Source organism: Arthrobacter sp. MYb214 (assembly GCF_002979865.1).
Lineage (GTDB): Bacteria > Actinomycetota > Actinomycetes > Actinomycetales > Micrococcaceae > Glutamicibacter.
Map to the genome: position 1 here is coordinate 1 of NZ_PCPZ01000005.1, position 57,671 is coordinate 57,671.

Annotated in this window: 50 protein-coding genes, 1 pseudogene and 1 riboswitch (1 of these 52 running past the window's edge); of the genes and pseudogenes, 22 read left to right on the top strand and 29 right to left on the bottom strand. The window is 61.0% G+C overall.

Going from position 1 to position 57,671, the window contains the following annotated elements:
* Positions 1–1,374: acyl-CoA dehydrogenase family protein (locus CQ012_RS12810; protein ID WP_353616151.1), on the top strand; the 1,374-nt coding region annotated here is incomplete at its 5' end.
* Positions 1,375–1,431: 57 nt separating this feature from the next.
* The gene (locus tag CQ012_RS12815) at positions 1,432–2,835 is read left to right on the top strand and encodes an LLM class flavin-dependent oxidoreductase (RefSeq protein ID WP_105662385.1); all 1,404 of its coding nucleotides are present in this window, start codon (positions 1,432–1,434) and stop codon (positions 2,833–2,835) included.
* A gap of 80 nt (positions 2,836–2,915) precedes the next feature.
* Here CQ012_RS12815 and ggt read toward each other — a convergent pair whose 3' ends face one another.
* On the bottom strand, positions 2,916–4,739 hold the full coding sequence (gene ggt, locus CQ012_RS12820) for a gamma-glutamyltransferase (protein ID WP_105662386.1): 1,824 nt from the start codon (positions 4,737–4,739) through the stop codon (positions 2,916–2,918).
* 215 nt (positions 4,740–4,954) lie between these two features.
* On the bottom strand, positions 4,955–5,818 hold the full coding sequence (locus CQ012_RS12825; RefSeq protein ID WP_105657959.1) for an NAD(P)H-binding protein: 864 nt from the start codon (positions 5,816–5,818) through the stop codon (positions 4,955–4,957).
* Between the two features lie 282 nt (positions 5,819–6,100).
* A riboswitch (SAM riboswitch) is annotated at positions 6,101–6,190 on the top strand.
* Between the two features lie 83 nt (positions 6,191–6,273).
* Between CQ012_RS12825 and CQ012_RS12830 the strand changes: the two genes are divergently transcribed.
* The 8 genes from CQ012_RS12830 to CQ012_RS12865 all read left to right on the top strand — a co-directional run bounded on the left by CQ012_RS12830 (position 6,274) and on the right by CQ012_RS12865 (position 12,741).
* Positions 6,274–7,080, top strand: a complete 807-nt coding sequence (locus tag CQ012_RS12830) for a methionine ABC transporter ATP-binding protein (RefSeq protein ID WP_286134248.1) — start codon at positions 6,274–6,276, stop codon at positions 7,078–7,080.
* A 16-nt stretch (positions 7,081–7,096) separates the two neighbouring features.
* Positions 7,097–7,813 carry a methionine ABC transporter permease gene (locus CQ012_RS12835; RefSeq protein ID WP_105657960.1) on the top strand — a complete coding sequence of 239 codons (717 nt, stop codon included), beginning with the start codon at positions 7,097–7,099 and terminating at the stop codon, positions 7,811–7,813.
* Positions 7,814–7,856: 43 nt separating this feature from the next.
* Positions 7,857–8,729, top strand: a complete 873-nt coding sequence (locus CQ012_RS12840) for a MetQ/NlpA family ABC transporter substrate-binding protein (RefSeq protein WP_105657961.1) — start codon at positions 7,857–7,859, stop codon at positions 8,727–8,729.
* 94 nt (positions 8,730–8,823) lie between these two features.
* Positions 8,824–10,041 (top strand): acyl-CoA dehydrogenase family protein, encoded by a 1,218-nt coding sequence (locus tag CQ012_RS12845; RefSeq protein ID WP_105657962.1) that lies wholly within the window; start codon positions 8,824–8,826, stop codon positions 10,039–10,041.
* A 2-nt stretch (positions 10,042–10,043) separates the two neighbouring features.
* Positions 10,044–11,462, top strand: coding sequence for an NtaA/DmoA family FMN-dependent monooxygenase (locus tag CQ012_RS12850; protein WP_105662387.1), 1,419 nt, complete (start codon positions 10,044–10,046; stop codon positions 11,460–11,462).
* Between the two features lie 104 nt (positions 11,463–11,566).
* Positions 11,567–11,983, top strand: coding sequence for a CoA-binding protein (locus tag CQ012_RS12855; RefSeq protein ID WP_105662509.1), 417 nt, complete (start codon positions 11,567–11,569; stop codon positions 11,981–11,983).
* A 10-nt stretch (positions 11,984–11,993) separates the two neighbouring features.
* Positions 11,994–12,413, top strand: coding sequence for an MmcQ/YjbR family DNA-binding protein (locus CQ012_RS12860; protein WP_105657964.1), 420 nt, complete (start codon positions 11,994–11,996; stop codon positions 12,411–12,413).
* 4 nt (positions 12,414–12,417) lie between these two features.
* A complete protein-coding gene (locus CQ012_RS12865; protein WP_105657965.1) occupies positions 12,418–12,741 on the top strand; it encodes a putative quinol monooxygenase in 324 nt (107 codons plus the stop codon).
* A 70-nt stretch (positions 12,742–12,811) separates the two neighbouring features.
* Here the strand turns inward: CQ012_RS12865 and CQ012_RS12870 are convergent, their stop codons facing one another.
* The 6 genes from CQ012_RS12870 to CQ012_RS12895 all read right to left on the bottom strand — a co-directional run bounded on the left by CQ012_RS12870 (position 12,812) and on the right by CQ012_RS12895 (position 20,506).
* Entirely contained in the window at positions 12,812–14,845 is a 2,034-nt protein-coding gene (locus tag CQ012_RS12870) for a bifunctional metallophosphatase/5'-nucleotidase (protein WP_105662388.1), read from the bottom strand.
* A 175-nt stretch (positions 14,846–15,020) separates the two neighbouring features.
* On the bottom strand, positions 15,021–15,233 hold the full coding sequence (locus tag CQ012_RS12875) for a hypothetical protein (RefSeq protein ID WP_105662389.1): 213 nt from the start codon (positions 15,231–15,233) through the stop codon (positions 15,021–15,023).
* A gap of 170 nt (positions 15,234–15,403) precedes the next feature.
* Positions 15,404–16,111, bottom strand: a complete 708-nt coding sequence (locus CQ012_RS12880; protein WP_105657968.1) for an HNH endonuclease family protein — start codon at positions 16,109–16,111, stop codon at positions 15,404–15,406.
* 142 nt (positions 16,112–16,253) lie between these two features.
* The gene (gene fepB, locus CQ012_RS12885) at positions 16,254–17,279 is read right to left on the bottom strand and encodes a Fe2+-enterobactin ABC transporter substrate-binding protein (RefSeq protein ID WP_286134250.1); all 1,026 of its coding nucleotides are present in this window, start codon (positions 17,277–17,279) and stop codon (positions 16,254–16,256) included.
* Positions 17,280–17,433: 154 nt separating this feature from the next.
* Positions 17,434–19,200 (bottom strand): lipase family protein, encoded by a 1,767-nt coding sequence (locus CQ012_RS12890; RefSeq protein WP_181149077.1) that lies wholly within the window; start codon positions 19,198–19,200, stop codon positions 17,434–17,436.
* Between the two features lie 112 nt (positions 19,201–19,312).
* Complete coding sequence (locus CQ012_RS12895; RefSeq protein ID WP_105657971.1) at positions 19,313–20,506, bottom strand: siderophore-interacting protein; 1,194 nt, start codon at positions 20,504–20,506, stop codon at positions 19,313–19,315.
* Positions 20,507–20,713: 207 nt separating this feature from the next.
* Here CQ012_RS12895 and CQ012_RS12900 point away from each other — a divergent pair, with 207 nt between their 5' ends.
* Positions 20,714–21,070, top strand: coding sequence for a zinc ribbon domain-containing protein YjdM (locus tag CQ012_RS12900; protein ID WP_105658014.1), 357 nt, complete (start codon positions 20,714–20,716; stop codon positions 21,068–21,070).
* Between the two features lie 135 nt (positions 21,071–21,205).
* On the opposite strand, the gene CQ012_RS12905 is transcribed toward CQ012_RS12900, so the two are convergent.
* On the bottom strand, positions 21,206–21,802 hold the full coding sequence (locus CQ012_RS12905) for a CGNR zinc finger domain-containing protein (protein ID WP_105657972.1): 597 nt from the start codon (positions 21,800–21,802) through the stop codon (positions 21,206–21,208).
* A gap of 88 nt (positions 21,803–21,890) precedes the next feature.
* Here CQ012_RS12905 and CQ012_RS12910 point away from each other — a divergent pair, with 88 nt between their 5' ends.
* The 3 genes from CQ012_RS12910 to CQ012_RS12920 all read left to right on the top strand — a co-directional run bounded on the left by CQ012_RS12910 (position 21,891) and on the right by CQ012_RS12920 (position 25,187).
* Positions 21,891–22,961 carry an LLM class flavin-dependent oxidoreductase gene (locus tag CQ012_RS12910; RefSeq protein ID WP_286134251.1) on the top strand — a complete coding sequence of 357 codons (1,071 nt, stop codon included), beginning with the start codon at positions 21,891–21,893 and terminating at the stop codon, positions 22,959–22,961.
* A 60-nt stretch (positions 22,962–23,021) separates the two neighbouring features.
* A complete protein-coding gene (locus CQ012_RS12915) occupies positions 23,022–23,651 on the top strand; it encodes a cysteine hydrolase family protein (protein ID WP_105662391.1) in 630 nt (209 codons plus the stop codon).
* 153 nt (positions 23,652–23,804) lie between these two features.
* Positions 23,805–25,187 carry an FAD-dependent oxidoreductase gene (locus CQ012_RS12920; RefSeq protein ID WP_105662392.1) on the top strand — a complete coding sequence of 461 codons (1,383 nt, stop codon included), beginning with the start codon at positions 23,805–23,807 and terminating at the stop codon, positions 25,185–25,187.
* Here CQ012_RS12920 and CQ012_RS12925 read toward each other — a convergent pair.
* From CQ012_RS12925 to purS, 5 genes are all read right to left on the bottom strand, one after another.
* The gene (locus CQ012_RS12925; protein WP_105662393.1) at positions 25,179–25,850 is read right to left on the bottom strand and encodes an NADPH-dependent F420 reductase; all 672 of its coding nucleotides are present in this window, start codon (positions 25,848–25,850) and stop codon (positions 25,179–25,181) included. The two genes, CQ012_RS12920 and CQ012_RS12925, sit on opposite strands and share 9 nt — an antisense overlap.
* 16 nt (positions 25,851–25,866) lie before the next feature.
* Positions 25,867–26,910, bottom strand: a complete 1,044-nt coding sequence (locus CQ012_RS12930; protein ID WP_105662394.1) for an LLM class flavin-dependent oxidoreductase — start codon at positions 26,908–26,910, stop codon at positions 25,867–25,869.
* 244 nt (positions 26,911–27,154) lie between these two features.
* The gene (gene purL / locus CQ012_RS12935) at positions 27,155–29,470 is read right to left on the bottom strand and encodes a phosphoribosylformylglycinamidine synthase subunit PurL (protein WP_105662395.1); all 2,316 of its coding nucleotides are present in this window, start codon (positions 29,468–29,470) and stop codon (positions 27,155–27,157) included.
* Positions 29,467–30,219, bottom strand: a complete 753-nt coding sequence (purQ, locus tag CQ012_RS12940) for a phosphoribosylformylglycinamidine synthase subunit PurQ (RefSeq protein ID WP_102598680.1) — start codon at positions 30,217–30,219, stop codon at positions 29,467–29,469. Before purQ ends, purL begins: the two co-directional genes overlap by 4 nt.
* Positions 30,219–30,470: a phosphoribosylformylglycinamidine synthase subunit PurS gene (gene purS / locus CQ012_RS12945; RefSeq protein ID WP_102598679.1), complete on the bottom strand. Its 252-nt coding sequence runs from the start codon at positions 30,468–30,470 to the stop codon at positions 30,219–30,221. Before purS ends, purQ begins: the two co-directional genes overlap by 1 nt.
* A 220-nt stretch (positions 30,471–30,690) precedes the next feature.
* Between purS and CQ012_RS12950 the strand changes: the two genes are divergently transcribed.
* Positions 30,691–31,101, top strand: coding sequence for a YchJ family protein (locus tag CQ012_RS12950; RefSeq protein WP_286134680.1), 411 nt, complete (start codon positions 30,691–30,693; stop codon positions 31,099–31,101).
* Between the two features lie 3 nt (positions 31,102–31,104).
* Here the strand turns inward: CQ012_RS12950 and CQ012_RS12955 are convergent, their stop codons facing one another.
* The gene (locus CQ012_RS12955; RefSeq protein ID WP_105662396.1) at positions 31,105–32,097 is read right to left on the bottom strand and encodes an ankyrin repeat domain-containing protein; all 993 of its coding nucleotides are present in this window, start codon (positions 32,095–32,097) and stop codon (positions 31,105–31,107) included.
* 179 nt (positions 32,098–32,276) lie between these two features.
* Between CQ012_RS12955 and CQ012_RS12960 the strand changes: the two genes are divergently transcribed.
* A complete protein-coding gene (locus CQ012_RS12960) occupies positions 32,277–33,407 on the top strand; it encodes a methyltransferase domain-containing protein (protein ID WP_105657980.1) in 1,131 nt (376 codons plus the stop codon).
* Here CQ012_RS12960 and CQ012_RS12965 read toward each other — a convergent pair.
* From CQ012_RS12965 to CQ012_RS12975, 3 genes are read right to left on the bottom strand one after another with little or no spacing between them, the layout of a single operon-like run.
* Positions 33,404–34,981: a cation:proton antiporter gene (locus CQ012_RS12965; RefSeq protein ID WP_105657981.1), complete on the bottom strand. Its 1,578-nt coding sequence runs from the start codon at positions 34,979–34,981 to the stop codon at positions 33,404–33,406. The genes CQ012_RS12960 and CQ012_RS12965 overlap by 4 nt on opposite strands.
* Positions 34,982–35,029: 48 nt before the next feature.
* Positions 35,030–35,461, bottom strand: a complete 432-nt coding sequence (locus CQ012_RS12970; RefSeq protein WP_105662397.1) for a hypothetical protein — start codon at positions 35,459–35,461, stop codon at positions 35,030–35,032.
* A 32-nt stretch (positions 35,462–35,493) separates the two neighbouring features.
* A complete protein-coding gene (locus CQ012_RS12975) occupies positions 35,494–36,393 on the bottom strand; it encodes a 3-methyladenine DNA glycosylase (protein WP_105662398.1) in 900 nt (299 codons plus the stop codon).
* Positions 36,394–36,470: 77 nt separating this feature from the next.
* Between CQ012_RS12975 and CQ012_RS12980 the strand changes: the two genes are divergently transcribed.
* The 3 genes from CQ012_RS12980 to CQ012_RS12990 all read left to right on the top strand — a co-directional run bounded on the left by CQ012_RS12980 (position 36,471) and on the right by CQ012_RS12990 (position 39,880).
* Positions 36,471–37,025, top strand: coding sequence for a DinB family protein (locus CQ012_RS12980; RefSeq protein WP_105662399.1), 555 nt, complete (start codon positions 36,471–36,473; stop codon positions 37,023–37,025).
* A gap of 221 nt (positions 37,026–37,246) precedes the next feature.
* Complete coding sequence (locus CQ012_RS12985) at positions 37,247–38,596, top strand: TIGR01777 family oxidoreductase (RefSeq protein WP_105662400.1); 1,350 nt, start codon at positions 37,247–37,249, stop codon at positions 38,594–38,596.
* Positions 38,597–38,749: 153 nt separating this feature from the next.
* Positions 38,750–39,880, top strand: coding sequence for a ferrochelatase (locus tag CQ012_RS12990; protein ID WP_105662401.1), 1,131 nt, complete (start codon positions 38,750–38,752; stop codon positions 39,878–39,880).
* 231 nt (positions 39,881–40,111) lie between these two features.
* Here CQ012_RS12990 and CQ012_RS12995 read toward each other — a convergent pair whose 3' ends face one another.
* From CQ012_RS12995 to CQ012_RS13010, 4 genes are all read right to left on the bottom strand, one after another.
* Positions 40,112–40,492, bottom strand: coding sequence for a twin-arginine translocase TatA/TatE family subunit (locus CQ012_RS12995; protein ID WP_146112963.1), 381 nt, complete (start codon positions 40,490–40,492; stop codon positions 40,112–40,114).
* A 160-nt stretch (positions 40,493–40,652) separates the two neighbouring features.
* Complete coding sequence (locus CQ012_RS13000; RefSeq protein ID WP_146112964.1) at positions 40,653–42,053, bottom strand: LCP family protein; 1,401 nt, start codon at positions 42,051–42,053, stop codon at positions 40,653–40,655.
* Positions 42,054–42,220: 167 nt separating this feature from the next.
* Positions 42,221–43,114, bottom strand: a complete 894-nt coding sequence (locus tag CQ012_RS13005; RefSeq protein ID WP_105657988.1) for a LysR family transcriptional regulator — start codon at positions 43,112–43,114, stop codon at positions 42,221–42,223.
* A gap of 335 nt (positions 43,115–43,449) precedes the next feature.
* Positions 43,450–44,874, bottom strand: coding sequence for a CitMHS family transporter (locus CQ012_RS13010; protein ID WP_105662403.1), 1,425 nt, complete (start codon positions 44,872–44,874; stop codon positions 43,450–43,452).
* A gap of 186 nt (positions 44,875–45,060) precedes the next feature.
* Here CQ012_RS13010 and CQ012_RS13015 point away from each other — a divergent pair, with 186 nt between their 5' ends.
* Positions 45,061–46,755, top strand: coding sequence for a sensor histidine kinase (locus tag CQ012_RS13015; RefSeq protein ID WP_105662512.1), 1,695 nt, complete (start codon positions 45,061–45,063; stop codon positions 46,753–46,755).
* Positions 46,752–47,423, top strand: a complete 672-nt coding sequence (locus CQ012_RS13020; RefSeq protein WP_105662404.1) for a response regulator — start codon at positions 46,752–46,754, stop codon at positions 47,421–47,423. Before CQ012_RS13015 ends, CQ012_RS13020 begins: the two co-directional genes overlap by 4 nt.
* A 12-nt stretch (positions 47,424–47,435) precedes the next feature.
* Here CQ012_RS13020 and CQ012_RS13025 read toward each other — a convergent pair whose 3' ends face one another.
* On the bottom strand, positions 47,436–48,191 hold the full coding sequence (locus CQ012_RS13025) for an aminoglycoside 3'-phosphotransferase (protein ID WP_105662405.1): 756 nt from the start codon (positions 48,189–48,191) through the stop codon (positions 47,436–47,438).
* Positions 48,192–48,330: 139 nt separating this feature from the next.
* Between CQ012_RS13025 and CQ012_RS13030 the strand changes: the two genes are divergently transcribed.
* Entirely contained in the window at positions 48,331–49,938 is a 1,608-nt protein-coding gene (locus CQ012_RS13030) for an alkaline phosphatase D family protein (protein ID WP_105662406.1), read from the top strand.
* 71 nt (positions 49,939–50,009) lie between these two features.
* On the opposite strand, the gene CQ012_RS13035 is transcribed toward CQ012_RS13030, so the two are convergent.
* The 6 genes and pseudogenes from CQ012_RS13035 to CQ012_RS17785 all read right to left on the bottom strand — a co-directional run.
* Positions 50,010–51,296 (bottom strand): aspartate kinase, encoded by a 1,287-nt coding sequence (locus tag CQ012_RS13035; protein WP_105657993.1) that lies wholly within the window; start codon positions 51,294–51,296, stop codon positions 50,010–50,012.
* Between the two features lie 181 nt (positions 51,297–51,477).
* Complete coding sequence (locus CQ012_RS13040; protein WP_105662407.1) at positions 51,478–52,029, bottom strand: hypothetical protein; 552 nt, start codon at positions 52,027–52,029, stop codon at positions 51,478–51,480.
* 415 nt (positions 52,030–52,444) lie between these two features.
* Positions 52,445–52,921 carry a MarR family winged helix-turn-helix transcriptional regulator gene (locus CQ012_RS13045; RefSeq protein WP_105657995.1) on the bottom strand — a complete coding sequence of 159 codons (477 nt, stop codon included), beginning with the start codon at positions 52,919–52,921 and terminating at the stop codon, positions 52,445–52,447.
* Between the two features lie 8 nt (positions 52,922–52,929).
* Positions 52,930–54,552: an MFS transporter gene (locus CQ012_RS13050; protein ID WP_105657996.1), complete on the bottom strand. Its 1,623-nt coding sequence runs from the start codon at positions 54,550–54,552 to the stop codon at positions 52,930–52,932.
* A gap of 409 nt (positions 54,553–54,961) precedes the next feature.
* Positions 54,962–55,552, bottom strand: a pseudogene (recR, locus tag CQ012_RS13055) (recombination mediator RecR); the annotation flags it as partial.
* Between the two features lie 90 nt (positions 55,553–55,642).
* A protein-coding gene (locus CQ012_RS17785) for a DNA polymerase III subunit gamma and tau (protein ID WP_219844370.1) crosses the window boundary here: on the bottom strand, positions 55,643–57,671 show its 3' portion. It continues 1,529 nt past the right edge of the window; the window shows 2,029 of its 3,558 coding nt (coding positions 1,530–3,558); its start codon lies off the right edge, out of view; it ends in the stop codon at positions 55,643–55,645.

Below are 57,671 nucleotides of genomic sequence, written 5' to 3' on the forward strand. Positions count from 1 at the left end.
CGGTGCTACCGCCAGGACCGATGGAAAGAATTGAGAACCCTGATGCCTATTGGTGAATCGCACAATGCCCTCGGACTGGACTTCAACCAGCTCAGTGACCCTTCGCAGGCCACCGCAATGGACCTGGACAAGTTTGAAGAACAGTTGCCGACTAGGCAATTGCTGAAAATTACCCCCGGACCAAGTGCGGATGAGCAATACGACCGGCTGGCGGAAATCTTCCGTCCCGTTTTTGCGCAGATCGCCGCAACCGCCAAGGACCGCGACTTGAACCGCGTGCTTCCTTTCGAGCAGGTAGGCCTGCTGAATCGCGAGCGCTTCGGTGCGCTGCGCCTTTCCGTTGCCGACGGGGGCTACGGCGCACGGCTGGTGGATGTCTTCCGCCTGCTCATCGAGCTGTCCGAGGCGGACTCCCACGTTGGCCAGCTGTGGCGTGCGCATATCGCATTCGTCGAGAACGTCTTGGCGCTGGACGACGAAGAGCTGCGCAAGAAGTGGGTCGCTCGCATCGCTGCCGGGCAGATTATTGGCAACGCCTACACCGAACGCGGTGGCAACGCCCTGGGCACCTTGAACACCAAGGCCAGCACCGTGGACGGGCGCTGGGTGATCGACGGTGAAAAGTACTACTGCACCGGCACCATTTTTGCCGACTGGACCACCGTTGCCGTGGCCCACCCGGAGCTCGCCGGCCGCCAGATCGCCGTGGTCTCCACCCAGCGCAGCGGCGTCAAGATCCTCGACGACTGGGATGGGTTCGGCCAGGGCCTCACCGGAACCGGCACCACCGAATTCCACCAGGTCCCGGTGGATTGCTTCATGCCGCAGCAGACCAATGACTCCGAAGCGGCGATCTTCCAGCTGGTTCTCATGGCCGTGCAGGCGGGCATCGCCCGCGCCGCATTGAACGACCTGCGTCACGCGGTGCAGGCGCGCACCCGCATCTTCACCACTGGAACCGGGGTGCCGGTATACCAGGAACCCCAGGTCCTCCAGCTGGTGGGCGAAGTTTCCGCGGAGTCCTTCGCTGCCGACTCCGTGGTGATCGGCGCAGTCCTTGAAGTTGAAGCCGCCCTGGGCGATCCGGGACTGAACGACGAGGAACGCTACGCCGTATGCGAGCTGGCCGCCAACCGCGCGCAAACCGTGGTGCAGCCACTGGCCATCGGCGTGACCAGCAAGCTCTTCGACGCACTGGGAGCCTCTTCCACCAGAAGCGGCTGCAACCTGGACCGGCATTGGCGCAATGCGCGCACCATCGCCACCCATAACCCGGCGATCTACAAGGCGCGCATCGTCGGGGACTACGAGATCAACGGGGTCCAGCCGCAGCGGCTGTCCGTCACCGGCGAAGATTCGACCCAGCGGGCCTGAGGGCCTGCGACGCACACCAGCAACTTTCCACGATTACCAACCTATGGGGGCAAAGCCATGAGCGAGAACAAGCGCGAGATCCTATTCAACGCATTCGACATGAACTGCGTGGTGCACCAGTCGCCGGGCCTGTGGCGCCATCCGCAGGACAAGGCCTCGACCTACAACACCCTGGGCTACTGGACGCACCTGGCCAAGGTGCTGGAAAAGGGGAAGTTCGACGGACTGTTCCTCGCCGACGTGCTGGGCACCTACGACGTGTACAAGGGCACCAACGTCACCCCGCTGGGCTCCGGCGCCCAGGCACCGGTCAACGACCCGATGATGCTGGTTTCCGCCATGGCCGCCGTGACCGAGAACCTCGGCTTCGGCGTCACCGCGGGCACCGCCTATGAGCACCCGTACGCTTTCGCCCGCCGCCTGGCCACCCTGGACCACCTGACCAACGGCCGCGTGGGCTGGAACGTCGTCACCGGCTACCTGCCATCGGCGGCCCGCAATATGGGCCAGGAAGACCAGATGGAGCACGACGAGCGCTACAACCACGCCGATGAGTACCTCGAGGTGGTCTACAAGCTGCTCGAAGGCTCGTGGGAAGACGACGCGGTGCAGAATGACAAGGCCACCGGCGTCTACACCGACCCGGCCAAGGTGCACCCGATCGAGCACGAAGGCAAGTACTTCAAGGTTCCGGGCATCGCCATCACCGAGCCGTCCACCCAGCGCACCCCGGTGATCTACCAGGCCGGCGCCTCCAAGCGCGGCACCGAGTTCGCCGCGTCGAACGCCGAAGCGATCTTCGTCAATTGCCCCACCCGCGACCTGCTGAAGGAAGCGGTCAGCAAGATCCGTGACGCTGCCGAGGCCGCCGGGCGTGGCCGCTACGACATCAAGGTCTTCGCCATGCAGACCATCATTACCGCCGAAACCACCGAACTGGCCCAGGCGAAGTTCCAGGACTACAGCTCCTACGTGGATATCGAGGGGTCGCTGGCACTGCTGTCCGGCTGGACCGGCATCGACATGTCCGTCTACGGCCCCGACGATGTCATCGGCGACGACGTGAAGTCCAACGCCATCCAGTCCTCGGTGGAAACCTTCAAGAAGGCCAGCGGCGATACCGGCAAGCCGTGGACCATCCGCCAGCTGGCCGAATGGATCGGCGTGGGCGGATTCGGCCCGGTCTCCGTCGGTTCCGGCGCCGAGGTAGCCGAGAAGCTCATCGACTGGGTGGAGTACACCGACGTGGACGGCTTCAACCTCGCCTATGCTGTCACTCCGGGCACCTTCGAGGACATCGTCGAGTACGTGGTTCCCGAGCTGCAGGCGCGCGGGGTCTACAAGACCGAATACGCCGAGGGCTCGCTGCGCCACAAGCTGTTCGGCGAGGGAGACCGCGTGAAGGACACCCACCGCGCAGCCCAGTACAAGATCGCCAACCGGATGGCTGCGCAGGCCTAGACGCATAGCCTGATAGCGCAGCAAATGGCGGCCCCGGCAACTTCGGAAGAAGTCGCCGGGGCCGCCATCTGCCTGCGGGCCTATTCGGTTGGCTTCAGCACCATGGCTGAACCGCCGCCGCGCCTCGTGGGCTCGGCCGCTGCGGTGAGCGTGCCATCGGCAGCGATTTCCACCGCTTCAACCGCTCCGATTTCCGCCTGCGGAGTGAAGGAATCGCCAGCTGGCGTGAGCTTGTGGCCGAAGGCTTCGAGCGCGGAACCGTGGGCTTCGATAAACTCCGGTTCCGCGGTGACAGCGGCCGTATTGCGCTGGGAAGCACGCGGAGCGGCGATGGCTTCGCTGATGCTCATGCCCAGGTCGATGCGGTTCACCAGGGTCTGCAGAACCGTGGTGATGATGGTTGAACCGCCGGGGGAACCGATGGCCAGCACCGGATCGCCGTCCTGCAAGACAATGGTTGGAGCCATCGAGGAACGTGGGCGCTTGCCAGGTTCAATGCGGTTCGGATCCTGCGGGTCGTACACCGTGGAGAAATCGGTCAGCTCGTTGTTCAGCAAGAATCCGCGATCGGGAACCACCATGCCCGAGCCACCGGTCTGTTCGATGGTCAAAGTGTAGGAAACGGCATTGCCCCAACGATCCACGACCGACAAATGGGTGGTGGAGATGTTTTCCGTATCCTGCTCTTCTACCGGTTCGCTGGTGGCAGCGGGGCATTGGCCATCATAGTTTTCAAGGTCGCCCGGAGCGACCGGCTTCGTTGCAGCCTGCTCCGGATCAATGGCGCAAGCACGATCCGTACCGAATAATTTGTCCGTCAGCGTCTGGGTCGGGACGTTGGTGAAAGCGGGGTCGCCGACGTACTTGCCGCGATCAGCGTAGGCGAGCGCAGTTGCCTCGAAATAATGATGCAAGGCATCGGGTGCTTCCATAGCTGGCAAATCGAACTCGCCCAGAATGTTCAGCGATTCGCCGATGGTCGTTCCGCCACTGGACGAAGGAGCCATGCCGAAGACGTCATAGCCCCGGTAGTCCACCTTAGTTGGTGCCTGCTCCACCACTTCGTAGCCGGCCAGGTCGGCAGTGCCCAGCTGCCCTGCGGGAACCGGGAGGGCGGTGTCTTCGCTCTTTGGCGGAGCCTGCACCGTTAGGGCGATTTCGGCAGCCAATTCGCCCTCATAGAATCCCTGGAGGCCTTGCTTGGCCAGCATCCGGTAGGTGTGTGCGAGATCCGGATTCTTGAAAATGCTCCCGACTTCCGGGGCATCTCCGCCGGGCAAGAACAATTCGCTCGTGGAGGTGAACGCGGCGAATCGTTCCTTGTTATCCAGGGTCTGTTCACGGAACGTCTCATCAATGACAAAGCCGCGTGAAGCGATCTGGGTCGCCGGCCGCAGAACCTGTTTCAGGTTCTGCGAACCCCAATTATCCAGTGCGCGCTGCCACGTGGCCAAGGTCCCGGGCACGCCCACGGACACGCCACTGGTGACCAGTTCCGGGGTGAAGTTATACGGCTCGCCGGTTTCAGGATCGATGAATGCATCATGCGCAATGCCTGCCGGTGCGGTTTCGCGGCCGTCGATGGTGCTGACCTTGCCCGACTTCGCATCGTAGTAGAGGAAGTATCCGCCACCGCCAATGCCTGCGCTATATGGTTCGGTGACGCCGAGTGCTGCTGCGGTTGCCACGGCCGCATCGACGGCGTTGCCTCCCTTGCGCAGGACTTCGATGCCGGCAGCGGTGGCCTCCGGGTCTACCGAAGAGACAGCGCCACCAGTTCCGACAGCAGTCGGGTCCTTCTGGGTGTGTCGTGGTTCCGCGCTCGCCGGGAAGGCCGAGAAAGCTCCCAGGCACAAGGCGAGGGCTGCCGCGCAGGCAACTGACCTTAAACGTGCTCGTGACATACTTTGATCTCCTCTGGAGGTGGGGATGAAGTATGCCCAAAATTACGGGAGCGGGAACTCGCCGCACGGTTGTGACACGCGGCACTATGGGTTTGCGCGGCAATTTCGCCCTGGTCGCACAAATATTCTTGGTTATGACGCTTTGAAGCAGCGGGCAGGCACCACGGCCTCGATCGCCGCGAATGCCTGCCCGCTGGAAACCGATTGCGAATGGGCTACTTGTTCAGGTTGTCCTTGATGACTTTGCCCAAGGAGGCTGGGGTCCGGCCGATCAGCTTGGCCAGCTCCCCGGAGTTCACCTCCAGCGCTCCTTCGCGAATGCGCACGTCGGTATCGACGAGGATATGCGCGAATGGTCCGGGGACTCCAGCATCAGCGTAGATCTTTTCCAGCTGTTCGGGATCCATTTCCTGGTAGGCGATGTCCTGGCCGGCGGCAGCGCCAACAGCGCCAGCAAGCTGGGCGAGGGTGAATGGCTTGTCGCTGCCCAGCTCGTAGATCCTGCCGTTCTGGTCCTCATCGGATAGCAGCACGGCCGCAGCGGCATCCGCATAATCGGCACGGGCGGCAGCGCTGATTTTGCCCTCGCCCGCGGCACCGAGCACCATGCCGCTGTTGAGGTAGCCCATCAGCTGGTCGGTGTAGTTCTCGATGTACCACCCATTGCGCAACAGCACGTAGTCGATGCCGGATCCGGCAAGCAGGCGCTCGGTAGCGATGTGCTCGTCGGCGAGCTTCATGCCGCCGGTCAGGGCGTTGGCAATGGAGGTGTAGGCGATCAGCGGGACATCCACGTGCCTGGCGGCGCTGATGACGTTCTCATGCTGGGCAACGCGCTGGCCCACCTCGCTGGCCGAAATCAGCAGCAGCTTATCTACGCCTTCGAGTGCGGACACCAGAGTTGGCTGGGCGTTGTAATCGGCAACGCGGGTTTCCAAGCCCTTGCCCGCCAGCGGTTCCAGCTTCTGCTCGGAGCGGCCAATGGCAACCAGATCAGCTGCATTCGCCCCACGAGCCAGCAATGCGTCGATGACTAGATTTCCAAGCTGTCCGGTGGCACCGGTAATTGCGATCTTCATGAGGTCCTCTCGTTGGTCTGCAATCCACTACAACCATCGAAGGCATCGCCGAATTCCCCACCCATGATTGCTGGGGGCAAGCCAGCGAGCGGGGCAGAACTCCAAAGGTTCCGTCATAGAAGGGAAAAGTAGCGAAATATGTCAGATTGCTACGTGGATTATTGCGTGATTTCAGCGTGGATCCGTCCGGACTATGACTTGATGACGCCGATTGAAGTAACGTTTGCCGGCCTGCGGGCGTGGACTCCAGACTTGAATTGTTCGGCTCGTACAACCGAACGCACACCATCCAGAGCGACTGAGAGATCTGGCTCAACGACGTCGCAGCAACCACCCGAGAGGGAGCGGTGCTACAGCCAGAACCGATGGAGTACTTTCACTTCGCGACGGAAAATCTGTGGAACGCAGATGATTTTCGCGAAGTGCGCTCCGCATAACCAAGCACCAAGGGAGCGATGATGATTCGTCTTGAAAACGTAACGACCGCCTTCGGCAAGGGCCAAGATCAATTCACGGCCGTCAAGGATGTCTCGCTGGAAATCCAGGCCGGAACCATCCATGGAATTATCGGATTTTCCGGTGCGGGAAAGTCAACGCTATTGCGCAATATCAATTTGCTGCAGCGTCCCACGTCGGGCCAGGTCATCGTGGATGGCGTCGAACTGACCGGGCTCAGTGAAGGAGACCTGCGAAAGCAGCGTCATGAGATCGGGATGATCTTCCAGCACTTCAACCTGCTGAACAATCGCACCGCGCAACAGAACGTCGAGCTGAATCTGAAGTTCGCTGGTGTTCCGAAAAAGCAACGCCGTGAACGTGCGCTGGAAGCGCTGTCCATAGTGGACCTCGCTGACAAGGCTGCCGCCTATCCAGGACAGCTTTCGGGCGGCCAGAAACAGCGCATCGCCATTGCCCGCGCGCTGGTCACCGAGCCCAAGGTCCTGCTGTGCGATGAGCCAACCAGTGCCGTGGATCCTAGAACGACAACGTCGGTGCTGCAATACCTCAGTGACATCAACGCCAGCCTTGGCATCACCACAGTCATCGTCACCCACGAGATGAACGTTATTAAGGCCATTGCCGACAAGGTTTCGGTCATGGAAGACGGAGCGGTAGTTGAAGAGTTCGCCCTGAGTTCGTTGCGAGAACCAGGCTTTGAACCAGTGACGCCAATCGGCCGCTACCTGATCAGTGACGAACTCACGCTTAACCGCCAGCCAAAGCAGGACCAAGCCGTCGCTGCCACCGTAGCCCGCGTATAGAGAACCTGGATTACCAATGAATTTCACGTCAGTAGTGCTAGCCACGAGCAACGGCAACGCAGCAGCTTTCAGTTTTGACCGCATCATCGAACTTGCCCCGGAAATCTGGGTCGCCATGGCGCAGACCTTTGCGATGCTGCTGGTTTCCATCCCGATCGCGATTCTCCTGGGAACCCCGCTGGGCATTTGGCTTTACTCGATGTCTCCCAACGGTTTGCGCCCACGTCCGCGACTGCACCGAATCGTTGACGGGCTGGTCAATACAATCCGTTCCTTCCCATTCCTCATCCTGCTGATCGCCATCATCCCGTTCACCCGATTCGTTGTGGGAACTACCATTGGCACCGCGGCGGTTATCGTTCCGCTGACCATCAACGCGATCCCCTATTTCGCCCGGTTCGTGGAGCAGAACATCAGCCAACTTGGCAATGGCGTTGTCGAAGCAGCGCAGGCCATGGGCGCCACACGGGGACAGATCATCCGTGAAGTGCTGCTGATCGAAGCCAAGCCTGCACTGCTGTCTTCCATCACCATCATGACCGTCAGCTTCATCTCGTATTCGGCCATGGCCGGACTGGTCGGCGGAGGCGGTATCGGCGACTTCGCAATCCGCTACGGCTACTACCGCTATGAAACCGGAGTCATGCTGCTAGCCATCGTGTTGATGATCCTGCTGGTGCATGCAGTTCAGTTCGTCGGAACTCGGCTATCGCGCGCCGCTGACAAGCGCTAAACACAAAACCCGCTCAACTCGCATTTCAGCAAAGGACAACACCATGGCATTCTCTCGCCGCACCTTCTTAACTTTCACCGCCGGCTCCGCCGCACTCCTCGCGCTGGCTTCTTGCGGCCTGGCAGGTGGACAGGCCGCCGGCACCGGTGACAAGACCATCAAGGTTATTGTCACCGAATCGGCCCCATCGCAGGAACCAACCAAAATCGCACAGAAGCTGCTGGCCGAAAAGGGCTGGACTCTGGAGGCTACCTATGTCACCGACATCGTGCAGCCGAACCACGTGGTGTCCAATGGCGAATACGATGCCAACTTCTTCCAGCACGGCGCTTACCTGGAACAGTTCAAGAAGGATCAGAACGTCGACGTGGAGCCGGCCTTCTACATGTACAGCTCGCCTGCCGGCGTGTACTCGAAGAAATACGACGACATCAAGGACCTGCCCAACGGTGCGACCATCGCACTGCCTGTGGATACCGCCAACAACGGACGCGCGCTGGCCCTGTTGGATAAGGCCGGTGTCCTGAAGGTAGCTGAGGGCAAGAGCGTGATTCACTTGTCGCAGAACGACATCCTGGAGAACCCCAAGGGCTTCAAGTTCGTTGAGGTAGATCAGCAGTCGCTCTCAAAGACCCTGCCTGACGTGGATGCCGGGTTCCTTTTCGCCCGGCTCGGCGCCGAGATCGGACTGAACCCGAAGGACGCACTGCTCTTTGAAGAGGAAGAAGAAGCGCTCCCGTACATCAACATCATCGGCGCAAAGCCAGGGTTTACGGACACCGAAAAGGGCAAGGCGCTGGAAGAGGCCTACCACTCCGATGAGGTGCGCGAATGGTACGCGAGCTACCTCGACGGTGCGTTGGGCACTCCTTGGGACCGCGATCTCGAAGCGGACTTCGCCACCTGGAATAAGTAGGCCCTTGGCCCCACGACGCTGAACTTCGGCGTTGTGGGGCTCCACATTTTCCGACTCCTTTACTCAAAGTATCGACGTTCTGCAGGGAGAACCCATGACGATGATCGCCGCGCCCGCAATCGAAAGCCGCTACCAGGAACTTCTGGAGCGATTCCAAGCGGTCTTTGCCAGAATTGCTGAAGGAAGCTGTGAACGCGAGCAGCAGCGCATCCTGCCGTTCGAGCAGGTGCAGTGGCTCAAGGATGCCGGTTTCACCACGCTGCGTGTGCCAGAAAGCCATGGCGGTTCGCCTATCAGCCACGAGCATCTGTTCCGCTTGCTGATCGAGCTGGCCGCGGCGGACTCGAATGTAGCGCACCTGCTGCGCAGCCACTTCTCCTTCGTCGAAACCATCTCCCTGCAGCCGGCAGAGTTCCAGGACCGCTGGTTCCCGCGGGTGCTTGCCGGGGAAATCTTCGGCAACGCCGCGACCGAGCGTGGCGGCAATGCCCTTGGCACCACCAATACCAAGCTGGTCCAGACCGGGCAAGGCTGGGTGCTGCGCGGCGAGAAGTACTACACCACTGGCTCGATCTTCGCCGATTGGGTAGTGGTCATGGCGACCACCGACGGGATTGAGGGGCGCCAATACGCCATCGTCGATCGCCATGCCGAGGGCGTGGAGATCCTTGACGACTGGGATGGCTTCGGCCAGCCGCTGACCGGTACCGGCACCGCGATATTCACTGACGTTGCGGTGGAAGAAGCCAATATCATTCAGCGCAAGATAGCTTCCACCCTCGAACCTGCCTTCTTCCAGCTGTGCCTGCTCGCCGTACTGGCAGGTATCGGCAAGGGGGCCCGCAATGCCGCAGCAGGCATCGTTGCCAACCGCACGCGAACCTTCAACACCGGCTCCGGCGCGCTGTTCAAGGATGACGCGCAGATCCAGGAACTTGTCGGCCGTTTGGCGGCCAATGTCTTCGCTGCAGAGAGCATCGTGGTCACCGCAGCCCGGGAACTGGATTCGGCGCTCGACGAGGATCTGGGCTTGGACCCGCAAGCGGCCTACCTGCGCGCAGAGCTTGCCGTCCAGCAAGCCCACGTGGCCACGCCGAAGCTGGTCCTGGACGCCACCAGCGAGCTCTTCGACGTCACCGGGGCCTCGGCGATTTCGACCTCCAAGTCGCTGGACCGCTTCTGGCGCAATGCCCGCACGGTGGCCACCCACAATCCGGTGGCCTTCAAGGCACGCTCGGTGGGGGACTACTTCATCAACGGCACCATTCCTACTGGTTTGAACTCGATCGGCGAAGCAAAGGCAGGAAAATAATCATGGGTACTTTCAACGAACGCCCGCGCTTGCTGCTTTCGGCCTTCTTGATGAACACCTCCAGCCACATCCTTGGCGGAATGTGGCGCCACCCCGAAGCGCAGCAGCATCGGTTCCATGAACTGGGCCTATGGGTTGACCTGGCCAAGAAGCTGGAAGAGGCAAAGTTCGATTCGCTGTTCTTCGCTGACGTGGTTGGCCTTTACGGCGAGCATGAGGGTGGTTGGGCATCGCACGTACGAAAGGGACTGCAGGTCCCCAGCCATGATCCGCTGGTCCTGCTTTCGGCATTGGCCGCCAGCACCAAGGACATCGGCCTGGCGATGACCAGCTCGGTCATCCAATCCCATCCATTCCAGTTTGCCCGGCAGATCTCCACCCTGGATCATCTCTCGCAGGGGCGTGTGGCCTGGAATATCGTCACCAGCGTACTGGAAAATGCGCACCGCAATTTCGGCGGGAAAGAACTGGTCGGGCATGATGACCGCTACGGTTGGGCCGAAGAATACGTGGACGCCGCCTACAAGCTGTGGGAGGGCTCCTGGGAAGAGGATGCCTTGCTGGCCGACAAGATTTCCGGAATCTACGCAGATCCGGCCAAGGTCAACAAAATCAACCACCGCGGCGACTACTACTCCATTGACGGTCCGCACCTGGCACTGCCAAGTGCCCAGCGCACCCCGTTCCTGTTCCAGGCGGGTTCGTCGGCACGCGGTTCGCAGTTCGCGGCCACTCACGCCGAGGCGACCTTCCTCTTTGCCCCGCACGCACAGTACGTGGCGAAGAAGAATGCCCAGCTGATCGAGCACCTGGCTGCTGCCGGACGCGGCCGCGATGACATCAAGGTCTTTGCCGGCTTGTCCTTCCTCGTTGGTTCCACCGAAGCTGAAGCCAAGGCATTGGAAGCTGAATACGACGAGTACCTGGACTTGGACGCCATCATCGCGCACATCGGCGGCGGTATCGGAGTGGATCTGGGCGGACTGGACCTGGATACCCCGATCGGCCAGATCCAGACCGAGGGTGCGCAGGGAGTACTTGAAGCAGCCCGGGCTTCGGTGCCCGGCGGCAATCCGACCCTGCGCGACTTGGCCTACTACCGCGCCAAGGCACAGCAGATTTCGGGGACCCCGGAACAAATTGTCAATGAGCTCGAACGCTGGCAGGATGCTGGTATCGATGGCCTGAACGTGATGAATCATGTTCTTCCCGGCTCCTACGACAACTTCATTGACGGAGTGCTGCCCGAACTGCGCCGCCGTGGCCTGGCCCAAAGTGGATATGCAGAGGGCAGCCTGCGCCAGAAGGTCTTTGGCCGTGGCGATTACCTGCCCGCGCATCATCCGGCGGCGAAGCACCGCGGGGCGTTCTCGCAGAACAGCGCGGCAGCCACTGGGAAAGCGGTTCAGCTGCAGCAGTGAATTCCGAACGCTTGGAAGGCCAGCGGTGTGAGCGGTTCCTGCCAATTGGACGTACTTCAGTACCTGGACGCCAAAAGTGCCAGCAACGCGGTATGGTGTCGTGCATGGACACGCAGCACGTAAATAATTCGGCAACAATCCGCAGGCTGTTGAGCACGCCTGGACGCTGGGCGGTTGTCGGGCTGACCAACAACCCAGCTCGCGTAGCTCCGTCCATCGCCCGTTTCCTGCGTGATGAACTGTCGATGCAGATTATTCCCGTGTCGTTAGGCGCGGAAATTGTAATGGGCGAACCGGGCTTCGCGAAGCTTGCTGGCATTCCAGGCCCCATTGACGTGGTGGATTGCTTCGTGAACTCTTCCAAGGTGGGAGACATCGTTGACCAAGCCATTGCCGTAGGAGCGCAGGCGGTGTGGTTGCAGCTGGGCGTCATTGACGAAGCTGCCGCCCGACGGGCCAAGGATGCGGGACTGGACGTAGTAATGGATACCTGCCCCAAGATCGAGTACCCATTTCGCTAGTGAGGCATTGATGGCAACAACAGCTGGGCAAGAAGAATTGGAAAATGCGTGGGCGCAGCTGTGCCTGCGCATGCCGTGCGCTTACGCCGATTACCCCTTCGGCCCTGACAGCACCGTATTCAAGGTGGCGGGCAGTGATCCGGGCAAAGGCAAAATATTTGGGCTGCTCATGCACCTGCAAGGCGAATTAGTGCTGAACCTGAAATGCGAACCGGCTCTGGCAGACCAGCAGCGCAGCGAGCATCCGCAGATCACCGCGGGCTATCACATGAATAAGAAGCACTGGAATTCGGTTCGTGCAGGACTCGACCCGCAACTGATGGGCGAGCTCATCGAGGATTCATACGATTTAGTGGTCGACGGCATGCCCCAAAGGGATAAAGAATACATTCGTTTGCAAGGCGCAATTAACAAGGGAACCCTAGACTAGAGACATGTACTTCATCGTTGTTAAATACCAAGTAAAGCCAGAATCCACCCCGAACTTCATGGGCCATGTCGCTGAATTCACCGCGGCAACCCGCGCCGAAGAGGGCAACATCTTCTTCGATTGGTCCGTGAGCGTCGAAGACCCCAACGAATTCGTCCTGGTTGAGGCCTTCCGCGATGACGAAGCCGCGGCAAACCACGTGAACTCCGCCCACTTCGCAGCCGGTCTTGAGTCCATGCGACCACACCTGGTCTCCACCCCGAAGATCGTTTCCCGCAAGGTAGACGGCGAAGGCTGGGATTCCATGGGCGAACTGGTCATCGACTAAGTTATTGGGACAAAGGCAAAGGGAAGAACCTCTTGGTTCTTCCCTTTGCCTTTATCTTTGCCCTTGGGCTCTAGCGTCCGGCCTTGTTGCCGAAGCGGCGTATCAGTACCAAGGCGATGCCTGCCAGGACAACGACACCGGCGACGATGCCGATCCAGCTGGTGCCGAATCCGGTAGCAGCTAGGTCTTCGGAGTCCCGGTTCTGGGAATCATCCTTCTGCTCATCCTTAGGCTCGCCAGACGAGTCAGGGGACCGGGTCGCGTCCCCAGTTGGCTCTGGCGAACTGGTAGGTTCTTCGGTCGCGTCGTCGGTTGCATCCTCAGATGGTTCCGGCGAATCAGTTGGATCCCCGGTTGGCTCATCCGAAGGATCCGGCGACTGCGTTGGCGCAACAGGCTCTTGCAGGACCGCGCGGCCCAGCGGAGCCGGCTCAACAACGTCATGTGCCTTGAAGTAGTTCACGGTGGCGTCCAAATCGATCTGGCCGGAGTCAGCATGATCGGTGCCGGCGGCAAACGCGGCGAAGTTATCGCCACCGGTAGCCAGGAATGCATTGGCTGCGACACGGAAGGTTGCTTCCTCGTCCAGTGGCTCGCCCTTGAAGGTGATGTCCTTGATGTGCTCGCCCTGGGCAGCGTCCTCGACGTAGGTGTAGGCGAGACCCTCGGAAATACCCAGATGCAGCTTGTTGCGTTCCGATCCTGCAGGCTGCCACTGCTGCTCCAAGGCCTCGCGGATCTGCGCCCCGGTGAGGTTGAAAGTGATCAGGGTGTTGGCGAATGGCTGGACCTCGGCTGCGGCCTTGTAGGACACTGTGCCATCTTGGCCGTAGAGCAGGTCGGCACGCAGGCCGCCTGGGTTCATGAATGCGATCTCGGCTGGTTCGCTGGCGAAATCCTCATTAGAGGTAGCCCATAGGTGGATGTCGGCTACGGTGTTGCCCAGGGTGGATTCAACGCCTCGGTCCTGGCCGGGTTCTTCTCCACCACGAAGGATGTCTTCAGAGATGGCGCCGATCTTCACGCTGCCGACCACTTCAGCTTCCGCTTCAGCGGCGCTAACGATTTCTGCGACCTCGGCATTGGCATCAAAGTTGCCCACCCATTCGCCGTCAGCGCCCTCGGTTGCCAAGGCGATGCGCTCGGTAGCGGCCTCGGTGACTTCGCCAGTCTCAGGATCTACCTGCAAGGAAACCTTGCCCAAAGTGGTGCCGTACTGGTGGGACTGGATCACCGGGCGGCCCGCGATTTCGCAGTCGTAGGACTGGTGGGTGTGGCCCGAGAAGATCGCGTCGATCTCGTTGCTGGCCTCGCGAACGAGCTCGCCATAGGCGCTGTCTTCTTCGGCAATATCTGCGCACTGATCGCCAGCGGAACCGTTGTGGGTCAGCAGCACCACTACATCTGCCTCGCCGTTCGCTTCATCGCCATCGGAGAGCTGCTCAGCTACACGGTTCGCTGCTTCCAGTTCGCTGCCGAAATCCAGGTCGGCGATGCCAGCTGGGGAAACCAGTGAAGGCATGTCTTCGGTAACGGTGCCAATGAAGCCCACGGAAATACCGGAGATCTCGCGGATCGCGTATTCCTGGAGGGCAGGAGCCGTGGTGCCCTTTTCATAGACATTGGCGCCCAGTGCGAAGTCTGCGCCGTTGACACCGCTGGAATCGGCGTAGCTGTCGATGACGCGTCCGGTCAGGTCCGCGAATCCCTTGTCGAACTCGTGGTTGCCTACTGCCGAGACATCCAGGCCGCCAGCACCCAGGGCAGCGATGGTTGGTTCGTCATCCTGCGAGGCGGAAGCGAAGGTTGAGGCGCCGATGTTATCGCCGGCGGAGACGAATAGGGTGTTTTCGTTTTCTGCACGCATTCCATCTACAGCACCGGACAGCACAGCAGCGCCGGCAGAGCTTCTGTCAGCAGAAATGCGGCCATGGAAGTCATTGATGCCAACTAGATCAATGGTGACGGCTTCAGTACCCGCAGCTGGCGACAGGGAAGCACTCTGCGTGGATGTAGCCTGAGCTGTTGCGGCACCGGTGGCGGCCAGCGAAATCGTTGCCAGCGAAGCGAGACCGAGTTTTCTTATCTGCCTGAATGCAGGCATGGGTACTCCTAAAAGTGACGAGTGTGACAAGACATATGTCTATCGCATCTGAATGAACCTGTCGATGCTTTGGCGTTAAATTTAGGTGCAGAAGTACAAGTACTGTCGGTTATTCAACAGAAGCAACCTCCCAGCCATAGGCCAAGAGGTTGCTTCTGATTAGAGGAGTATGCAGTTATTGCTGACGCTTATGCCGCGGGTCACCTGCGGTGACGGTGGAAGTTCCAAGGATCGCACTCAGCAGCAGCATGGCTGCTCCAATGAACATGAGGGTGGAGACGACCCAGCAGGCAGTGGCTGCCTCGCGCTGCGTGGTGGTCAGTGCAAAACTGAAGATGCACACGCTGGAAACCAGTAGGAGGACTCCGGGGATTCGTCTCTTCATCATGCGCCCTTGCAGTAGAGGATCAGGCCAAGCCATCGCAGAACATAATCGCTAACGTGTTGAATAATATCCATTTTGCCACAAGTCCATCGATTTGACGATAAGCCTTAAGGTGGATGTTTCCGTGCGATGCCCTGCGTACGGCTATGAGGCCCGGCGAAGCTGCCTGACTGCTAGATGCAGGATTTGAGGATGTTCCCGATCGCGGTGTGCTCTGCCGTGGTCATCCAAACGTCGTATTTGGCTTTTACCTGGGTCTGCCGCGAGACGTAAGTGCAACGGAAGCTCTTGTTTGGTGGCAACCATGATGCCGCGTCCTTGTCGCCTTTGGAAGCATTAGTGGGGCCATCGGAAGCCAGCAGGTTCAGCGGGTCATTGGCAAATTCCAAGCGGGTCTCGGCATCCCAGCGCTGCGCGCCCTTTTGCCAGGAATCGGACAGGGCGACAACATGGTCGATTTGCACGGAGGTGCTGGTGCCTTGGCCGCGCTTGAATTCGATGGTCTTGCCCGTGTAGGGATCATCGAACGTTCCGCTCAATACAACGCAGGGTCGCGTGGCCGGTTTATATGTCACGTCCACCAAATCGCGCGAGAGGATGTCGTTGCGCGCATCGCATCCATTGCGGTCCGGATCTTTCCATCCCTTGCCGAATTCCGCTCTGTCGTAGCCGGTTTTTGGTGCGCGGCCTTTGACCGTAACTTCATTGAGCAGTTCAAGGGATTCTGCGTAGATATCACGTTGTTCTGCGGTGCTTGGCGTCGGTGCGGCTTGGGCATCAGGAAGGGGCGGGAACTCAATGGTCTCCAATGAAGAGCACGAGCTCAGAGCCAGGGTGGACAGGAGGGCGAACAAAGATAAGGTGCGACGCAGCGAACGCATGCGGTAGTACTACTCCTAAGGTGGCTGGTGCTTGAGCTAGAAGATGCTCTGACTTGAACTATAGGCAGTGGAGCGGACCATTTAGCCGTCCATGATCCGTGTTGTGGCGTGAGGTCGGATGTACCGGCTTCAAGGAATGCTGCTACTCGAGCTCAGAAGAGCCCAGACCTGGAAAATCGTGTTCGAAATAGTCCAAGATCTTCTGGGTTGCGTAGTAGTCCAGAAGGTGGGCAGTGGTGAGCGGGAAGACGCTGCCGCTCTGCACCGATGGCAGCTGGGCTAGTGATTCATCCGAGGTAAATGCCGTGGTCGCTTTCTTGTTTGCGGCCAAGAGGAAGGTGGCATCTCCAGTGAGCGTTGCTGGCAGATCCCTGTAGCTGACGAAACTGAAATCTTCCCTTGGCTGTGTGGAAGTGTCGAACTTCTTTGGCGTGGATACCACCGTGAAGCCGAGTCCTCTGAACAGCTGCGCATGCGGCCCGGTGGTTTTAGCGATCGGGGATATGCCATGGGCTGCGTAGGAAATGATTGAAGCCGTGGTTCCGGATGGGATTGCCAGCATGCTTCTCAGTGCTGAAACCCGTTCGTTAATGGCTGCAGAGTTCTGCTGTGCTCGTTCTTCGGTACCAGTGGCTTCCCCGAGCAACTTTGAAAGTTCGTTCCAGTCCTTATCTGCGTAGTCCACGACAATGGTTGGTGCAATCTTCCTCAGCGCACCTACGTTGTCGACTTCGGAGTCTGCTCCTGTTGCCGCCACGATGATGAGGTCGGGTTTCTGGTCCTCGATTTCTTCCAGATCGAACTTCCCGATCTCGTAGAGCGGATCAACTTTGCGGTCCGAGGCAACATCAGCCCAATGCTTGAAGAAACCGTCGCCATCGGTATCAGGCCCCGCCGGCGCCGTTGCGCTGGCAATGACCGGCGCGTCCAGGGCCAGCAGTGAACCCGTGAGTCCTACCGAGGTCGAGACGATACGTTCAGGTTTTGCCGGGATCCGTATGGGGTCATGCATTGAATCAGTCAAGGTGCGTGGCCAATGCCCGGCTTCAAATGCCGCGGTGCCCGCATCTCTCCCTTGCTCGTCAGGTAACGCCGCGCAAGAGCCAAGGGAAAAGGCCAAGATGCCAAGGCACAAGGCAACTGCGATTCGGGACAAGCTGGGACGCACTAGGATTCTCCTGGGCCGACGGCCAGAAAATGGCTAGGCGGCATTGAACGGCAATGAATTACTGGAAGTCTTTCCGAACCTATTTTATGTTCCACAGACACGGGCCCGTGCGCTGATACAAGAACAAAAGGAATCAGAGTGGCATCGCAAACGGTTATTTCCTGCACAGGGTGGAGCCTTCAGGGAAAGCTGGCTTCCCCTCAAGCAGCGAGTGGGTGAAGGCGACAAGATCTTCATTGAGTGCCGAGTCTGCCCCGACGAGCGGCATGTGGTCCAGTCCGGAGTACTCGAGGTAACCAATCTGGGCATCCGGGGTGCAAGAACTTCTGAAGAACTCGCGCTGCATCGAGGGCAAGACCAATGAATCAGCAGCGCCCTGGGCAATGAACGCCGGGTAGCCCGCCGGAACGATGGACGAATTGCGTTTCAGCACCGAGTGCAGCTGGCCGTCGAGAGCCTCGGAACTGAGAATCGGTTCGAAGAGCTGGCTGGCCTGGGCCAACCCGGTCAGCGCGCCCGTACCGGAAAAGCAATTCTGGGATAGCTGGTTTACCGCCATGCGAGAACGGGTCGTCAACCGCTCGTCGATGCCCAGATCCGGATACAGCTGGTTCCAGCTGGCGGCAATGTAGCTGGAAATGATTTTTCCCGCCGCGGTATCAGCAACCGACTCGGCCAATTCCGGAAGGTTGGTTGCCGGGGCCATGGCGGCGATGCCGAGAATCTCCAGGTTCGGAGCGTAGTCCCCGGCGGCTTCAGCCGTAGCCAGAGCCGCATGCCCGCCCTGGGAATGGCCCCACACTACGCTGGACTGTCCTAGCCGGACTCCTCGTGAATGCAGGTCTTGCAGCTGACCTGCAGCAAGAGTCGCGTCAAGCACCGCGTACGCCTCGGCAGCCGGAATCAAATAGGGATGAGGGCCGGCGGTGCCCAAGCCGACGTAATCGGTAGCGACTACTGCCCATCCGCCAGCCAACATGGTTTCACGGGCAGCAGCTGGACCATCATCATAAGGATTCGGTCCCATGGACAGCGCGCACTGGGACATGACGCCCTTGGTCCCATTGGCCCATGAGATGACAGGTAGGGTTCCCGTGGCGGACTCGGCCACGGTCACCACGCCCGAAGCTATTGCAGGAGAGCCATCGTGACCTTGCGTCGTATACAGAATTCGCCAGGCGAGAGTGTTCGGCGGAGTGCTCTTGGCCAGCGGTTCCGCGCGCAGCAACTGGCCATGGGCAGCAGGAACGCTAGCTGGCGGCAAATAGAAATCATCCGCGGCGGCCGTATCGCTTTGGCTATGCAGAAAAGCGGTGATCGTTCCGAGCGCGAGCACGGCGACGAGGCCAATGGCGCTCAATCCTGTCAGGCTAGCGCTACGCGCAGTGCGGAGCCAGCCAGGAATTGCCGGAAGGCGAGGCCGGAGAAAAGACCACAAGCAGTGGACTCCCAAAAGGAATAACCAGCCGCCGAAAGCGACGCCGAGCACCCACAAGGAAAGCCTGGGCCAAAACATCACCAGAGCCGCGCCAAAGACACCGGCAAGTGCTGTGAGAGCGCCGCGGAAGGGATACTGCCGCTGCCCGCGGAGCACCGCTGCCAGTCTGAGCACTCCGCCCAGGAGAAGAACCAGTGAAGTCGCCAAAGCCAGGACCGGCAAGCTGGCGCGATGCCAGAGCGGGAGGGCGACCCCGCTGAGCACCAGCAGGCCGCCCGAAAGCATCACTGGCCAGCGGCGAACGGAGTCCTGTTGAGCCTCGGCAAGGCGCACCAGGCCCGCAATCAACAGGCCAGCGCCCAGCAGCCAAATGATCAGCCGGACCGCGCTCGCCGAGTTGAGCATCAGGACGAGTCCGAGGGCAATCAGCAAAACACCGCCGAGAAAGCGCGCGAAATTGCTGGTGCTATCGGGCTGAGCCATGGACACTCCTCGGATAACCAGTGCGGATGCGATGCTTCCAAGGTTATCCGGAGTTAAAGAGCTTGTCCCTGTGCGTGCCGTTGTGATGCTGCGGATCACTCTGATCCAGCTTTTAGCGGCGTAATCTCCCCTCGCGCAGGGTCCAGTAAGAGGAAATGTGGGAGGAACGCTTGTCGAGGTGCCAGTGCCGCGCAACTTGGCTGATCTCTTTAACCGTGGAACGCTCGGCATGAGCGATTAGCCCAAGCCGCAGAGGGGGCAGCGGCAAGGAACGGAGCTCATCGGCCAGCAGTGAGCTGCGGCCCGCCGGAACGCCGTCACGCGGCAGCCAGCGTAAATCAACGCCTGGAGGATGTTTCACGTCAAACATTGCGTTCTGATCGGCAACTTCGAGCAACGCTAGACCGCGCGCATCCGAGGGCAATGCTTCGAGGGCTTTGCAGATCGCCGGGATGCCTGCTTCATCCGCGGCCAGCACGTAGTAGTCGGCATTCAGCGACAATGATGACTTGCTCCGTGAGGGGGAAATAACCAGTGGGTCCCCGGGCTGCGCTGTCCCGGCCCAATGGCCAACAGTCCCAGGCTCCCCATGAACTACGAAGTCGATCGCAATTTCCGGCACAACCGCGTTGATCCAACGTATCGTGTACGACTTGGAACGCGGAACCTGGTCGCGGGGCAGGCGCTGCCGCAAGGCGCGCAGATCATAGGGAGGCTCTAATCCGAGGGCGGGGTCAGCGGCAAAGACTTTCACGTATTCATCAATCGCCCCGTTGGAACGGTAGCCATCCAGATCGGGGGCGCCAGCGATGATGCGCACCATCTGGTCGTTCAGCTGTTCTACCCGGGTGATGGTCAGAATGTGCTGATCCACCTTTTCCCTTGACGGATCCAGATATCCCAAGGCGGGGGTGTGCTGGGCCAAGGGCTCCTCGTAGGTTTCCGAGTAGCTGCGCGTCTGCGCAGGAGCAAATGGCTGCGGGGCAAGCTGCTGCGCGGGCCCCTGCGCCGTTGAGTGGTGGTAGTGCTTGAACGAGGTGCGCAGTGTCTTATCCAGGACTTTGCGTGCCGCGGTGAGTGCCGCCGCGGCGCCGGCACGTTCGGCAGCGGCCAGCAATTCGTCGGTTTCCTGCTCGTTGAGCACAGAGCTGTTGCCGATGTTCCGGTACAGCTGCTCTTTGGCCATCGCGTATCCTGCCTTTGCCCCGGCCTTTTCGGCCTGAGCGAGGATTTCCAGGGTGAGCCCTTCCCTTGGCGTCACCGTGTACTGCGGACCGTAGCTCTTGTACTTGTGGTGCTTAGACATGGTGTGCCCCTAACCCGGCCGGTGTGGGCACCAGCCTGTATGCCTGAGTATGGGGTATATCCGGCGTGGAAAACAAGTAATTTCAAGCTGGAGGGCAGGAAGTGTTCAAGGCCTGGGGTTCGTGCCATTTCCAGCGCGGAATTCCGGGGATTATTCGATATCCGATTCATTCGACATGGGGCATATCCGGTCACTAAAATCAGCTTCATGTCTGATACCTTGCCACCGTGCCCTGACTGCTCCAGCGAGTACACCTACGAAATGGATGCCCTGCTTGTCTGCCCAGAGTGCGCACATGAATGGAACGCTGAGGCCGAAGTAGCCGAAGCTGTCGAAGCTGTCGAAGCAGTGATCAAGGATGCTGTCGGCAATGAGCTGCAGGACGGAGATACCGTCAGCATCACCAAAACCATGAAGGTCAAGGGCGCGCAGAGTGCGCTGAAGGCTGGAACCAAGGTGCGCAATATCCGCTTGGTCCAAGGCTCTGGCGACCATGATATCGCCGCCAAGGTGGACGGCTTCGGCCAGATGGAACTGAAGTCTTCCATCGTCAAGAAGATCTAGGCGTTCCGCCCGCAGTTCCTCAGGCTCCCAGCATCTACGGATGGTGGGAGCCTTTAGTGTTCCATGCTGCTTGGCACGTGCCACGGCATGCAAGGTGCTCGGCTGCGCCGCCGGCGGGAATCCTCAGGCCATGGGCTAGGCGGCAGAAGAATCCTGCTGGCTCTTCTTCTTGGCGTACGAACGGGCCGCCCGCACGCGATCACCGCAACGCGTGGAGCACCAATGCCGGCGGCCATGGGTCTTGAGCAGGTAGCGGGTGCATGGCTCGGCTTCGCATTGGGCCAGCAGGCCCGCTTCTTCGCTGCTCAGAAGTGCTGCGGCGTCCTCGGCAAGTCGCGACATGGCGTGCTCGGTCAATTGCGTGGCGGGGTGTTCCAATGCGCGGAAGAATCCTTTGTCCGGCTCATGGTGCAGCAATGGGGTGCTCGGTGCTGCCAGCAGTGCGGCGTTGATGCCCTGCAGCACTTCCCGGGCCACGGGCGTGCCCGTGGCGCTGGCATGGAAAGCTTTCCTGATCTGGCTGCGAAGGGTGACCAGCCGATTCTGGCAATAGCTTTGCAACGCTGCTTCCTGGGGCACGAGACCCCGCACGATGAGCCATTGCGTGGTGTCCTCCGGGCTAGCCAGCGCGTCGAAGCTCTTGCCGCCAGGCAGCTGGATTTCGCTGTTGGCCAGATCAATGCTGCAGTGCTGCGCGGTTCCGGGGCTCGGGGGAAGGGGCATCTGGGACATGTTCCTCATGGTATCAGTATTGCTTTACCGTGATCACCTGCTAGTGTTTATATCACGGTAAAAAATAGAAATAACATGAGAAAAGAGATTGACCTTGCAGCCAGTGCCACGATTCGGCTCCGCTCCCTTCGCCCTGTCGGTTCACACCGGAGGCGGACCCGGTGTAGGGCAAACCGCCCAAGATGGCCTGCAGGACACCATCGATATCGCCAAGGCTGCGGATCAATCCGGATATCACCGTTTCTGGATGTCCGAGCACCATGCCATGCCCGCGCTGTCCGTCGCATCGCCGCTGCTGATGATGGCCCGGCTCACCGCCGACACCCAGCGGATCAGGTTGGGCGCGGGCGGAGTGATGCTGCCTAACCATGCGCCGCTGGTGGTCGCGGAGCAGATCGGCATGCTCGAAGCGCTGGCTCCGGGGCGCATCGACCTGGGAGTCGGGCGCGCGCCAGGAACCGATGGGGCCACCGCGGCCGCGTTGCGCCGCGGAACCGGAGCCAACGAAACCTTCGACGAGCAACTGGCCGAGCTGGTGGGATTCCTGAATGATGATTTCCCCGCAGGGCACCCCTACAGCGAAGTCCATGCAGTGCCCGGCCCGTGGCAGAACGAGCAGAACCGCCTGCCCGCACCGGAAACGCAGACCCCGTTGTGGATCCTGGGCTCCTCGCCGTATTCGGCGCAGCTGGCCGCGCGGCTGGGCCGGCCCTACGCCTTCGCCTTGCAGTTCGGCGATGCCGATATCGACACCGCGCTGCGCATCTACCGCGAGAACTTCGTGCCTTCGGCAGTGCTCGACCGTCCGTACGTGCTCATCAGCCAAAGCGTCATCGCGGCCGAGGATCCAGAATACGCCCGTGCCGAGGCCTCGACCATGGCGATGGCCATGCTGCGGATGTTCAAGCGTGAACCCTTTGCACTGCTATCCGCCCAGGAGGTCGCAGGATATCCGGCCACGCTCAATGAGCGAGCGATCATTGACATGTACACCAACCGCACCCTGGCCGGCACGCCTTCCGAAGTGGCCCAGCGCCTGGAAGCGCTGCAGCAGTGGACTGGAGCGGATGAGTTGATGATGGTCCTTGGCAGCCACACCCCTGGCGCAGCGGTGCAAACCGTGCAGCTCATGGCCCAGCACTACCGGCCGGCTAAATAAAACCTGAAACACCCGGTGCCGTATGGCGCCATCTCGACACATCGGAAAGAGGAACTCACTATGTCCGCACCACGCAGAGCACTAATCGTCATCGACGCACAGCAGGAATACTTTGATGGCCTGCTACAGATCCAGTACCCGGATCGCGAGCAGTCGGTAGCCACCATCGCCAATGCCATGGACGAAGCGGCAAAGGCCGGGATCCCGGTGGTTGTCGTGCAGCACCAAGCGCCCGAGGGATTCCCCGTCTTCGCCCCGGAATCCGCTACCTATGCCCTGCACCCGCAGATCCAGGATCGGATGGAAGCTGCAGAGCACCAATTCTCCAAGAACTATGCCAGCATCTTCGCGGGTACAGGCCTGGAAGAGTGGCTTCGCGAGCGTGAAATCACCACGTTGACCCTGGTGGGCTACATGACCAATAACTGCGTGATCGGTTCTGCCGCGGCTGCCGAACCGCTGGGGTTCGCCGTGGAAGTGCTCTCCGATGCTACCGGCGCGATCGACATTGTCAACGCTGCCGGTTCCATCCCCGCCCAGCAGGTGCATGAAACCCTGATGGCCGTGCTGAATTCCAGCTGGGCTGCGGTGGCCCCGACCGCTACCTGGATCGAGGCAGTGGCCTCGGGTGCTGCACTGCCCGGCGATAACCTCATCGAATCAGCTGCTCGTGGCCGTGCCGGCCAATAGCCAGGTGAGCGTCCTGTAACTGGCGGATCGCATCTTGCAAAGGGTGTGGTCCGCCATTTTTCATCTCCGGGCTGTCCGGGCAAAGGTTGACGCAAGCGGCCTGCGCGAACAAGACTCGTGCTAGGACAAGACGGCGACAGCTAGGGGATTATCGTGGGTTCAGCAAGCGCGGACGGACAACTCGACGCGATCATCATAGGGTGGGGCAAAGGCGGCAAGACCCTGGCAGGTACCCTGGCCAAGGCAGGACAGCGGGTGGCGGTGATCGAGCAGTCCTCCCAGATGTATGGCGGCACCTGCATCAATATCGGTTGCGTGCCGACCAAGGCCTTGATCCATGATGCCGAATCCCGGGATGGCGCCGGATACGACCAGCAGGTCTTCCAGGAGGCCGTCCAGCGCCGGGACAAGCTCACCGCCATGATGCGCGCCAAGAATTTCTCCATGCTCGACGACCTGGAGTCGGTGCTGGTGGTCAATGGCAAGGCCGCATTCACCGGGCCTCGAAGCATCAAGGTCAGTGCCGGTTCCGAAGAGCTGGAACTGAGCGCAGGGAAGATCATCATCAACACCGGCGCGCTACCTGCGATCCCGGACATCGAAGGAGCGCAGATCGGCGGGCGGGTGCATGACTCCACAACGATCCAGCATGCCCAGCTGCCCAAGGCCCTGGCTGTGGTGGGCGGGGGATATGTCGGCATCGAGTTCGCCTCGATGTTTGCCCAGTTCGGATCGAAAGTCACCGTGCTGGATCGCGGGAGCCGTGCGCTGTCCAAGGAAGACCCGGATGTGGCCGGGGAAGTCCAGGCCTGCCTGGAAGATGCCGGAGCCGAGATCATCAGTTCGGCTTCGGTGCGTTCGATCAGCCAGGACGAGCAAGGCGCCACCGTCAGCTACGAGCGTCGGGGCGAGGTGCACCAGCTGCAGGCGGATGCCGTGCTGATTGCGCTTGGGCGCGTGCCGAATACTGCCGGTCTGGGGCTGGAAGCCGCCGGGGTCCAGACGGGCTCCCGCGGGGAAGTCGCGGTTGACGAGTTCCTGGCCACCAATGTCGAGGGCATCTATGCCCTGGGCGATGCCAACGGCGGACCCCAGTTCACCTATGTCTCGCTCGATGACCACCGGGTCTTGGCCAGCCAGTTGCTGGGAGACGGATCACGCAGCACCAAGGACCGGGTTGCTGTTCCGTACACCATCTTCACCACTCCGCCGCTGGCTCGCGTTGGCTTGAGCCAAGAGCAGGCAGCGCAGCAGGGGTTCCAAGCCAAGATCGCGGTGAAGAAAGTTTCCGAGATCGCCGCGATGCCGCGCCCCAAGATCGTGGGCGACCCGCGGGGCATCATCAAGTTCGTCATCGATGCGCGCAGCGACCAGATCCTCGGAGCGGCGCTGATGCACGTGGACTCCCAGGAGGTGGTCAACCTGGTGGCATTGGCCATGCGGCAGCACATGACTGCCGCTGAACTGCGCGACCAGATCTTCACCCACCCCTCGTCCACCGAAGCGCTGAACGAGGTGCTCGCGCAGCTAGGCTGAGGCCTGGACCTGCGCGGCATCGATGAGTTCGGCGAGCTCGGCCCGCGGCTTGTTCGCGCCGAAAGCAGGCTGGCCCGGCTGCAGGCGCAAGCCTTCAGCCAAAGGGCCGATCGGCAGCGGATCAAAGCCGAAATCATCAACGATCAGTGCTACCTGATCGACGTCGGCGCCCAGATCACCGGCGATCGCGATGGCCTTGCGGCGCTCGGCGCCGGCTGGACGGGACTCGTCCTCGAGGTCGTGGTAGCCCATGTGGTTGAAGGCCTTGACGATCCGCGAACCTGGCAGGAACTCCTGGATCAACTTGCTGGTGGACACCGTGGGGTCGTTAAGGTCCTCGCGGATGCCGTCGGTTTCCCACCAGTAGTTCATGGCATCGATAACCAGCTTGCCTTCAAGCTCGGCAGCCGGAATATTCTGGTACTTTCCCAGAGGCAAGGCCAGTATGGCAATGTCGGCTTCCCGTGCGGCGGTTGCCGGATCCACGGCCACGGCACCCGGAGTCAGGATCTCAATGGTCAGGGCAATGGCGCCGGGGTCGCCGGAACCGGCGATGAGCACCTTGTAGCCGGCCTGCAGGGCGCGGCGGGCCAGGACCGTGCCGATCTTCCCGGCGCCCAGGATGCCGATGGTCTGCTGTGTCATTTTCTCTCCTTCAGGCATGTCTTCGAATCCGGGTTTAGCTCTCGGCAAGCATTTCGCGCACCAACGGGATGACCTTCTCGCCGTAGAGTTCCACTGCACGCAGGCGGGCGCTGGCTTCTACTGCGCCGCCCGAGTAGATCAAATCGAAACGGCCGATATCCAAGGTCTTGATGGTCTTGGCGATCTTGCGCGCCACGGTTTCCGGAGAGCCCACGTACAGCGATCCTTCGCTGATTTCGTGCTCGAATTCGCCGCGGCTCATTGGGCTCCAGCCACGGGACGCACCAATGCGGTCACGCTGTTCCTTGTAGGCGTCGAACATGTGCTCGCGGGCCAACTCGTCGGTATCTGCCACGAAGCCGGGGGAGTGCAGGCCCACCGGCAGGGTTGGGTGGCCGAACTGGTCGTTGGCCCGGCGGTACAGGTCGATGTAGGGTGCGAAGCGCTCGGGGGACCCGCCGATGACAGCGAGCATCATGCGCAATCCGTAGTGCGCCGTGCGGATGACCGACTGCGGGGAGCCGCCCACGCCCACCCAGGTGTTCAGGCGGCCGGACTCGGTCTTCGGGAAGACTTCCATATCCTCCAGCGGTGCACGCTTGGTTCCCTGCCAGGTCACCGGCTTCTCGTCGAGCAGCTTGTGGAAAAGGTCGATCTTCTCGTCGAAAAGCAGTTCGTAGTCAGCCATGTCATGGCCGAACAACGGGAAGGACTCGGTAAAGGAGCCGCGGCCCAGCATGACCTCGGCACGTCCGTTGGACAAGGCATCTACGGTGGCGAAACGCTGGAAGACGCGGACCGGATCGTCGGAAGACAGCACGGTCACGCCGGATCCGAGGCGGATCCGCTCGGTCGCCGTGGCAATGCCCGCCAGAACGGTCTCGGGGCTGGAGATGGCGTATTCGGGGCGGTGGTGCTCGCCGACAGCGATCACATCGACGCCGGCCTGATCGGCCGCGATGGCTTCCTGGACCGTGGCGCGGATGCCCTGGGCATGGGTTACCAGCTTGCCTGACTTGTCGCTGGGTACGTCGCCAAAGGTGTCGAGGCCGAATTCGATGTTCTCGAAGGCGTTCATTGCGTGCTCCCTGTAGTCCAGAACTTTGTTGATGCATCAATCATGACTTAAAGTTATTGACGTGTCAACTATATCCGGAAATTGTGCCTCGACCGGTCTCCAGCCCAGCCGCACAGGCGCCAGAACGCATCGGACTCGGGGCTGGAGCAGACCCTGGAGCACTGCTTAGCGCCACATCATCCAGGCATGCAAAACGGCGGCTCTCCTCGATGAGGAGAACCGCCGTCCAGGGGTGGGCCAGAAACTAGCCGAAGTACTTCTTCATGGTGCCCTCGGAAGCCTCGCGCAGCTCGTCCACCGATACGGTGAACTCGCCCTGGACTTCCAGGGCGCCGGACTGCGCATCGACAATGCCCATGCGGGCCACGGTGACACCGCGGGCGCTGGTCATGTCGTTGAAGCGGACCTCTTCGCTGCGTGGAACGGCAACCAAGGCGCGGGCCTGGGTCTCCGAGAACAGCGCGGTGAAGGAATCGATGCCGTCACGCTGCTTGATCTCGTCCAGGGCCACGCGGGCACCGACGCCGTAGCGCAGGACCATCTCGGACAGCGCTGCAAGCAGGCCGCCCTCGGACAGGTCGTGCGCGGCGTCGATCATGCCATCGCGGCTGGCATTGATCAGGATTGCGCCCAGTGCCTTCTCGGCTGCCAGGTCGACCTTTGGCGGCAGGCCGCCGAGGTGGCCGCGCAGGTTGGCGAACTCCGAGCCGTCCAGCTCATCGGCGGTGGTGCCGATCAGGTAGATGGCCTGGCCGTCGGCCTCTTCGCGCCAGCCCGAAGGGGTGCGGCGGGCGACGTCGTCGAACTTGCCCAGGGTCGCCACCACAGGCGTCGGGTGGATGGCCTTGTCGCCGGTCTGGTTGTACAGCGAGACATTGCCGCCGGTGACCGGTACGCCGAGCTCCATGCACGCATCGGACAGGCCGCGGATGCCCTCGGCCAGCTGCCACATGACGTCGGGGTCCTCCGGGGAACCGTAGTTCAGGCAGTCCGAAACCGCCGCAGGGATCGCACCGGAGGTGGCGACGTTGCGGTAGGACTCGGCCAGCGCCAGCTGGGCGCCGGCATACGGGTCCAGGTAGGTGTAGCGGCCGTTGGCATCGGTGGCGATGGCCACGCCGAGTCCGGTGGACTCGTCGATGCGGACCACGCCGGCATCATCCGGGGCGGCCAGCGCGGTGTTGCCGCCGACGTAGCGGTCGTACTGGTTGGTGATCCAGGACTTGTCGCACATGTTCGGGCTGGCGATCAGCTCCAGGGCGGCGGCCTTCAGCTCTTCGCCGGTAGCTGGCAGGTTGGCGCCGGCTTCCGAGGACTTGAAGGTGTCAGCCTGCAGCGCATCCTGCCACTGCGGGCGGGCATACGGGCGGTCGTAGACCGGGCCGTCGTGGGCGACGGTCTTCGGGTCCACGTCCACGATGACTTCACCATTCCAGGTGATGATCAGCCGATCGGTGTCGGTGACCTCGCCCAGCCAGGAGTACTCCACGTTCCACTTGGCCATGACGGCCTCGAACGCTTCGATGTTCTGCGGGGTGACTACGGCCATCATGCGTTCCTGGGACTCCGACATCAGGATTTCGCCCGGGGTCAGGGTGGAGTCGCGCAGCAGCACGTTGGTCAGCTCGACCTGCATGCCGCCTTCGCCGTTGGAAGCCAGTTCGCTGGTGGCGCAGGAGATGCCTGCGGCGCCCAGGTCCTGGATGCCCTCGACCAGCGAGGCCTTGAACAGTTCCAGGCAGCACTCGATGAGCACCTTCTCGGCGAACGGGTCGCCCACCTGCACCGCAGGGCGCTTGGAGGGCTTGGTGTCGTCGAAGGACTCCGAGGCCAGCACCGACGCGCCGCCAATGCCGTCGCCACCGGTGCGCGCACCGAAGAGCACGACCTTGTTGCCCACGCCCGAGGCATTGGCCAGGCGCAGGTCTTCGTGGCGCAGCGCGCCAACTGCCAGCGCGTTGACCAGCGGGTTGCCCTGGTAGATCGGGTCGAAGACGGTTTCGCCGCCGATGTTCGGCAGGCCCAGCGAGTTGCCGTAGCCGCCGATGCCCGAGACGACGCCGTGCACTACGCGCTGCGAGTCCTCGTGGTCGATCGCGCCGAAGCGCAGCGGATCCATCACGGCGATCGGGCGGGCGCCCATGGAGATGATGTCGCGCACGATGCCGCCGATGCCGGTAGCGGCACCCTGGTACGGCTCGACGTAGGAAGGCGAGTTGTGGGACTCGATCTTGAAGGTCACGGCCCAGCCGTCGCCCAGGTCGGTGACACCGGCGTTTTCGCCCATGCCGACCATCAGGTCCTTCTTCATTTCCGGGGTGACCTTCTGGCCGAACTGGCGTAGGTGGTTCTTGGTGGACTTGTACGAGCAGTGCTCGGACCACATGACCGAGTACATGGCCAATTCAGCGGCGGTCGGACGACGGCCCAGGATCTTCACGATCTCGGCGAACTCGTTGTCCTTCAGGCCCAGCTCTGCCCATGGCAGTTCTACATCCGGGGTGCCCGCTGCGTTATCGACGGTGTCGATATTGAATTCCTTAGTGGCTTCCTGGCTCACTTTTTGCCTCCAACAAGGTGGGTCAGAACACTGGTGAAGAATGCCAGCCCGTCGGTGCCGCGGTGGTCCGGGCCGAAGCCGGCCTCAATGGCGTGCTCCGGGTGCGGCATCAGGCCGACAACGTTGCCGGCCTTGTTGCTCACGCCGGCGATCGAGCGGCGCGAGCCGTTCGGGTTCCAGCCCACGTAGGAGAACGCGATGCGGTTTTCAGCTTCGAGCTCGTCCAGGACCTTCTCGTCGGCCACGTACTGGCCATCCTGGTTCTTCAGCACGATGGTGATTTCCTGGCCGGCTTCGAAGCCGTTGGTCCATGCGGTCTGGTTGTTCTCCACGCGCAGCAGCTGATCGCGGCAGATGAACTTCAAGTGGTCGTTCTTGATCATCGATCCGGGCAGCAGGTGCGACTCGGTGAGGATCTGGAAACCGTTGCAGATGCCCAGCACGGGCAGCTTGGCATCGGAGTTCGCGGCATCTGCGATCTTCGCCATCATCGGTGCGAAGCGGGAGATCGCGCCGGCGCGCAGGTAGTCGCCGTAGGAGAAGCCGCCGGGGATCACCACGGCGTCGACATCCTGCAGGTCGGTGTCGGCGTGCCACAGGGACACCGCTTCGGCACCGGCTGCGCGCACGGCGCGAGCGGCGTCGCGGTCATCGAGGGTGCCCGGGAAGGTCACCACGCCGATGCGCGCTCCGGAAAGTTCAGTGCTTGGCGTTGAATAGTCGCCAATCAGGGGAAGTTCGGCGCTCATTAGTCTTCGAATACCTCGACGTTGACGACATCTTCGATCACCGGGTTGGAAAGCAGGGTTTCTGCAGCCTCGCGAGCCTGGGCGAGGATTTCTTCGGTCACCTCGCCGTCCACGGACAGTTCAAAGCGCTTGCCCTGGCGGACAGCTTCGAAGGAGGTGAAGCCTAGGCGGGGAAGAGCTCCCGCGATGGCCTTGCCCTGAGGGTCAAGGATTTCTGGCTTGAGCATGACATCTACAACGATGCGGGGCATCCGGCATATCTCCTGTTGGCGAGGTTAAGTTAAATGCCACACGGAGATGCCGTCTCACACCAGGGGGATTTGGCGCTCCGCGAGCTTGCCTTCATAGTCTACCCGTGAATGTGATGGGGAAAACGTCCCTGTGCGCGATAGCACCGATATCCTGCGGTTTAAGTCATGTGATCTTAGGCTCACGGGTTGTCGAAGCGCGCTCGACGCGTATGCTGAAACTGTGAAAAATGCTAGTCAAACCGTCTGCGCCTGCCGAGTCCTGGACGCTGTGAAGCCGTCCTACGAAAACTGCTGCAAGCCCTTGCATGACGGAAGGGAAGATGGCTCCTTGCTGCCGCAGACCGCGGAGCAGCTGATGCGCTCACGCTACAGCGCCTTCGTGCTGGGGCTGTCGCAGTATTTGCTGGCGACCTGGCATGAGAGCACGAGGCCCAAGGAACTGGACGTGGATTCGCGGATGCGCTGGACCGGCTTGGAGATCATTTCAACCCGTGCTGGCGGCGCGGCGGCCTCCCGCGGGGTGGTGGAATTCGCTGCGTACTATCGCGACGGCCGGCATGAAGCGCAGCAGCGTGAGGTCAGCACCTTCGTGAAGCAGGACGGCGCCTGGTTCTACCTCGACGCCCTCTAGGATTCAGCGCTTGGCTGCAGCCTGCAGCATGGTCAGCATCTGGCTCTGCTGGCGTTCACGCGCTAGCTTGAATGCATCAGAACCGGAGTGGTCCTCCAAATGCGGGTCCGCCCCGTTGATAATCAGCAAACGCGCGATGGTGATGGCATTGGCGGTGCCCTGGCCCAGGACAATGGTTTCGTGCAGGGCCGTCCAGCCCAGGTCATTAACCTGGTCTACCGGGATATCGGTGCGGAGCAACTGGCGCACGGCCTGAACCCGGCCATTCTCGCTGGCGACGGTCAAAGCGGTCCCGCCCATGCGATTCACCGCCGTGAGGTCGGCCCCGCCGTCAATGAGAAGCTTCAGCGTTTCAACCTGGCCATTGGCGCTCGCGCGCAGGAACGGCGACTCGTAGAAGTCGTCCTTCTTGTCGGGATCCGAGCCTGCTTCGAAGAGGGTCTTGGCGATGGCAGGGTTCTTGTTGATGACTGCACGCATCAGCGCGGTGCGACCGGCCTCGTCCTGCGCGTCGAGGTCAGCTCCATCCTTGAGCGCCGCCTTGACGTCCTTCAGCTTGCCTCGATTCACTGCAGCGAACAGCTGCGTGGTGGCCTTGGACATTTCGGCCGCTGAACTGGGAAGCGCCTTGATGGAGGCACCAGTGTTGGCACCCGAGGCCAGGGGCGACAGCGATGTCTTGGAGCTTTCGGGCTTGGCCGGAGTGCCGGCGGGCTGCTTGGCTGAATTGCTCGGAGTCGTGGTGGGAGCAGTGGCATTGTTCCCGGTTGGAGCCGGAAGCGGGACGCTGGAGCTTGCTGCGGCCTTGCTCGGAGCGGGCAGGGATTTTTCGGTGGCACTGCTGGAAGACGGGGCGGGAACCGGGGTGGAAGAAACTTCATGAGCCTGGGGTGAAGAAGCGGCGCAACTCGTGCAGGCGCCGATCGCGGCAGCAAGGGGGAGTGCAAGCAATGCAATGCCACGGCGATGCGTGGATAGCCCGGTATGAAGTGCCATCTGTCCTTTCGCGGTTAAACAACCCTTCCCCGTATGGCTTTCGCATCATGCAGGGATTCTGCTCAGTAACTTTTGATCAATTGCGAGCTTAGCGGCCAAAGCTGAAAATTTGCGGTCAATCAGCGCCAAGATTTCTCTGTGCTCGGTGCCGGCCGATCTTCGCTAAAATCATAAGCACCATGGAATGCCTTTACTTTTCTGCCTCCCGTTGCCGCTCATGCACCTTGATGACGGTGCCTTACGCCCAGCAACTGCAATCTAAGGTAGCGGATTGCCAGCAGCTGCTGGCCGGCTTCCCAGGCCTGGAATTCCTTCCGCCCCAAGCCAGTAGCGAACAGGGCTTCCGCAACAAAGCCAAAATGGTCATTTCCGGAACCACCGGCCAGCCGACCATCGGCATCCTGGATGCCGACGGCCACGGTGTCGATCTGCGCAACTGCGGAGTCATCGCAGCACCGCTACGTGCCGTATTCCCGGTCATCGAGCAGTTCATTCATGATCTGAAGCTCATTCCCTACGACGTTCCCAAGCGCAAGGGCGAACTCAAGCATGTGATTCTCACCCTGTCGGATACCGGTTCGGTGATGGTCCGTTGGGTATTGCGCACCAAGAAGCATTTTGTGGCACTGCGTGATTCGCTGCCGCAATTCCTTGAGCAGCTTCCACGCCACAGCGTGGTGTCGGTGAACTTCTTGCCTGAGCACAAGGCAGTGCTGGAAGGCGAAGAAGAAATCATTCTTACCCGCCGAACCACCTTGGAATTCGGGCTGAACGGCGTACCGATGCACCTGCGCCCCCAGGGCTTCTTCCAGACCAACAGCGAGATCGCTGCCGCCTTGTACCGGCAGGCCCGCCAATGGATCAACGATGCCAACCCCGAAAGCGTTTGGGATCTGTACAGCGGGGTGGGTGGTTTCGCACTGCATTGCGCTACCGAGGACCGTACCGTGTACGGCATCGAGACCAGCGGGGAAGCCGTTGAATCGGCAAAGACCAGCGCCAAGACCATGGAGCTGGATGACATCCATTTCAGGGTCCAAGACGCAACCGAATTCGCGCTGGGTGCCGGCTGGGCGCCAGAGGCGGTAATCGTGAATCCTCCGCGCCGCGGTATCTCCGCAGAGCTATCGAAGTGGCTGAACGAGTCCGATGTCCAGCACATCATTTACTCCAGCTGCAACGCGAAGTCACTGGCCAGGGACCTGGAGCGTTTGGAGAACTACGCTCCGCAGCAGGCTCGCGTCATGGACATGTTCCCGCAGACCAGCCACTACGAAGTCATCGTGAAGCTGGAGCGCAAGGCCGCCTAGCGATCCAGGGTTGCGGTGCGTCGGTCAAGGCGGCCGACAATCTCGTCAACGATGTGCGGGTCGATATTCGGTTCGCGGCGGGCCTTGAGCAGCTCGTCGCGGGCGGCTTCCAGGGCGATGGCCTGGATCGAATCGGCCTTGGCGATCACCGCGCGAATCTGCGTGTACTTTTCGTCCGAGATCGCATCGTGCGGATCCGGGTCCTTGGCCAGGATGGTATGCAGCGAGTTCATGCGCCGGCGCACTGCCTGCTGGTAATTCTCCGGCAGCTCTTCGAGCTGCACGTTCTTGCGCAGCGCCGCCAGTGCGACAGCCTCGGCGCGACGGGCCAGGGCCCGGCGGGCACGCTTGGCATCTTGCTCGTTGTTGCGCAGCTTCAGCACGCGCATCAGCGCTGGCAAGGTCAGGCCCGGGAGCACCAAAGTGCACAGCAAGACGGAGCAAGCGGCGACCACCACGAAGTTGCGTCCCTCGATGGCCGATCCATCCGCTGCGACCTTGGGCAGTGCCAGGGCCAAGGCCAAAGTCGCCAGCCCGCGCATGCCGCACCAAGTGAGCACCAGCGCATCCTTGCGCGCAGGAATCTTGGGCTTGCTGCGGTTGGGCAGGTAGTAGGTCGCCAGCATCCACAGCGCACGCACTGCGATGACCACGAAGCAGATCGCGGCGATGCCCGGGATGAAGCCGATCAGGTTGCTGCCTTCCTCCTGGATCACCTGGTTCATCTCGATGCCCATCAAGCCGAAAGCCAGGCCGGTGGCCAGCAGCTCGAGCACTTCCCAGAAGGATTGCCGGGTTAGGCGTTCGGCAGAGTCCTGGGGGCGGTCCCGCCGCACCATTTCAAGGGCCGTCACCACCACTGCGATGACCCCTGAAATATGCAGCTCCTCCGCAATCATGTAGACCGCATAAGGTGCCACCAAGGTGGCCGCGCAACGCGCTGCCAGGTTGGGAACGAAACGGTTCAAGGCGCCGATGGCCCAGCCCATGGCCAGACCCAGGACTACCGCCCCTGCGGCACCGAGCAGGAACTGCGGAATGATTTCGAGTCCGACTTCCGAGCCATTCAGGGTTGCCTGGACGGCCAGCTGGAAGATCACGATGGCCATTGCGTCGTTGAACAGGCCCTCGGTTTCCAGCAGGGACGTCAGGCGCCGCGGCATTTTCACCTTGGTGGCAATCGCATCCACCGCGACCGGGTCAGGCGGGGCCACTACTGCGCCCAACGCCAATGCCAGCGGAATGGAAGCGATGGGGGAGAAGGCCAGCGCGGTAGCGGCCACGGTGCCTGCTGTCACCACGATGAGCACCACGGCCAGCCGGATCAGGGCCTTCCAGCGGAAGCGGAACACCGACCAACTGCTGCGCTGGGCCGTAGCGAAAAGCAAAGGCGGCAAGAAGATCGGCAGGATCAGCTCGGGCTCAATATGCATTTCGGGCATGAACGGCAAGAAACCTGCCAGCGTCGCGAAAATCAGCATCAAGATCGGGTAGGGCAATTTAATGCGTTCCCCGATGCCGACAATCAAGATCGTGGCGAATAGCAGCGCGATAACCAGCAGGAAAAACTCCATAGTCTTACTATTCTAGTTTCTCCGCGCAGTTATTCAGGGGTTATCGACTCATGTTTTCACGGAACCGAGTAGAAATGAGGCGGCATCCCAACGATCGATGGCGCAGCCGTTATGCCGGGAAAAGCTCGTATTCACCGTCTCGCCGTGCAGGGTTCCGCTTATTTCGGCCCGTTGCGGTCCACCGTATATTTCGGTGCAGATTTCCTGGGGATCAACTTCTCCGGCAATGGCACCGGGTTCAAGCTCGAGCTGCAAGCAAGCTTTGGATGCGTTCGGCAATGTGCTGGATTCAGCGGCTTGTTCGCCGGTGCATTCCAGGGAGTACTGCTGTGAAATTTCGCTGCCGTCATCGCGAATGGTGATTTCCAATTGGGTCTGCGGCCCCTGTCCGATGCTGGTGGCGCAGGAAGCCAGCGAGAGGCTCATGCAGCCGAGCGCGATACCGGCCGGAATCAGGCGAAGGCCCCGTGCAGTAACCATGGATCAATCTTGCCTGCGGCCGCGAATAAGTTCTAGTCTTCCGGGAAGATTGGCAGGTTGTTGGCGACTTCCAGCAATTGATTGCGCAGCGAGTCGGCACGTTGGGCAAATTCCTTTTGCAATCTCACGTACGCGGCCTTGCCCTCGGGAGTTTCAATGCGGATGGGTTCATGGCCCCAATCGCCCAGATCATAGGGGGACGCCTGCATATCCATGGTGCGAATGTCCCAGGCGAGCTCGAAGCAGTCCATGACCAAGTCGCTTGGCACCGCAGGGGAGAGCTTATAGGCCCACTTATACAGATCCATGTTGGCGTGCAAGCAACCGGGCTGCTCCAGGTCGCGCTGGGTTTCCCTGGTCGGCTGCAGCTCGTTGAGCTCGATCGCCTGGGGAGTGTAGAAGCGGAATGCATCGAAGTGGGTGCAACGGATCTTGTGGGTTTCCACCACTTCGTCGGTTCCCTGCGCACCCAAGCGCAGCGGGAGATATTCATGGCGGATGCCGTTGGCCTCGGATTTGTAGGCCATCGCCCATTCATGCAGGCCGAAGCAGGAGAAGTTTCCTGGCCGCTGCGCGGTGCCGGCCAGAATGATGCGGGCGAACTCGATGGCTCGGGCGCGCGCCTTGCCGAATGCCTCCGCATCGAAGTGGTATCCCGTACCGTGGCCGGTTTGGACTCTGCGGTAGAACTTCCACTCGCCGCGTTCTTGGGCCGCGTCTCCGGCTAGAACCACGTTCATCCCTGGATGCCAGCGGTAGAGCTGGCCCGGCTTTTGCGTGTAATAGGTGAACAGGAAGTCCTCGATGGGATGCTTCTTGCCCTTCATCCGCCGTTCCACGAAAGGTTCGCCAAAGGCCCGAGCCCGTGCTTCATGCTCAGCGGCAGGCGGCATCCACTGCGAGGGTTCCAAAATGGCGGCGGTCAGAGGCATACTTCTAATTATTCAATTCATGGGCCGATGAAACCAGTTTGGTACGCCAACTCACACTTCTCGCAAAGGGGTACGCCATGGAAATCCTGCCTCCCTGGGAACCGCCAATGAGCGGCTCCGACCAGCAGCATCTGTTCGGGATGCTTGACAGGCTGCGCGCCACTTTCAGATACAAGGCCGACGGGCTGGACATCGAACAGCTGGCAACCAAGTTGCCCAGCAGCCAGCTCAGCCTGGGCGGATTGCTCCAGCATCTTGCCCTTGTCGAAGATGAGAAATTCACCTACTTCATTGCCGGGCAACGACCTGAAGTCCTCCTTGGGTTCACTGCCAACGGGCGCGAGCACTTCGTGGTTGATCTGGAAGAGGATCCGGAGAATCTTTATCAACGCTACGACCGGGCCGTGGCCAAAAGCCGGGGAATCCAGCAGTCCGTTATCGAGGAAGGGAAGCTGGACACGGACTCGGGGTTGGCATTCGATGGCAAGCATGCGTCGATACGCAGAATCATCTGCGACCTGATTGAAGAGTATGGGCGGCATGCAGGGCATGCGGATCTCTTGCGTGAAGCCATCGACGGGCGGGTGGGCGAGGATCCTCCCTTCGGCTATCTTCCTGCATGGTATGCCTAGCTTTCTGGTTGCATTGGCAGCCGCTTCGGGCAACAGCCGGCCCGTTAGTTGTCCGCAATCAAGCTCTGTCCAGAAGTTCTTGTTCCTGCTCCAAGTCTGCCGGGGTAGCGTGCTGCAGGAAACCGAGGGATTCATTGCGGCGCCGGACCAGACATTGCGACGGAATTCAGCAATTTCCCATCCTCGGGAACCGGCCTGCCTGAAGCCTCTAGGATGGGGCCATGAACACTGAGCGCTCCAGCCAGCTGCCGGCATCTGCATCCGTTGTCTTCGACTGGTTCTCGCGACCCGGGGCCATGCAGCGGCTCTTGCCGCCGTGGCTTCCGCTGAAGGTCATTGAAGAAGCCGGTTCGCTGAAGGACGGGACGGCCGTGCTGGGCCTTCCCGGCGGAGTGCTGTGGAATGCCAAGCACCAGCCTGAGGGGTTCGCGGAGAACCGCAGTTTCGTCGACCAGCTTGAACCCGAAGGGGTTCGCGGCCTTCCTGCCCGGGTGGTGCAGTGGCGGCATGAGCATTACTTCGAGCCCGCGGGCGCACAGTGCACGACCGTGGGCGACTGCATCCAGTCGAATATGCCAGGACGGCAGATCGAATCGATGCTTGCATACCGCCACCGCCAGCTGGCAGACGATTTTGCCGCACATCAGCGGGCGGCGCAGGCCGGGTTGAAGCCGCTGGTGATAGCGCTGACCGGTTCAAGCGGATTAGTCGGACAGGCTTTGTGCGCCTTCTTGTCCACCGGCGGGCACCGGGTCGTCAAGCTCGTGCGGCACGAGCCGGAATCGGCAAGCGAACGGCGCTGGAATCCGCTGGATCCTGACCCGGGCCTGCTCGATGGCTGCGACGCGGTCATCCATTTGGCCGGAGCCAGCATCTTCGGCCGGTTCAGCCAAGCACATCGGCAGGCAATTCTCTCCAGCCGCATCGAACCGACCCGATCCCTTGCCCTGCTGGCGTCACGTTCAGGTGTCCGGACCTTCATCAGCGCTTCGGCCATCGGATTCTACGGTGCTTCAGCCGGACCGCACCCATTAGACGAGACCGATTCCCCGCGGGCCGGGACTCCGGATTTCCTGGCTGACGTGGTGGACCGCTGGGAACGTGCGGCGAATGCGGGGGACAGCGGCATGCGCCGGGTGCAGATCAGGACCGGTATCGTGCTGAGCCCCAAAGGCGGGATGCTCGCCGTTTTGCGTCCTGTATTCTCCGCAGGCCTGGGCGGTCCCCTGGCAGGGGGAAAGCAGATGCTTTCGTGGATCGGGCTTGATGACCTGCTGGACATCTACCATCGCGCGCTCTGGGATTCGCAATTGACAGGTCCGGTCAATGCGGTGGCACCGCAGCCGGTGAGCAACGCCGAATTCACCAGGGCCTTGGCGCGCGCAGTGAGGCGGCCTGCCATCATTCCGGTTCCTGCCGCGGCTCCCAAATTGCTGCTGGGAGCCGAAGGGTCCCACCTTCTGGCCATGGCTGATCAGAAAATTGTCCCGCGCAAATTGCTCGATGCCGGTCATCAGTTCCGCAATGAGCGCATTGAGCTGGAACTGGCTCATAGCCTGGGTAGTCGTTAGGGGTCGGCGACGCCCGCTGGCGATTCGGAGGCAAAGCAATTATTGTTAGCTTGGCTAGATAAAAGCTAATCTAGGTAATTGCTTGCGACTGCCAGCTCCGGGGAATTTTGCCCATGGCGGCAGTTGCCCGAGAAGAAAGCGTGGACGATCCCGATGGGAAACATGCAGGTAGCGCCGTTTGATGCAGTTGTGCTGATGTCCTTTGGCGGGCCGGAAAAGCCCGAAGATGTCCTGCCCTTCCTGCAAAACGTTACCCGGGGACGAGGGATTCCGGACGAGCGCCTTGAAGAGGTGGGCGAGCACTACTACATGTTCGGCGGAAAATCTCCGATCAATGAGCAGAACCAGGCTTTGCAGCAAGCCGTTCAAGAGGAATTCGCAGCCCGCGGCATCGATACGCCACTGCTCTGGGGGAACCGGAATTGGGAACCGTACCTCACCGAAGTGGTCGGAAACCATGCGCGCAGGCACGGCTCGAGAAGGTTCCTGGCCATCGATACGTCGGCCTACTCCTCATATTCCTCGTGCCGGCAATACCGCGAGGATTTCGCCGGAACTGTGGCGGCACTGCAAGAAGAGGGCCTCGAGGTGGTGATCGATAAAGTCCGGCAGTACTACAATCATCCGGGATTCGCTCATGCGCAGTTGGACTGCGTGCGGAAGGGATTGAAGGAATTCAAGCAGCTCGTCGGCGGCCTGGACCGCAACCGGCACAAGATCCTATATGTCACCCATTCGATCCCTACTGCGATGCAAGAATCATCGCAGAAGTTCACCGCCGGCTACCAGCGGCAGCATGAGGAGCTCATGGCCTGGATTGGCGGGGAACTAGCTGGTGAGGAGCAGCTGGATGCCGAACTGGTGTACTGCTCCCGTTCTGGATCCATGCACACTCCCTGGCTGGAACCGGACATCAATGACCGCATGCGCGAGCTTGCGGAAACTGGAACTGAGGGCGTTCTGGTTGTACCCCTCGGATTCGTTTCGGACCACATGGAGGTCAAATTCGATCTGGATACCGAAGCGGCAGATACCGCGCGCGAGTTGGGGATGGCGTTTCTCCGTGCCGGCAGTGTTGGCACCTCACCGTCGTTTGTCAGCGGCTTGGTCGATCTGGTCCTGGAACGGGCAGCGCAAGTGCGTGGCGAGCAGCCGGAGTCATCGACCATCGCCGGAAGCAAAGCGCTGGGCCCGGGCAGTGGCGCCTGCTCCCTGAATTGCTGTGAAGGCACTACTAGGAAAAAAACCGTTCCGAATTGGAGCGCCGGCGTGCCTACAGGCTAGGCCGGCAGCAGGCTGGTGGCCGATCCCGGGAATCCTTTTTCGGCCGGCCATCACGGTTGGCCGACGAATCAGCGAAGCTGGACCGATTGCGGATAGATGCCGGAATCCGTGCGATCCGGATGAAGGAACCGGGTGGAGCTTTGGGGACTGCGATGAATGAATTCTGTCCACCGGATCCGTATTCACTGCTCGCGCGGTCAGCGGACACTTGCGGCAAGGAGCAGTGGCGTCCTAAGTGCTTTCGTCGTCAAAAGGGGCCGGACCGGAGGGTTCTGGCGGTGATGATGCACTCCTGGTCTCGGGTCCCCTTGAGCGGGCAGAATCCGGGAATCCTTGGACAGGCGGCTCTTCGAGTTGATCTCGCAGCACTTCGCTGATGATCCTTCGAGGATCATATTGCCGCAGATCGAACTTCTTCAGATCCATGTCCGCGAAATCCTCGCCAAGCTCCTCGCGGAGTTGTTCCTGGGCACCAGAGGCGAGTCGGCGCAACTCGCGAATCAGCGTGGCTAGTTTCCTTGCGTAGTCGGGCAATTTTTCAGGTCCGAGCAGCACGGCCGCCAAAATGGCCAGCACGATGAATTCATTGCCATTGATGCCTGCAATGCTCACTGTGAATCACCTCGCTGCAAGGGACGCGGTCAAACGGAATTGGCAGGTGCAGCCCAGCCGGAATACGAAGGCCAACAGCCGCGGGCAAACGGAGATTCGCCTGGCAGCCATCGCGGCATGGCAGGATTTTCCGGTGGCGCGGCCTGCCCTTGGGGCCGGCTCAGCCGCAGAGTTTCTGGTCTGCTTTGCGGCTGTTCACCTTGACGGGCTGCTTTTCTGGCCGCCCCAGGTTTTGGTAATCCTGGCCCAGGATCAATTCGATGCTTTCGACATCGGCGACTGTTGCCTCGATGTCGAGATCGACTGCCTTGGCGAATGCGTCGGCTGTTTTCCTGGCTGCATCAGTATCCGGAATCAGCAGCCGTGTTTGCGCCTGCAAGGACGCCGCGGTAGTGATTGAAGTGACGGTGAAGCCTTGCTCCGTGGCTTCGTTGGCGAATTTGCCGGCCAGTCCGCTCACTCGCGCTGCGTTGGCTATGCTGACAGGAAGCTGCCGGGCGGAGGTTTTCGCCGTGGCAGTTTCTCCTGCATCGGATTCGGAGCCGGATTCGGACTCGGAATCCGGATTCACCGGGATGTCTTGCTTGATGCGTTCAAAGATGAGGGTCGCGTCGGGAGCCGGGACAACCCGGTTGGCGTTTGATGGTGCAGGCTGGGTCGGCATGGTCATGAAGGTGATCTTGTCCGTGGGAACGTCCTTGACCCGCGCAGCCAATCCTGCAAGTTCCGGTAGCGAACTCAGTTCCGGGTCAACGGTCATCGAGGAGGTAATCGCGTCAAGGAAAGAGTAGAGCCGGTCCGGGCGTGCGAGAACTTCCTTGCTGGTGGCACGCTGGACTATTGCGGACATGACCTTCTGCTGGTTTCCGAGCCGAGCGAGGTCGCTTCCATCGCCAAGGGCATGGCGGGTCCTGGCCAGGGCAAGCGCATCGGTTCCGTCCAGCTCCTGCAGCCCGGCTGGAAGATCCAGGTTCGCTTTCGGATCGGTCATTGGCTGGGCCAGGCACACGCTGACTCCGTCGAGTGCGTCGATGATTGAAATGAATCCCTCGAAATCCACCTCAATGAAGTGGTTCAGGTGAACTCCGGTGAGCGTTTCCACCGCGGCGACAGAGCATGCGGGACCGTAATTCAGCGCAGAATTGATCATGCCGTATCCTCCGGCATAGGCGCCGGACCCGGTATCCGCGCAGGCCGGGCGCTGCAATACGGTATCGCGTGGGATCTGGACCGCCTCGATGCGCTCGTTGCCTGGCGACAAGTGGACAAGCAGCATGGAATCGCTGCGTCGGGAACCGTTATCCGTGCCGAAGCCGGTGGAGCTGAAATCCCGGCTATCGGAACCGAGCACCAGCAGATTCAGGCCTTCGCTGGAGTCCGGGACATCCGCTTCAGACGCCCTGAGCGCCGAGACGGAAATATTTCCCTGCAGGCGCAGGAAGGCAATGCTGGTCGGCACAACTACTGCTAGCACCAGCGCCGCTGCAATGATGGCAGCTACCCGGCGCCGCGGCCGTTTGGAACTACGCCTGGAAGAGGAAGGTGTTCGTTGGGAATTCACGATCTTGCTCTCCTTGGTAGGACCATGGCCGGATTACCCATCAAGCTGACCACGTGGAACGCCGCTGGAACCAATAGCATGATTGATTAGAGCCATGCATGCAGCGCATGAAAGGCCGATTTCGCGCGCAGGTTCAGGAGAGCGGAAACCGCCTGGAGATCTCTGTCTCAGAGGTATTCGAGGAATTCGCCCAGCGCCGGATTGCGGTATTCTTCGCGGCGGTAGATGACGCCCAGGGGCCTGCTGGCTGGCAAGCTCAGCGGGACCTGCTTGCCGCCGAAGATCACGGCGGTGCTGGCCATGATCCGTGGAACCAAGGTGATGCCGCCGGCGGCGATGCCCAGATGGACCAATGCGTCGCGTTGCGTTGTGGTGATGAGCCGCGGAGCGGTGGCCTTCAAGCTCCGGTAAACTTCGTCGGTGATCTTGCGAATCGAGGTGCCCTGGGGGAGGGTGGCCAGAGTCAGGGAATTGAGCAATTCAGTGCTTAGCCCAGTGTCCGGGTCCACCTCGGTATCCTCGGATACGACCGCCGAGAATTGCTGATCGCGCAGGGATTTGCCGATGAGGTCCGCGGGGATGCGCTCGTTCACGCCAAAAGCCACATCGGCACGATTCAGGCGAAGCGCATCGGCAAGCTGCTCATCGTCCTCCACGCTCAGGATCTCTATCCGGACACCGGGGTGCTGGCGATGGAAGGGGCCGATGTACTCGGGCATGATTCCTCCAACCAGGGAGGGCAACCCCGCGATGCGCAGGGATCCGGTGGCCAATGCACGCGTGGAGGAGGCGATGGTTCCGATCGCGGCGACTTCACGCAGTGCCCGGCGGCCGGCAGGAATGATGCTCCGGCCAACCTCGGTCAGCACCATGTCCCTTCCAGCGGCCCGGAACACGGGCATGCCAAGAGTGCGCTCCAACGCGCTAATGCGCCGGGACAAGGAGGGCTGGGAGATGCCAAGGATATCCGCGGCGGCGGTGAAGGAACCATAGTCCACAATCATGACAACCGCTTCGAGCTGGGCCAGGGAGATGCTGTTGTCCAGAGGTTCTCTTTCCATGCGTTGGAGCCTTCCTTTGCGTCGGGAGAAGACGGTCGAATTCGCGGTGTGGCCCAGTGGCGGGTCCATCCGGTCCAGGGGAAGCACGCGCTGTGCACGTCTTGCCCTGCCTCCAGTTTTTCACGGGAAACTGTGCTTGCTGAACCGGCGCCCTGTGCAGACCGTCAATGGCTGGCGGGAAGAAGCAACTGGGTGCTCGAATAGCTGCATGCGGCAGCCTCCGGCGGGCTGCCAACAGGGTCAGCCCGGGTTAAACACCGGACTCCGTGCCACCCGCTTGGAAATGTCCGGGTGGCACGGAGCCTGGCTGACGACGGACCTTTGGTCCTGGGGCGTTAGCCCATGTGGATGACACCAAGGAGCATGCCCGAAGCGAGCATGACCAAGGAGACCACCAACGCACGCCACAGCACCTTCTTGTGGTGATCGCCCAAGTCCACACGAGAGAGCGACACCAGCAGCAAGATGGCTGGAACGAGCGGAGACTGCATGTGCACTGGCTGTCCGGTGATGGAGGCGCGAGCCATATCCACCGCTGGTACACCGAAATGCGCGCCGGCTTCGGCGAGAACTGGCAAGACGCCGAAGTAGAAGGCGTCATTGCTCATCAGGAAGGTAGCTGGAATCGAAATCAGCCCGGTCAGTACTGCCATGTATGGACCCATGGAGGTAGGAATGACATCCACCAGCCACTGGCTCATGGCATCAACCATGCCGGTGCCGGAGAGCACGCCGGTGAGCACTGCCGCGGCGAGCACCATGGAGACCACGGCAATGATTTCGCTGGAGTGCGCGGCGATCATCTTCACCTGGTCGGAGACCTTGGGGAAGTTGACGATCAAGGCGATCGCGGTTCCCACCATGAACAGGTAGGGCAACGGAGTGACATCGACTACCAGCAGCACCATGATGGCGACGGTCAGCGCCAGGTTGAAGTAGAAGGTCTTGGGGCGCAGGGTCTCGCGATCCGGATCCAGGACGGTGCCGTCCAAGGTGGAAGCTTCGGTGCCATCGCCCTTGCGAGCCACGGATTCCAGTACGGCCAGGTTGCCTCCGGCAGGGGAAGTGCCAGCAGGGCTCTTTCCTCCGGTTGGGGTGGAAACGTTGCCGCCACCGAGTTCGGTGCCCCAGATTTCCGGACGCTCGCGCTGCAAGCGGCGGCGTTCGGATACGCCCATCTGCCATGCGAACAGGGCAATGACAATGAGGGAAATTCCCAGCGCAGGGAGCATCGGCACGAAGATTTCCGAGGCGTCAACACCTAGTGCCGCTGCCGCGCGGGCCGTTGGGCCGCCCCAGGGAACGATGTTCAGCGTGCCATTGGTCAGGCCTGCAACACAGGTCAGGACCACTGGGCTCATGCCCAGGCGCTGGTAGATCGGCAGCAGTGCCGCGGTAACCACAATGAAGGTGGTCGAGCCATCCCCATCGAGGGAAATTACGGCGGTGAGCAGCGAAGTGCCCATGACGACCTTGGCAGGGTCGTTGCCCACTAGCTTCTGGATGCCGGAGACCAATCGGTCGAACAAGCCGACGTCGATCATGATGCCGAAGTACATGATGGCGAACATCAGCAGGGCTGCGGTACTGGACATGTCCTTGACCGCGTCCATGACCATGTCGCCAAGGCCGAATCCAGCACCGGTGAACAAGCCGAAGATGGTTGGAACCAGAATCAATGCCAGCAGCGGCGTCATGCGTTTTGTCATGATCAGCACCATGAAGGTGGCGACCATGAGGAATCCGAGTACAACGAGCATTGACCCGACCTCCATTTCAGTGTGAGTGAATCCTTAGTCCCCACAAGCTAGGAGGGGCACCCATTCAAGGTACGTGTCGGTGCTCACTTTGCGCGTCTTGTGCTTATTGTTGAAGGCTTAAGTTCTTTGCCAACTTTTTGCTCATTAAAATCACGAGAGTGGAAAGATGGGTTTATGCTGGGTGGCATGTTCCGTTCTGGCGCCGGCACCCGGCATTTCGCATCACGCATCATGCGGCTTCAATTCCTGGTCGTAGGTGTGCTGATTGTTCTCGTTACTGCCGGAACGCTTTTCGCCAGCTATGACCGCGTCTATTCGAAAGCCGAGGATACCTCGCTGACCATAGCTCGTTCGGTCGCCGTCTTGCCGGAAGTAGTTGAGCAGGTCTCGCACTATGCAAAGCTGGACAAACTGGAAGCCAAGGAGCTCGCCGATGGAAAACTGCAGCAACTGGCTAACGCTGTCATTGGGCAAGAGCAAGCGTATTTCGTGGTGATTACCGAGGACCGCGGACTGCGCTTGAGCCATCCGAACCCCGAGGAACTGGGCCAAATGGTTTCTACTGACCCGGTGGCGTTGGAAGGCATTGAAGCGGTCTCCCGGGAACACGGAACCCTTGGTGAATCGGTGCGTGCCAAGGTCCCGGTCTACAGTACCGCGGGTGCGGTCATCGGAGAGGTTTCCGTGGGCGTGACCACTGACTCCTTGACCGGGGCGCTGCTTGAGTCCTTCGCCTGGATTGTATTGCTTGCGGCGATTTGCGCAGCCTTGGCAGTGCTTGCCGGACGAGTCACCGTACGCCGTTTGAAGCGCCAGACCCTCGGGCTGGAACCGGCCGAAATTGCCCAGCTTGTCAGGGACCAGCAGGCCGTGCTCTACGGTGTTACCGAAGGTGTCATGGGCATTGGCGCAGATAGCCGGATTACCGTGCGCAACAGGGCTGCCAGGCAATTGCTGGGACTGCCGCACCGCACCGAATTGGAAGACGTGGTCGGCCGCCACTTTGAATCCGCTGGATTGGATCACCGGCTGGTCAGGGCGATCAAGGAATGCGACCCGGCACCGGTGCGCTTTGCGGCCAATGGCAACTCGCTCATAGCCCGCGTGACCAAGGTCGACCGTGACGGAGTGGACCTCGGACTGGTCGTGCTGCTCCATGATGTCACCACCCTTGAAGCGCTGGGCACCAAACTCGATGCAGTCCAGGACATGGCCGATGCGCTGCGCGCCCAGCGCCATGAATTCGCCAACCGGATGCACGCAGTCCTCGGGCTGATCAACTTGGGCAAGATCGAACAGGCAGAAGACTACCTGCGTGAGGTGATGGAATCCGGGCCGAAGATCGCTCAGGTTCCCGGGCTGGAGGCCATCCAGGACGCTTACCTCTCGGCGTTTATTTCGGCGAAGGCGGTGCGCGCCCACGAACAAGGCATAGAACTGAGAGTGTCTGCCCAATCCATGCTTTTCGGACACATCGCCTCGGCCCACGATGCCCAAGACGCCACCGCAGTCCTGGGGAATCTGCTGGATAACGCCTTCACTGCAGCTCTTTGCACAGATGCAGAACCCTGGGTGGAAATCGACTTGCTCTCCGAAGGGAACACCTTGCACATAGCCGTGGCCGATTCTGGACCCGGCATTACCACCGACGAGGATATCTTCGCCCGGGACGTCAGCACCGGATCCCATCTGGGCGGCGATCATGGCCATGGCGTCGGATTGCCGCTGATCAGACGGCTCGCCCAAGCCCGCAGCGGGGACGTCTGGATAGCGGACCGCGGGACGGATGGTTCCGGGGCAGTTATCGCAGCAAGATTGCCGGCGGTACTGGTGGAGCCAGCCAATACGGAAAACGACGAGATTGAAGGAGCGCAACATTGAGCGAGAATTCCAGCGGCAACTACCGGGTGCTAATTGTCGATGACGATTTCCGGGTAGGAGAGCTGCACGCTGAGATGGTCAACGCCATTCCCGGGTTCCAGGCCCTGGAGCCTGTGCAGGATCCGCGTGTTGTGCCCAAAATGGTGAAGAGCCTGAAACCTGATTTGGTATTGCTGGATCTCTACCTGCCGCATGTCAGTGGAATCGAGCTGCTGAGAGAACTCGATGTTGATGCGATCATGATTTCCGCGGCGATTGAACCGAAGAACATTGACAAAGCGTTGCGCTCGGGCGCACTGGCGTTCATCATCAAGCCCTTTGAGGCCAAGACCCTGGCCGCCAAGCTCAAAGGCTGGGCTCGCTATCGTCGCCAATTGACCGGGACCGCGGAGTTCAACCAGCAGGGAGTGGACCGGTTGTACCGGGCACTCCAAGGGGGCGAAGAAACCAACGCATCGGTGGGTGCCGCCCCCACCGAACAGGCAGTTCTTTCCTGCGTCAAGGACGCTACCGAACCCATGAGCGTCGCCGAGGTCGCGGAGGCAATTGGGGTTGCCCGTGCGACAGCGCAACGGTATTTGGCGGCGCTGGTGGCCAATGAATCCCTGGAGCTGCAGCTTGGATACGGAACCCGTGGCCGTCCCGAGCACCGTTACGTGGCACGCTAGCGGCTCGGCCTCCTAGGTTGCGTCCCAGACCTTTCGGTAGAACGACACCTTCCGCTCATCGGGTTCGATTCCGTACCCGGCGTAGACATGCTGTTCGAAACCAGGCCCGTAATTCCACTCGGTGCTCCATGCGGCAACGGCGAGATCCGCCCAGCGGTCTCCGACACCCAATTTCCCCATATCCACATGCGCGCTGAAATCATGGCTATCGGTGATGATCGTGTTGGGCAGGCAAGCATCGCCATGGCAGACCACAAGATCAAGCTCCGGGATTTCAGCCAGCAAAGCAGCTTGCTCCCGGGCAGGCAGGTGCTGGATGCGGGATTCCAGATCCCAGCTGAAGGGGCACTGGTCGACCGGCAGCCGATCGTGCAGGTGGCGCAGACCGGCGCCCACTGCAAACGCGGATCGCGCCGGATCGCTTTTGCCAAGCTCGCTGACTGCACTGTGCCCGGGCAATGCTGCCGTGACGAGCAGCTGGCCGTCAGCATGCTGTCCGCAGCTGAGCACTTCGGGGACTCTGATGAATTCTCCCGCCCACCGCATGCGCAGGGCTTCAGCCAGGAGATCGCCGTCCTCTGCGGGAGGGCATCCCGGCGACCACTTGGCGAAGCGCATCTGCTCGCCCTGTCCAATCCGGTATGTTATCCCGCCTAATGCGTTCTGCCAGATACCCTCGATTTCCGCCTGGCCGGCTGCAGTGCGCACAGCCGGAGGAATTGGGTGGCCAGCCGACGGCGGGCCAGAAATGACTTGAGGTGAACTCATTTTTCTAGTCTGCCAGTAATGGGCGTGCTTTGGAGTTCAGGATCTCTGGATTCGTGGTGTGGACTGGACACGAATGATTTCTCTTGGTGTTCATCTGGGCTCAAGGAAATGGCTGATCAAGTCGCGAACACTGAATCCCATGAATAATATTTCGCGACGCAAATTGCTCACCGGCGCCATTGGCGCAGGTGCATTGACCTTGGTTGGGCCCACTGGAGCAGCGCTGGTTTCCAGCAGTCCCCGACTCGTGCGTTCCCGCCTGGGATTGACCAGCGGATTTTCCATGGGGGATGTCTCTGCCAGCAACGCCGTACTCTGGGCTCGCAGCTCCGGGGAAGGCCGCTTGCGCGCGCAGCTGCGTGCGGTGGACGAAGCAGGGGAAATCATCCGCGGCCGTGGATCCTTCGCCAAGACTTTGCGCGGTGCCTACGCCCGCGAGGCCACTGACTTCACTGCAAAGATCAATGCCGAGCATCTGCCTGCCGGTACCCGTTTCGCAGTCAGCATCGGTTTCGAGGACGATAACGGCACCCTTGGCGAGACTCAGAACGGCTGGTTCAGCACCGCACCGGCGTTGACCGGTCGCCGCAACCACGACGCCTCCCGTGCCCAGAGTTTTGTGTGGTCCGGCGACACCGCTGGCCAGGGCTGGGGCATCAACGAAGAAATCGGTGGCATGCGCGCCTACGCGGCCATGCATGCAACCAAGCCGGACTTCTTCGTGCACAGCGGCGACACCATCTACGCCGACGGCCCGATTGCCGCAGAAGTTGTGGAACCGGACGGCCATATCTGGCGCAACTTGGTCACCGAGGAAGTCTCCAAGGTGGCCGAAACCCTGGCCGAGTATCGTGGGCGGCACCGCTACAACCTGATGGACCACAACGTGCGTGCCATGTATTCCGAGGTTCCGGTGATTGCCCAGTGGGATGACCACGAGACCCATAACAACTGGTGGCCGGGTGAGATCATCGAAGATGAGCGCTATACCGTGCGCGATATCAACACCCTTGCCGCCCGTGGCCGCCAGGCCTGGCAGGAATACCAGCCGATCGCCGACCCGCGCGCCATGCGCGCAGGCATCGGATTCGAGGCGGCACGCATCTACCGCAAAATCTCGCGTGGTCCAGCAATGGACCTGTTCGCATTGGACATGCGCAGCTACAAGTCCGAGAACACCACCGGAATGGAAGAGAAGTCCACTTCAATTCTCGGCGAAGAGCAGCTGAATTGGCTAGTCGATTCCTTGGCCAAGTCCAAGGCAACCTGGAAAGTCATTCTCAACGACCTGCCGCTGGGCATCATTGTTCCGGACGGCAAGGCGCAGGAATCAATTTCCAACGCAGACCACGGAGCACCACTAGGCCGCGAGCTGGAACTTGCCCGCCTGCTCAAGGCCATCAAGGACCGCGGCATCAAGAATGTCGTCTTCCTGACCGCGGATGTGCACTATTGCGCGGCGCACCACTACTCTCCAGAGCGTGCTGCCTTCAGCGAGTTCAATGAGTTCTGGGAATTCGTGGCCGGTCCAGTCAATGCCGGTTCCTTCGGGCCGAACCAAATGGATGGCACTTTCGGACCACGCGTGGACTTCTCGCTGGCTGGCAGCACCAACCAGTCGCCGCGCGATGGCAAGGGCCAGTTCTTCGGCCACGTCGAGCTGGATGAGCAGGACCTGTTCACCGTCACGCTGCGCAATGGCTTGGGCGAAATCGTCTATACCAAGACACTGGAACCGAATAAATAGCAGTTAATAGGGAGAACGCCTGCGAAACAGTAATTGTTTCGCAGGCGTTCTCCTTATCAGCTTGTCGGCGCTTAGCGGCCGGTGCCGCCGTAGACGGTGGCTTCCACATCGGTATCCAGATCGAACGCGGTGTGGATAGCGCGTACTGCATCGTTGAGCTTGTCGGCGTCGGTGACCACGGAGATGCGGATCTCTGAAGTGGAGATCATGTCCACGTTCACGCCCGCGCGGTGCAAGGCCTCGAAGAAGGTGAAGGAGACTCCTGGATTCGAGCGCATTCCGGCACCGATCAACGAGAGCTTGCCAACCTCGTCATTGTGCTCGATTTCCTCGAAACCGATCTCCGGCTTCGCGGTGTTCAGTGCTTCAAGCACATGCTTGGTCTCGGTCATCGGCAGGGTGAAGGAGATATCGGTGGCACCCGAACCGCGGGTCGAGATGTTCTGCACAATCATGTCGATATTGGCCTGCGCAGCGGCGATAACCCCGAAAATCTGTGCTGCTTTGCCGGGGATGTCCGGAACGCCAATGATGGTGACCTTGGCTTCGGAGTGGTCGTGGGCGACACCTGAGATGATTGGCTGTTCCAAGGGTTCTCCCTCTTGAATTTTGATTTTGTCTTCGGGATCCGGGAGCACCCAGGTGCCCTCGTTGGTGCTGAATGAAGAGCGCACGTGCAGCGGCACGCCGAAACGGCGGGCGTATTCCACGCAACGCAGGTGCAAGATCTTCGAGCCGCTGGCGGCCATTTCCAGCATTTCTTCACTGGTGATCTTCTCGATCTTCTTGGCCGAGGCGACCACGCGCGGGTCGGCGGTGTAGATGCCGTCCACGTCGGTGTAGATTTCGCAGACATCGGCGCCCAGCGCTGCGGCCAGCGCGACGGCGGTGGTATCCGAGCCGCCACGGCCCATGGTGGTGATGTTCTTGGATTCCTTGCTCATGCCCTGGAACCCAGCGACGATGGCGATGAATCCGCGGTCGATAGCACGGCGCACGCGCTGTGGGGAGACCTCCATGATGCGGGCTTTGCCGTGGGTCGAGTCGGTGATCAATCCTGCCTGCGAGCCGGTGAATGAAGCGGCCTGCTCGCCGAGCTGGTTGATCGCCATCGCCAGCAGCGACATCGAGATGCGTTCGCCAGCGGAGAGCAGCATGTCCATCTCGCGGGCTGGTGCATCATCGGTAAGCTGGCCTGCCAGGTCCAGCAAGTCATCGGTGGTGTCGCCCATTGCGGAAACAACGACAACGACGTCATGGCCCTTGGACTTAGTATCAATAATTCGGCGCGCTACACGCTTGATGCCTTCGGCATCTGAAACGGAAGAACCGCCAAACTTTTGAACAATTAGGCCCATGGGCACTCACTCCACCTGTTGAAAGCTGTGCCTCGCCGCCGGTGCTTTTTGATGGAACTGTGGCGCGAGACATCTACCAGATAAATATTGTGACAGCTACGGGGCGACATGTCCTAGTTGTGAAGGTAACCATTGGTCATATTGCCTAGGAACCTCAATGCAGGTTGTTGAAAAACACTGGCTACCCCTTGAATTCAGCCAAAATTTGTCGCCAAAAGCTCTTCCATCCAGACACCTGTTCAGGTGTTCCAGCCTTAGTAATGTTTATGGCAACCGAGGCTTTTCCACCTTTGAGGCCAATGTCTACCTGTGTCTTGGTTCCGTCGCTGAAATCAGCTCGCCAATAGCGCCATCGCTCTGAGCCGCTGGTGCGTGCAGGTTCGGAAAGCTGGTGGCCGTTGAACTCCTGGCGCCCCTGGACGCAGGCGATCCAGCGTTCCAGCGCGGTATCCAAATCAGCATCGATGGTGCTGCTCACCGAACCTTGGAAGGTGCCGTCTTGGGATTGGCCGGGCAGGCGTCGGCCAATGTGCTGCTCATAGGCTACAGCCACGGATTGAGCCCACCAGCCCGGAGTGTCGACGGTTGGGGGCATGTGGGTGAAAGCCAGTTCGGCTATCTGCTTGTGCGTAAGTTGATCGGCTCCGCCAGCGCGCAGTTTGGCGCACCACTGATCCCATTCAATGCCGGTGGCCTTGGCGATGGCCGGGAGGTTGCTGCTTTTTGTTGCCATGAGGACAGTCTAGGGCGGACTTGGAGCTGTCGGTACTCCGAAGCGATGCGCCGGGCCCGCAGGAGCCTGCCGCTTTCCTGCGGGTCCTGCATCAGCGGAAGCAGCTTCTGAATCCATTCGTTCTGCGTCATGTCGCGCAGGCCCGCGGCATCCATGATGCCTGCCCATTCCTTCCACTCTTGAACCAGTGCGGATTTCGATTTTCCCTGATCTGCCCAGTGAAGTGCTCATGTGCCGAAACCTGACGCGCTCCAACAACAAGGTGGCCGCGGCGCCGCTGTCTGGCGCCGGGGAACGGGCCTTGAGCGAGGGCGCTGTGCGAAGCCGTGAACTGCCGGTGCATGTAGTGGGCTTTAAAGGCCCCTGGCCGGTCTTCTCGGTAATTCCGAGAAGAACGGCCAGGGATTGGACCGCTCTAGAGGGACTTGATTTCCAAATTCAATCGGCTCAGGAGGTCGATGAGTGCCGACAGATCCTCATTGTCCCAATTGGTCATGCGCGAGCGGAGCTCTGTACGCCACCCTTGGAAGCATTCATGCCACCTTTCAACCGCAAGCTCGGTAGGCAGGATGTGGAACACTCTCCGGTCTTCCGGGTCGACTTCACGCTTGACCAGCGCCAGCTGTTCCAGCTTGGTGATCATGCGCGATAGCGCAGCTTTATCGACCAGCAAGTGTTCGCAGATTTCAGACTGGGTGATGCGTTGGCTGCGCAGAATCATCCCGAGCACGGGCAGGTATCCCGGGGTGAGCCGGCTGTCGAGCCGAGTGGCCAGTTCCCGCTTGGCACGCGCCGTCAGCGCGATCAGTGAAAATAATTCCTGTTCGGCTGACGCATAGAGATCGGGGCGTTGCGCGGCGGGAACGTCTTCGGCTTTGCTTGAAACCTGCACCGGATCTCCTAGTTGCCAGCTGGCGTTTCTGCCTTGGCTGCGTCCTGGTCCTCAGCAGCCAGCTCCTGCATGCGTTCACTTGCAGTCTGGGTCTTCAGCGACTGGTTGGGGATCAGGCAGACAGCCACGACGATGAGCAGCGACAGCGGAGCGGCAATGGTGAACAGCGAAGGCACTGCGTCGCCGTAGATGGACTCGAAGATCACGCGGACCGGTTCAGGCATCGCGGCCACTGAAGGCAAGGTGCCCGATCCCAATGCTGCGGTCAGCTCCTTGGCTTGGTCGCCCAGGGAAGCCAGGGCTGCGGCCAAATCGGATTGCCGGTCGGCGATCATGTTCGGCACAGTGGTCGCCAGTATGGCGCCCAGGCCTGCGGTACCCGCAGTGCCGCCCAAGGTGCGGAAGAAGTTCACGGCCGAGGAGGCTACACCCAGTTCCTTGACGTGGACCGAGTTCTGCACCACCAGCACCATGTTCTGCATGACAAGGCCCATGCCGGCGCCGAGGATGAACATGTAGGCGGCGACCAACGCGTAGTTGGTGTCGTAGTGGATGGTTCCCAGCAGGAACAGCCCAACGACGATCAGCACCGAACCGGTGACTACCAGTGCCTTCCACTTGCCGGTGCGCGAGATCATCGCACCGCCGATGGTGGAGATGACCAGCAGGCCGCCCATCAGCGGGAAGGTCATCAGGCCGGCCATGGTGGCTGATGCGCCACGGGCCATGATCATGTACTGGCTGAGGAACACCGAGGTGCCGAACATCGAAACGCCAACGGCCAGCGAGGCGATGACCGCGAAGGTGAAGGTGCGGTTCTTGAACAGGCCCAGGCTCAGCAGCGGCTCGGAGGACTTGGCTTCGACCAGAATGAACAGCGCCAGCAGGATTACCGCACCGGCAATCATCAGGTAGCTGGTCGTCGAGGCCCACTCGAACTGCGAGCCTCCCAGCGACATCCAGATCAGCAGCAGCGAGACGCCGGAGGAAAGCAGGACGATGCCCCAGTAGTCGATCTTGACCTTGCGCTTGGCCATGGCCGGAAGGTGCAAGGTGCGCTGGATCAGGATGACCGCAGCGATGGCGAAAGGCAGGGCGATGAAGAAGTTCCAGCGCCAGTTGATGGTGTCAGTAACGAAGCCGCCGATCAGCGGGCCGCCCACGGTGCCAACGGCCATGACTGCGCCGAACAGGCCCATGTACTTGCCGCGTTCACGAGGGGAGAGGAAATCGGCCATGACGATCTGCGCCAAGGCGCCAACGCCGCCACCGGCCAGGCCCTGGACGACGCGCATGGTGATCAGGAAGCTGGTGTCCTGCGAGAAACCTGCGGCGGCCGAGGCCAGCACGAAGATGCCGAGCGAGATCTGCAGCAGCAGTTTGCGGTTGCCCAGGTCGGCGAGCTTGCCCCAGATCGGAGTGGAGATGGTGGTCGCCAACAAGGTGGCGGTGACCACCCAGGTGTAGGCGGTCTGGCTGCCGTTGAGATCGGAGACGATCACTGGCAGCGAGCTGGAAACGACGGTGCTGGCCAAGATGGAGACGAACATGCCCATCAAAATGCCTGTGAGGGCAGTGAGGATTTCGCGGTGAGTCATCTTGGGCTTGGCGACCGGTGCGGTTGCGGTCATGGAAGCTCCAAAAATTTAGGGTCAGGCATAGAGGGCCTGAATGGTTGATTGATATCAACTATACGGCGATAGTTGACTATTATCAACTAAGCGTGTTTCACCCCACATCACCGTGCGGGCATAGAAAAACGCCCTGCGCTCAAGCCGGCGAACCGGAAGAGTGCAGAGCGTTCCAAGGCAACCAGAACTACTGGCTGCGACGGTTATCCATCTCGGGAACTACCGGATGCGAAGGCCCTTCGCCAGCGTTGCTGGAAGGAACCGGCGCACCGCCAACGTGCAGCAGGCGAGGTTCGGATAGCTGGGCTTTTGGCTTCTCTGCAGCTTCTCCGGACTGATCTTGCGGTGCCTGCTCCTCGGATCCCTGCTTCTGGGCCTTGGCGCGGGCCGGACCCGGCGCGGTGCGGCCGGCAGCGCGACGTCCCTCGAAGGCGCGGGCCAGGGTCACTTCATCGGCGTATTCCAGATCGCCGCCCACCGGCAGGCCGGAGGCCAACCGGGTGATGTGGATGCCCAAAGGGGCTAGCGCGCGCACCAGGTACACGGCGGTGGCTTCGCCTTCGAGATTCGGGTCGGTAGCCAGGATCAGTTCGGTGATCGAGTCATCGGCCAAGCGGGTTACCAGCTCGCGGATGTGCAGCTGTTCCGGGCCAATGCCTGCCAGCGGATTAATGGAACCGCCGAGCACGTGGTACTTGCCGGAGAACGCCCGGGTGCGCTCAATGGCCAGGACGTCCTTGGACTCCTCCACGATGCAGATCTTGGTGCCATCGCGGCGTTCATCGCGGCAAATGGCGCAGGTTTCCTGCTCCGAGATGTTGAAGCAGATCTCGCAGAACTTCACCTTTTCCTTGACCAGCTGGATCGAGGCGGCGAGCCGGGTCATGTCCTCGGCATCGGCATCAAGAATGTGGAAAGCAATGCGCTGAGCCGACTTCGGGCCGATGCCAGGCAAGCGACCGAGCTCGTCGATCAGTTCCTGTACAGCACCTTCGTACACGTGCGCCTACTTTCTAGCTTGCTTCAATACCGTGAAATTGTTCCGTGGTACACCCTAGTGTCTCACTCCGACAGTTCGCCGTGGTGCCGGCTACAAGCTTCGTTTGATTTCCACTACATTCCCGTTGACGTCGCGCTGCTCGATGACCATGCCGCCGAGCAGGCGTTCCACGGCTGGAACACCGATCAGTGCCGAATCCTCGACCTCGATATCATCGTCGCTCGGGACAAATTCCTCGGGCTCTTGCACCGGAGCGGGCGCGGGAGCTGAAGCAGGACCGCCCCAGCCGCTCGCCGCCTGGGCAGGCGCCGGCGCACTGGGTGCGTTCTTCGCCTGGTCCATCAGCTGCTGGTATCGGCTCATGCGGCCTGAGGCCGCCGGTGCCGAGTCCGCAGGATCCGGTGCCGGTTCAGCCTGTGGAGCGCCCCATCCCGGAGCGGATTCAGGGGCCGGCTGCGGGGCTGCCGGGGGTTGCAGCGGTGCGGCCGGCTCCTGGCGAGGCTGTTCCTGATGCTGGGGGCGGACCTGCGGCTGCGTTTGGGCAGTCCGCGGCGCCGGGGCTTCCGGAACCGATGGAGCTGATGGCGCCATAGATTGTGGAGCCTGCTGCTCGGATTCACCAACCGCTAGATTCCCGAAGGAATCGGTGGTGCTTTCCGGGTGCAACGGGGTCGAAGAAACCGGACGTGCAATGTTCGGAACACCGCCCTCAGCCTGGCGCGCCGTCATGCCAGCAGTCATCCGGGGCTTGGGAGCCACCGGAGGCCCACCGAAACTCCGTGGTGCACTAGCCGCCGGCGCTGGCGCTGCCGGGGTCGGCTGCGGAGCCACGGCCGGGACCGGAGCCTGTTGCTGCGGCTGCACCTGCTGCGCTTCCGGAACAGAACCAGCTGGCACGTAGTACGGGTCATCTGGGAACGGTGGCTCGTCGAAGTAGGGTTCATCCGCTGGAGGCGGGACGTCATCGTAGGAGCTGTCGTACCCGTCATGGGCGCGTGGTGCAGGCGCGACTGGTGCCGAGCTTGGCACAGCGGATACCGGACGCTGCTGCGGTGCCGGAGCGGCAGCTTGGGCCCGTGCCGCAGCGCGCGCGGCCGCCCCAGCAGAACTTACAGCCTTGGTGAACTTAGTTGGTGCTGGGGTTGGCGCCGGGATTGGCCGGCGCTCACCTTTTGGGGAACCACCACCGTTGGGGTTGGAGCCGCCTTCGGTGAGGACCACTTCGATCGGTGCACCGGTGACCTGGGACAGAACCCCGGTCAGCGTATTCATCAGATCCGGCCGGTTGCGCAGATTCACGATTGGGCCAGTATTGCTGAACGCCAAGGTGAGGGTGCGGCCATCGAAGCCTGCCACAGAGCCATAGGTGGCAACCATGGAATGCAGGACGCGCGAGCTGCCCTGCAACTGCTGCAAGATCGTTGGCCACGCTTGCTGGAACATCGCCACCGGTGAGCCGGTGTCCTGTGGTGCTGGCTGGCTCTGCGGCATCCCGCTAGGGGCACCATGTTGAGGTTGCTGAGCACCCTGTTGTTGCTGTTGCTGTTGCGGTGTTTGAGCGCGTTGGGCTTGTTCTTGTGCGGCGCGCTGTTGTGCTTCGCGTTCAGCTTGTTCGCGTTGGGCTTGTTCTTGTGCGGCGCGCTGTTGTGCTTCGCGTTCAGCTTGTTCGCGTTGGGCTTGTTCTTGCGCCTGGTGGGCAGCGTGGCGCTGGGCATCCACGCCAGCCTGGCTAGCTTCTGGTGCCTGTTGCGGCTGTGCCGACTGCGGTGCTTGTGGTGTTCGGTTGGCAGCCGCACGACGTGCAAATTCGGCCATGGCAGGATTTTGCTTCACGTCATCAATGGAGACCCCGGTGCCGAATGACAGGTCTTCACCGCTGGAAGGATCGGGAACCAAGCTGAATGGTGCCACACCTTCCGGACGAGCTGCCGGAATACTCGGACCAGGCTGCACCTCGGTGGTCACCGAGTAATTTTCGCCCTTTGGACCCCAAGTTGCGCCCCAGTCAGCGGCTTCACCAGTGTTCAGCGACGCTGCCGCGCCTGGATCCAGCGGAGCATTTGGATCATCATCATGTGGCTGTGGCTGTGGCTGTGGCTGTGGCTGTGGCTGTGACGGC

Excerpts from the sequence above, each read along its gene's own strand:
- CQ012_RS12815 (WP_105662385.1), top strand. The coding sequence starts at position 1,432 with ATGAGCGAGAACAAGCGCGAGATCCTATTCAACGCATTCGACATGAAC.
- ggt (WP_105662386.1), bottom strand. The coding sequence starts at position 4,739 with ATGTCACGAGCACGTTTAAGGTCAGTTGCCTGCGCGGCAGCCCTCGCC.
- CQ012_RS12825 (WP_105657959.1), bottom strand. The coding sequence starts at position 5,818 with ATGAAGATCGCAATTACCGGTGCCACCGGACAGCTTGGAAATCTAGTC.
- CQ012_RS12830 (WP_286134248.1), top strand. The coding sequence starts at position 6,274 with ATGATGATTCGTCTTGAAAACGTAACGACCGCCTTCGGCAAGGGCCAA.
- CQ012_RS12835 (WP_105657960.1), top strand. The coding sequence starts at position 7,097 with ATGAATTTCACGTCAGTAGTGCTAGCCACGAGCAACGGCAACGCAGCA.
- CQ012_RS12840 (WP_105657961.1), top strand. The coding sequence starts at position 7,857 with ATGGCATTCTCTCGCCGCACCTTCTTAACTTTCACCGCCGGCTCCGCC.
- CQ012_RS12845 (WP_105657962.1), top strand. The coding sequence starts at position 8,824 with ATGACGATGATCGCCGCGCCCGCAATCGAAAGCCGCTACCAGGAACTT.
- CQ012_RS12850 (WP_105662387.1), top strand. The coding sequence starts at position 10,044 with ATGGGTACTTTCAACGAACGCCCGCGCTTGCTGCTTTCGGCCTTCTTG.
- CQ012_RS12855 (WP_105662509.1), top strand. The coding sequence starts at position 11,567 with ATGGACACGCAGCACGTAAATAATTCGGCAACAATCCGCAGGCTGTTG.
- CQ012_RS12860 (WP_105657964.1), top strand. The coding sequence starts at position 11,994 with ATGGCAACAACAGCTGGGCAAGAAGAATTGGAAAATGCGTGGGCGCAG.
- CQ012_RS12865 (WP_105657965.1), top strand. The coding sequence starts at position 12,418 with ATGTACTTCATCGTTGTTAAATACCAAGTAAAGCCAGAATCCACCCCG.
- CQ012_RS12870 (WP_105662388.1), bottom strand. The coding sequence starts at position 14,845 with ATGCCTGCATTCAGGCAGATAAGAAAACTCGGTCTCGCTTCGCTGGCA.
- CQ012_RS12875 (WP_105662389.1), bottom strand. The coding sequence starts at position 15,233 with ATGATGAAGAGACGAATCCCCGGAGTCCTCCTACTGGTTTCCAGCGTG.
- CQ012_RS12880 (WP_105657968.1), bottom strand. The coding sequence starts at position 16,111 with ATGCGTTCGCTGCGTCGCACCTTATCTTTGTTCGCCCTCCTGTCCACC.
- CQ012_RS12890 (WP_181149077.1), bottom strand. The coding sequence starts at position 19,200 with ATGGCTCAGCCCGATAGCACCAGCAATTTCGCGCGCTTTCTCGGCGGT.
- CQ012_RS12895 (WP_105657971.1), bottom strand. The coding sequence starts at position 20,506 with ATGTCTAAGCACCACAAGTACAAGAGCTACGGTCCGCAGTACACGGTG.
- CQ012_RS12900 (WP_105658014.1), top strand. The coding sequence starts at position 20,714 with ATGTCTGATACCTTGCCACCGTGCCCTGACTGCTCCAGCGAGTACACC.
- CQ012_RS12905 (WP_105657972.1), bottom strand. The coding sequence starts at position 21,802 with ATGTCCCAGATGCCCCTTCCCCCGAGCCCCGGAACCGCGCAGCACTGC.
- CQ012_RS12915 (WP_105662391.1), top strand. The coding sequence starts at position 23,022 with ATGTCCGCACCACGCAGAGCACTAATCGTCATCGACGCACAGCAGGAA.
- CQ012_RS12925 (WP_105662393.1), bottom strand. The coding sequence starts at position 25,850 with ATGCCTGAAGGAGAGAAAATGACACAGCAGACCATCGGCATCCTGGGC.
- CQ012_RS12930 (WP_105662394.1), bottom strand. The coding sequence starts at position 26,910 with ATGAACGCCTTCGAGAACATCGAATTCGGCCTCGACACCTTTGGCGAC.
- purQ (WP_102598680.1), bottom strand. The coding sequence starts at position 30,219 with ATGAGCGCCGAACTTCCCCTGATTGGCGACTATTCAACGCCAAGCACT.
- purS (WP_102598679.1), bottom strand. The coding sequence starts at position 30,470 with ATGCCCCGCATCGTTGTAGATGTCATGCTCAAGCCAGAAATCCTTGAC.
- CQ012_RS12955 (WP_105662396.1), bottom strand. The coding sequence starts at position 32,097 with ATGGCACTTCATACCGGGCTATCCACGCATCGCCGTGGCATTGCATTG.
- CQ012_RS12960 (WP_105657980.1), top strand. The coding sequence starts at position 32,277 with ATGGAATGCCTTTACTTTTCTGCCTCCCGTTGCCGCTCATGCACCTTG.
- CQ012_RS12965 (WP_105657981.1), bottom strand. The coding sequence starts at position 34,981 with ATGGAGTTTTTCCTGCTGGTTATCGCGCTGCTATTCGCCACGATCTTG.
- CQ012_RS12970 (WP_105662397.1), bottom strand. The coding sequence starts at position 35,461 with ATGGTTACTGCACGGGGCCTTCGCCTGATTCCGGCCGGTATCGCGCTC.
- CQ012_RS12975 (WP_105662398.1), bottom strand. The coding sequence starts at position 36,393 with ATGCCTCTGACCGCCGCCATTTTGGAACCCTCGCAGTGGATGCCGCCT.
- CQ012_RS12980 (WP_105662399.1), top strand. The coding sequence starts at position 36,471 with ATGGAAATCCTGCCTCCCTGGGAACCGCCAATGAGCGGCTCCGACCAG.
- CQ012_RS12985 (WP_105662400.1), top strand. The coding sequence starts at position 37,247 with ATGAACACTGAGCGCTCCAGCCAGCTGCCGGCATCTGCATCCGTTGTC.
- CQ012_RS12990 (WP_105662401.1), top strand. The coding sequence starts at position 38,750 with ATGGGAAACATGCAGGTAGCGCCGTTTGATGCAGTTGTGCTGATGTCC.
- CQ012_RS13005 (WP_105657988.1), bottom strand. The coding sequence starts at position 43,114 with ATGGAAAGAGAACCTCTGGACAACAGCATCTCCCTGGCCCAGCTCGAA.
- CQ012_RS13010 (WP_105662403.1), bottom strand. The coding sequence starts at position 44,874 with ATGCTCGTTGTACTCGGATTCCTCATGGTCGCCACCTTCATGGTGCTG.
- CQ012_RS13015 (WP_105662512.1), top strand. The coding sequence starts at position 45,061 with ATGTTCCGTTCTGGCGCCGGCACCCGGCATTTCGCATCACGCATCATG.
- CQ012_RS13025 (WP_105662405.1), bottom strand. The coding sequence starts at position 48,191 with ATGAGTTCACCTCAAGTCATTTCTGGCCCGCCGTCGGCTGGCCACCCA.
- CQ012_RS13030 (WP_105662406.1), top strand. The coding sequence starts at position 48,331 with ATGAATAATATTTCGCGACGCAAATTGCTCACCGGCGCCATTGGCGCA.
- CQ012_RS13035 (WP_105657993.1), bottom strand. The coding sequence starts at position 51,296 with ATGGGCCTAATTGTTCAAAAGTTTGGCGGTTCTTCCGTTTCAGATGCC.
- CQ012_RS13040 (WP_105662407.1), bottom strand. The coding sequence starts at position 52,029 with ATGGCAACAAAAAGCAGCAACCTCCCGGCCATCGCCAAGGCCACCGGC.
- CQ012_RS13050 (WP_105657996.1), bottom strand. The coding sequence starts at position 54,552 with ATGACCGCAACCGCACCGGTCGCCAAGCCCAAGATGACTCACCGCGAA.